This window comes from Nonomuraea sp. KM90 (assembly GCF_052246675.1).
Classification (GTDB): Bacteria; Actinomycetota; Actinomycetes; order Streptosporangiales; family Streptosporangiaceae; genus Nonomuraea.
The window spans coordinates 1-53,657 of the sequence record NZ_JBQQCB010000060.1; the positions used below are offsets into that span (position 1 = coordinate 1).

Sequence of the window (53,657 nt, forward strand, 5' to 3'; positions counted from 1 at the left end):
TAGGGCTCGATGAACTCCCACTCCACATCCGTCAATTGCACTCGCGTCACGCAAAACGATCTACCGGATCGGACCCCGAAACGAGGGCGGATCCCGCAGATTGATCACAACCAAATACACGCCCTAGTCGCCGGGCTGCGACACCGCTCCCGGCAGGGTCAGGCGGGTGATCCTGGTGCCGTAGCGGGCCAGCAGCCGGGCCTTCCCGGTCGTGACGTCCACCCCGTAGCGGCTGCGTCCCTTCCGGCCCAGGTACTCGACCGACACCTCCGACCCGCTCCGCCACACGGAGCTGTCGACGGGCCCCTGGTCCGCGGGCATGCCGTGGATGGCCACCTTCCGCAGGGTCCGCCCGGTCCGGGCGTCGAGCAGGGTGAGCCTCGGCTTGCCGCGGTCCTTCGTGTCGAACGCGGCCACCGTCCGGCCGTCCGGCGCGACCTCGCTGAAATTGATGAACACGCCGTCGAAGCGCACCGGCTTGCCGCCCCCCGTGACGGGCATGAGCCACAGGTCCGTCTTGATGTACCGGACCAGCTGGACCACGCCGCCCTTGATGCCGACCACCTCGTACCTGCCGTCCACCGGCATCGTCCCACCGGTACGCGTGTCGATCAGCAGCCCCGGCTCCTTGCTCCCCTCCCGGGGGTCGAAGAGCAGGTGACGGCCGTCGTCGGAGACCGCGAGCATGGAGCTCGTACTGATCCGCTCCTCCGGCACCCTGACGGGCGAGGTCACCTCGGCCCCGGTCACCAGGTCGCGCACCACGTGCGCCTGGGCGTCGCGGCTGTAGTAGGCGAGCAGGCGCCCGTCCCGGCTGATCGCGACCGGCACGGTCTCCTGCCCGGTGCGGGCGAGCGCCTGCGGCACGCGGTACGTCCGGCCGGCGGCCGTGACCACCCGCCACTCCACGTCGTCGCAGTCGATCGTCCGCGCCTCGCGGTCCACGCGGCACGGCGTCTGGTACGCGTGGTCGAGCGCCCCGACCCCGCCCCCGGGCAGGTCGGGCAGCGTGGCGGCGTCCTGCTGCGGCGTGGCCCGGTCCGCCGCCCACCGCCACGGCAGCGCCACGGCCGCGCTCGCCGCGCAGAGCACCGCGACCGTCGCGACGGAGGCCAGCGCCACCGTGGCCCGCCTCCGGCGCCGGTGACCGGCGATGGCCACATCGGCCAGGTGCACCAGGGGAGCCTCGGTGGCGAGGTCGCCCAGCGCCTCACGCAACCTCGTCATCGCGTCACCTCTTCGAGCTGGGGGTCGGACAGCAGGTGGATCAGCTCGGGAGCGATCGTGCGCAGGCGGGCCAGCGCGTGGTGGGTCTGGCTCTTGACGTTGCCGACCGAGCAGCCGAGCACCTCGGCTGTCTGCGCCTCGGTGAGGTCCTCCCAGAAGCGCAGCACGATCACGGCCCGCTGCCTGGGGCCGAGCCTGGCCAGCGCCTGCCGCAGCACGATCCGGTCGAGCGCGGACTCGTCCGAGGAGACCCCGCGCTCCGGCACCTCGGCGCTCGGCAGCTCGAACCTCGGCCGGCGGCGCCACGAGATGTACTGGTTGACCAGCGCCTTGCGGGTGTAGGCCTCGGGACTGCCGCCCCTGGACAGCTTGCCCCACTGCCCGACGACCTTGATCAGCACACTCTGCAGCAGGTCCTCGGCGAGATGGGCGTCGCCCGTGAGCAGGTACGCGGTCCGCATCAGAGCTTGCTGGCGGGCCAGCACGAACTCGCGGAAGCCGTCGTGACGGTCCAATGTGTTCTCCTCTCGCCCGTTCCCAACGCCATCCGGCGGGCGAAAGGTTGCACCCCGGCCCGCGGCGATCCCGCCGCGCGTGCCGGGGCTCGCGAACCGTTCAGCGATAGAGGTCGATCGCGCGCCGCATGGCGTCGCGGACCTGCTCGGGAGAGTCTCCCTGGCGCAGGCTGGTGAGGGCGGCGCCGCCGACCGCGCCGCACATGCCGCCCACCAGGGCCGCCGCGCCCACCCGGTCGAGCTCCTCGGGGCAGGCCCGTAGCAGCGCGTCGGTCAGCTCGGCGTGCGCGGCCAGGAAGCGCTGCAGCAGCCGGCCCTGCGCCGCGGGCGAGGAGGCCAGCACGTCGGCCCGCAGCCGCGCGGGCCCGCCGGCCAGGTCGGCCTCCCAGGTGCGGGCGATCATCTCCTCGATCGCCCGCGCCAGGACCGCGGCTGGCCGCTCGCCGGGGCGCCGCCCGGCGACGGCGGCCAGCCCGAGGTCCATCCGGACCTCGGTGTTGGCCAGCAGCACGTCCTCCTTCGTGGGGAAGTGCAGGAAGAAGGTACGGGTGGACACGTCGGCCGCCGCGGCGATCTCGGCGACCGTGGTCCCGTCGTATCCCTGCCGCTCGAACAGCCTCAACGCCTCGGCGATGAGAGCTTCCCGCGTGCGCTGCTTCTTGCGTTCCCGGCGCCCCGGTTCCTCCACCATAGGGATCCCGATGCTAGTCCCATCGGCCCCCTGAGACGCCGCGAGAGGCGATCAAGGGACTAGCCGAGGCGGGCGAGCTCCTCCTCGCTGAGCTCCAGCGTGGCGGCGGCGACGGAGTCGAGGATGGTCTCGGGGCGGCTGGCGCCGGGGATCGGGATGACCACCGGGCTGCGGGCCAGCTCCCAGGCCAGGCAGACCTGCTGCGGGGAGACGCCGTGCGCGGCGGCGATCTCGGTGAAGGCGGCGTTGCGCTCGCGCAGCTCCCCGGTGCGGCCGATGCCGCCGAGCGGGGACCACGGCAGGAAGGCCAGCCCGAGCTCGGCGCAGACGTCGATCTCGGGCTCGCTGGAGCGGAACCGCGGCGAGTACTCGTTCTGGACGCTGACCAGGCGGTCGCCCAGGATGTCGTGGGCGAGCCTGATCTGCTCCGGGTCGGCGTTCGAGATGCCGGCCCGCTGGATCTTGCCGGCGTCGTGCAGCTCCTTCAGCGCGCCGATCGTCTCGGCGTACGGGACCTTCGGGTCGGGACGGTGGTGCTGGTAGAGCCCGATGCTGTCCACACCGAGGGCCTTCAGCGAGCGGTCGCACGCCTCCTTGAGGTACGACGGGCTGCCGTCGACGTCCCAGCCCCCGGGGGTGCGGGTGTGGCCGCCCTTGGTCGCGACGAGCACGGCGCCGGCGTCCCCGCCCCACATGGACAGGGCCCGGGCCACCAGGCGTTCGTTGTGGCCGACGTCCTCGTGGGAGGGCGTGTAGGCGTCGGCGGTGTCGATCAGGGTGACACCGGCGTCCAGGGCCGCGAGGAGGGTACGGATCGACTGCGTCTCGTCGGGCATGTGACCGGCCACCGACATGGGCATGGCCCCGAGCCCGATGACCCCGACCTGGAGGTTTCCGATGGCGCGCGTTGGCATGGCGTTGTGCATGGCAACACCTTGTCTGCTGGAGCGCACTCCAGGTCAAGCCGGCCGGGGACACGTTCGGCGAGAGGGGCGCCGGTCGCGAGCGGTTCGCCACGGTCGAGGCCCGCCCGGTCACGTCTCGGCGAGAGCGTCCACCGGCGTCGCCCGGGCCGCCCGCCGGCCGGGCAGGACCGAAGCGAGGACGCCGGCGACGGCGGCCACGACGGTGACCCCGAGTGTCTGCGGCACCGACATGGCGAACTGGATGTTCTCGAGGTTCAGCTGGCCGCTGACCGCGTGGGCGCCGACCCAGCCGAAGAACGTGCCGGCGGCGATGCCGACGGCGGCGCCGGCGAGACTGAGCAGGGCCGCCTCGATGGCGAGCATCCAGCGCAGCTGCCGGCGTTGCAGTCCGAGGGCACGCAGTAGCGCGGACTCGCGGGTCCGTTCGAGCACCGACAGACCGAGGGTGTTGCCGACGCCGACGAGCGCGATCAGGACCGCCACCGCGAGCAGCATGGTGGTCAGCGCCAGCAGCCGGTCCAGGGCCGTGTGGTAGACGTACTTCGCCGACAGCCCGCCGCCGACCTCCGCGCCGGTGAGGGGTTCGACGACGGTACGCAGCTGCGACCGCAGCTCGGTGATGTCGGCCCCCGGCCGGGCTTTCGCCCACGCCGTGCCGACCGGGGCGTCGCCGTCGAGGGTCGAGAGCACGCGGGGTGCGACGATCAGCGCGTCGGCGGGTGCGAGGTGGTCGGCCTCGACCGGTAGGGTGACCGACCCGGACCGGCCGGTGACGGTGACCGGGCTGCCGGCCCGGATGCCGGCGTCGGAGAGCAGGTACGGGTCGGCGAGGATGACCCCGGCGGTGATCGGCGGGTGCGGGGCCGACACCAGGGCCATCGCGTCGGCGTCGGGGCCCAGCGCCCGGACGCGCTTCGGTTTCCCGCCGCCCTCGAAGGTGACCCGCGCCGACCGTACCCCCGTGACGTCGGCGATCCCGGCGACCGCGGCGATGTCGTCGGCGGCGCGGGCCGGCAGCGGCCCGTCGAACATCGACACGGTGACGTCGACCGGGAAGCGGGCGTCGAGATTGCCGTCGGCCGTCGCCTTCATGCTCGCCGCGCCGACCTGGAGGGCGACGACCAGCCCGACGGCGAGCATCAGCGCGGCACCGGTCGCGGCCGCCCGGCCGGGATTGCGCAACGTGTTGTCGGTGGCCAGCCGCGCGGTCGGCCCGGTGCGACGCAGGGTCGAGCCCAGGCCGCGCAGCAGCGCGGGCAGGTACAGCCCGACTGCGGAGAGCAGCCCGACGGCGCACACGAACGACCCGGCGACGGAGTACAGCAGCGCGAAGGCGGTGTCGGCGAAGCCGAGGCCGATCGCGGCCAGCCCGAGGACGACCATGGCGAGGGAGCCAATACGGCGGACGAGTGACGTCCGGCGCCCGGTCGCGTCGCCGGCGACGGTGCGGAGCGCCTCCAGCGGTGCGATCATGGCGGCCCGTCGCGCCGGCACCAGCACTGACAGCACCGCGATCGCGACCCCGACGAGGGCGACGGCGGTCACCTGCCCGGCCGGTACGGTGAGCGGCCCGCCCAGCACGGCCGCGACCACGGCCGAGAGCGCCACGCCGAGCCCGACGCCGAGCAGCGACCCGATGGCGCCGATCGCGGCCGCCTCGACGAGCAGCCCGCGCTGGATCTGGCCGCGCTGGGCGCCGACCGCCCGTAGCAGCCCGATCTGCCGGCGCCGCTGTGCGACCAGGATCAGGAACGTGTTCACGATCATGATGCTCCCGACCAGCAGGGCGACCGCGCCGAACACCAGCAGCAGGAGCTGGAAGATGAACACGCCCTGGGTCTTCTCGGACATCTTGCGCTGGGCGAATCCGGAGGACGTCTCCACCCGGTCGCCTCCGGCCACCGCCTTGACGTCTTCGGCGAGCCGGTCCTGCGGGACCGTGCCGTCGCCGATGACGAGGATCTCGGTCTGCAGCGACGTGTGGATCGAGTCCGCGGCGGAGTAGAACGACGGTGCGACGAAGGAGAACTGCGCCAGTCCGGACAGCAGCTGGTTGCCCTCGTGGGTGAGGCCGGTGACGGTCAGCGTCGCCGAGGAGTTGCTGTCGTTGATCGTGATCCGGTCGCCGACGCCCAGGTTGAGCTGCCGCGCGGTGAGGGTGGTGAGGACGATCTCGTCGGGCGTCCCGGGCCAGCGCCCCTCGGTCAGGTCGGTCCAGCGCAGCCCCGGGTTGGCCGGCACCGACTGCTGCTGCACGTACTCGGAGGAGCCGGTCACCCGCCCGCGGGAAAGGAAGCTGAGGTCGGCCGAGGCGACCCCGGCCACCTCCGTGATCCGGGCGACCAGGCGGGCGTGCGCGGCCGGGTCGCCGGTGCCGACGGTGACCACGACGTCCGTCTCGGCGGTCCGGGCGATGACGGTCCGCTCGAACGCCGCCGTCTCACCGGCGAGGACGGTCACGGAGGCGGTGAGGTAACCGACGCTGATCATGATCGCGACGACGACGGCGATCACACGGCGCGGGTTGTGGCGCAACTCGGTGAGCGCTGTGCGGGCCATGGGGAAGCGGGTCTGACGGCCGGTGGTCATGCGGCGAGCCTCCGCATCGCGCCCAGGACCGCGTCCGCGGTGGGGCCGTTCAGCTCGTCCACGATCCGGCCGTCGCTGAGCAGCAGCGCCCGGTCGGCGTACGACGCGGCGATCGGGTCGTGGGTCACCATCACGATCGTCTGGCCCAGCTCACGGCAGGAGCGGCGCAGGAAGCCCAGCAAGGTCGCCGCGGTGTGGGGAGTCGAGGGCGCCGGTCGGCTCGTCGGCGAAGACCACCTCCGGTCCGGTCACCAGGGCACGCGCGATCGCGACCCGCTGCTGCTGCCCACCGGACAGCTCGGCGGGACGGTGGTGCAGACGGTCGCCGAGACCCAGCGAGTCCACGACCGCTGCGAGCCGGGCGGGGTCCGCCGGACGGCCCGCGAGCTCCAGCGGCAGCAGGATGTTCTGCACCGCCGTCAACGTCGGGAGCAGGTTGAACGACTGGAACACGAACCCGATCCGGTCCCGCCGGACCCGGGTCAGCTGCCGGTCGTCGAGCGCGGAGATGTCCTGGCCGCCGATGTACGCCTGGCCGCCGGTGGGCCGGTCCAGCCCGGCCAGGCAGTGCATGAACGTGGACTTGCCGGAGCCGGACGGGCCCATGACGGCGGTGAACGTCCCGCGCCCGAAGGCGGCCGTGACGCCACGCAGCGCCGGTACGGCCGTGTCGCCGGTGCCGTAGGTCTTGGTGAGGTTCCGTGCGGCGGCCGCGGATGTCGTGTCCTGCGGCTCCCGGCGGTCCACGGCGGAGCTGTGTGCGGTCATGAAGACCCCGTCTGTCGCTGCTGATTTCGTCGCGTCCCAACGTATGGAGCAGCGGGCGGGCAACAGATCGGCCCACGGTCCGGACCTCGGCACGGCGTCTGCGACCGTGGTCGTAGGACCGGGGTTGGGGGATGACGTGGCCGGGGATCACCGGCGGTCCAGTGTGGCCACGCCGGTCTCGAACGCGAAGAGCACCAAGGCGACCCGGTCGCGGCACTGCAGCTTCGACAGCAGGTTGCCGATGTGGGTCTTCACCGTGCCCTCGGCCATGTGCAGCCGGGCCGCGATCTCGGCGTTGGTGGCGCCGGACGCGATCGCGTCGAGCACCTCGACCTCCCGGGGTGTGATCAGCCCGAGGCGTTCGTCGGGGGCGGCCGGCCCGCCCGGCAACCGGTCGACGAAGTGAGCGATCAGCCGCCGGGTCGCGGACGGCGCGACGACCGAGCCGCCGGCGGCGACGCCGCGGACCGCCGCCAGCAGCTCCTCCTGGCGGGCGTCCTTGAGCAGGAACCCGGCCGCGCCGGCGCGCAGCGCCGCGAACACGTACTCGTCCAGATCGAACGTGGTCAGGATGAGCACTCGCGCCGGATGGCCGAGCCGGGTCAACCGCCTGGTCGCCTCGACGCCGTCCATGGCCGGCATCCGGACGTCCATCAGCACCACGTCGGCGTCGACGTCTTGCAGCTTCGTGACGGCTTCCCGGCCGTCACCGGCCTCACCCACCACGGTCAGGTCGTCCTGCGTCTCGATCATCATCCGCAGCCCGGCGCGGACGAGCCGCTGGTCGTCGACGAGGAACAGGCCGAGCGTCATCCGCCCGCCGATCCCGTCGCACGGTGCGCCGGCAGGACCGCGTGCACTTCGAAGCCGCCGCCGGCGCGAGGGCCGGCGGTCAGAGTGCCGTCGTGCATCTGGACCCGCTCCCGCATCGCCGCCAGGCCCGTGCCCCGGCCGTCGGCGGCCGACGCCGCGCCGTACCCGTCGTCGCGGACGACGAGGTCGATCGCCCGCTCGCCGATGTCGAGCCGTACGTCGACCGCGGCGTCGGGCCCGGCATGCCGCAGCACGTTGGTCAGACTCTCCTGAAGCAGGCGGTACACCGTCATCCCGGCCACCGGGCCGACCTGCCGCCGGTTGCCGACGACCCGCAGCCGGACCCGGCCGTCGAGCCGGGACACCAGCTCGTCGATGTCGCCGATCCCGGGCGCCGGTCGGTAACTGGCCTCCGGCCGGCCGGCCGCCGCCGGTCCGTCGCCGCGCAGCATCGCGACCAGCTCCCGCAGGTCGCCGAGGGCCTCCCGGGCCGTCTCGGCGATGGTCTCCAGGATCTCCGGGGCACGCTGCGGGGACCGCGCCGTCAGCGCCCGGCCGCCCTCGGCCTGGACCGCGATGACCGACAGCGAGTGCGCGACGATGTCGTGGACCTCCCGGGCCACCGCGGTGCGTTCCTCGGCCGCCGCCGCCTGGACGGCACGTTCGTGCTCGGCCAGCGCCAACCGCTGCCGTTCGGCGCGTTCCCGGTCCCGCCGCTCCCGAAGCTCCTCCCGCTCGCGGGCCCGCCGGCCGGCGACGTACGCGGCCACGACGACGGCGCCGCTGCCGGCGATCGAGGTCACCCAGTCCCGCAGGGTCGGCGATTCCGGACGGCCGGTCAGCCACCGGGCCGGCCCGACCACCGCTCCGATCAGCGCCACCGCCAGCGCGGCCCGGGCCGCCCCGATCCTCGACCAGCGGGCCAGGCTGTGCACCACGACCGGCACCGCCACGACCGACAGCGTCGAATCGGCCAGCACCACGACGTGGACCACGGCCGCGACGGTCACCGCGGCCAGCGCCGCCCACGGGTAGGCCCGGCGCAGCACCAGCGGGGCGCACATCGCCACGACGAGCGCCGCGTTGGGCAGGTGCGGGTAGACGGCGATCCCGGCCGCGGCCAACCCGATGGCGAGCCGGGCGTCGCGGAGCAGGAGGCCGGCGGGGTGGGTGTCGAGGAGCAGCCGGCCGGCGGCGGAGCGGTGCGGAGAAGGCATGGCGCACACCACCGTAGACGAGATCGGAGCCGCCGCCATCCGACCACGGTCGCAGTCAGCCGGCCGCGACGTGTCCGCGGATCGCGCGGCCCAGCCCGTCGATCGCCTGGTAGGTGGGGTGCCGTGGTCAGCGGGCGTCGAAGGCGGTCCTCGAGTCCAGGATGCCGGCGGCGTTGTCCTCCGCCCAGCCGGCCAGGGCGCGGACGACCTCCAGCAGGCTGAACCCGCGCGCGGTCAGCGCGTAGTCGACCCGCGGCGGCTTGGTGTCGTGGACCGTCCGTGTCACCAGGCCGTCCCGCTCCAGCCCCCGTAGTGTCGCGCTGAGCATGCGCTGGGTGATGGGCTCGCTCATCCGGCGCAGCTCGTTGAACCGCCGGGTGGTGTCGCCCAGCTGGCAGATGACGACCACCGACCACTTGTCACCGATCCGTTCGAGAACGTCGCGGACAAGGTCGCGGCCCTGCTCGCACAGATCGGCGGCGGTGTCGTCCAGCTCCGTGATCGGATGCGCCATGTGCCCAGTATACGAGAGATACCAGGTTCCGCACGGGGTGGTTCTTCCGGGGATACCTGGGCACGTTGAAGTGCTCTCTTGTCACGTTCGCCGCAGCGGTGCCAAGGTACGAATTGCGAACCTGGTATACGAAGAGAACCGCTTTGGAGCTGCGACTATGCGAGCAATCGGATTGTATGAGTTCGGCGGGCCCGACGTTTTGCGGGTCGTCGACCTGCCGGAACCGCATGCCGGGCCCGGGGAGGTACGGGTGCGGGTGCGCGCGGCCGCGGTGAATCCGGCGGACACGCTGCTGCGCTCCGGCGTGCACGCGCGGGCGTTCGCCGGGGTGCCGGCTCCGTACGTGCCCGGGATGGACATCGCCGGCGTGATCGACGAGATCGGTCCGGGGACGGAGACCGAGCTGTCCCCGGGGGAGCCGGTGATGGCGATGGTGATGCCGCTCGGCCCGGCCGCGGGCGGCTACGCCGAGTACGTCGTGCTGCCGGCCGGCTGGGTCGTCCGCGCGCCCGCGGGCACCGATCACGCGGCGGCGGCGACGCTGCCGATGAACGGGCTCACCGCGCAGCTGACGCTTGACCGGCTGGCACTCGCCCCCGGCTCGGTCCTGGCCGTGATCGGGGCCGCCGGGACGCTCGGCGGGTACCTGGTCCAGCTGGGCAGGCACGCGGGGCTGACCGTGGTCGCCGATGCCGCGCCCGCTGACGAGCCCCTGGTCCGCCTGTCCGGCGCGGCCGACGTCGTGCCCCGGGGGTCCGATGTCGCCGCGCGCATCCGGGACCGGTATCCGGACGGCGTGGCCGCGATCGCCGACACCGCGCTGGTCGGGCCGCGGCTCCTCGGCGCCGTACGTGACGGCGGCACGTACGCCCGGTTCCGCAGCAGCGGGGAACCCGGCGCCCACGAGGTCGACGGCAACGGCCGGATCACGGTGCGGACGCCGTTCGTCCCCGACTACGCGGGCCGGACCGACAAGCTGCACCAGATCCGCCGGGTGGCCGAGGACGGCGTGCTCACCCCGCGCATCGCGGCGACCCTCCCCGCCGCCGAGGCGCCCGACGCGCACCGGCGGCTGGAGGCCGGCGGGCTGCGCGGCCGGCTCGTGCTCACCTTCTGACCTCACTCACCATCACTGACAAAGGAGTTAGCAGTCATGTCCGCACGTTTCGCAGGGAAAGTCATCCTGATCACCGGCGCCACCTCCGGCATGGGCCGTGCCACCGCCGAGCGGATCGCGGCCGAGGGCGGGCGGGTCGTCCTGGCCGCACGCGGCAAGGAAGCCGGCGACGCGCTGGCCGCCGAGCTGCGTTCCGCCGGAGGCGAGGCGACGTTCGTACCCGCCGACGTGACGGTCGAGGCGGAGGCGGCGGCGCTGGTCCGGCAGGCGGTCGAGCGGTACGGCCGGCTCGACGGCGCGTTCAACAACGTCGGCGCCGCCACCGCGATCGGCCCGGTGACCGACATCGACGGCGACGCCTGGCAGGCCGACCTGGCGCTCAACCTCAGCAGCGTCTTCTTCGGCCTGAAGCACCAGATCCCCGCGCTGCGGGCCGCCGGCGGCGGCGCGATCGTGAACAACGCTTCCGTCCTCGGCGTCACCGGGGCGGCGGGCATGGCCTCCTACAGCGCCGCCAAGCACGGCGTGGTCGGGCTCACCCGCTCGGCGGCGCTCGACGTGGCCACGGCCGGCGTACGGATCAACGCCCTGGTCACCGGCGGCGTCGACACCCCGCTGACGCGGGCCAACCTGGGCCCGACGCCGGAGGAATCCCTGCGCGCGGCCGCGGCGATGCACCCGCTCGGCCGGATCGCCCGGCCGGAGGAGATCGCGGCGTTCGCGGCGTTCCTGCTGAGCGACGAAGCCGGCTTCATCACCGGGGCCGCGCTCGCGATCGACGGCGGGATGACCGCCGCCTGACGAGCGGCGGCGAACGATCGAATCCATGCTCCGTGACGCGTTGCGGCGCCTTGTCGACATCGAAGAGATCAAGCAGCTCAAGGCGCGCTACTTCCGGTTCCATGACACCAAGGACTGGGACGGATGGCTCAGGCTGTTCACGCCGGAGATCCACCTCGAGGTCGACGGGACGGTGCTCCGCGACCCCGCCGAGCTGGTCCGCATCACCAGCGGCTGGAACGGGAACGCGATCGCGGTGCCTGGAGCATGGACGACTATCTCGAATGGCCCGAGAAGGACGGCCTGCCGCAGGGAATGCGCGGCTACGGGCACTACCACGAGGAATACCGGAAGATCGACGGCAAGTGGCTGATCAGCCGCCTGCGCCTGGATCGCCTGAAGCTCGAGGTGTTCGAGGGCGGCCTGCCTCCCGTGTGAGGTCGATCCGGAATGCCGGTCTTTGCGCGCACCCCTTGCGCGACTTCAGCTACTCGTGTTTGAGTACTCATATGCGAGCAACCCGCCTGTTCATCCTCGGCGCCCTGGCCGACGGCGGCCCCATGCACGGGCACCGGATCCGGGCCGCCGCGCAGGTGGACCGGGTCGAGCTGTGGGCGGACGTCAAGCCAGGCTCGCTGTACGGCGCGTTGCGCCGGATGGCCGACGAAGGCGTGGTCGAGGTGGTCCGCACCGAGCAGGAAGGCAACCTGCCCGCCCGCACGGTGTACGGCATCACCGGCAAGGGCCGGGCGGAGCTGGTCTCGCTGATCAGATCCGTCCTCGCCGACACGAAGCTCCGGCCGGACCCGATCCAGCTGGTGCTCCTGCACGGCGGCGAGATCGGCCCCGACGAGCTGCGCGCCGCCGTCCAGCGGCGGCGCGACGCCTACGCCACCCAGCTCGGTTTCTGGCGCAACCTGCGCGTCGAAGCCGAGCCGTATCTGACCAGGCTGGAGGCCGTCGCCTTCGACTACACCCTGATGCGCCTGGAGACGGAGCTGGCCTGGCACGACCGGCTGTTCGCGGAGCTCACGGACGCGACCGGACAGCCCTGACGGCTTCGGGCGCGCCCCGAGGCCGCGCCCTCTACCAGGAGGCGGGAACCCATGTCCCCAAGGCGCCTGAACGTCGCCGTGATCGGCGGCGGGATCGGCGGGCTCTGCCTGGCGCAGGGCCTGAGACGCGCCGGCGTGCAGGTCACCGTGTACGAACGCGACCGCACCGCCGACTCACGGCTCCAGGGCTTCCGGCTGAACATCGATTCGGCCGGGAGCCTCGCCCTGCACGCCTGCCTGCCACCCGCCCTGTGGGAGCTGCTGGTGGCCACCGCCGGCGACCCGGGCCCCGGCATCAGGTTCCTCGACGAACGGATGCGGCCACTCGTCCGCATCGGCCGGGACGACCGCGAACCAGACCCGCTGGATCCCACCACCGGCCGGCACGCGGTCAGCCGCGTCACCCTGCGCAGGCTGCTGCTGGCCGGCCTGGACGACGTCGTCCGCTTCGGCAAGGAGTGCACCGGCTTCACCCGGACGGACGGCGGGACGGTCACGGCCACGTTCGCCGACGGCACCACCGCGACCGCCGACGTGCTCGTCGCGGCCGACGGCGCCGGCTCCCGGGTATGGGCGCAACTCCACCCCGCGGCCGGCCGCGACACCCTGCCCGCGACGGCCGTCGCCGGCAAGCTCTTCCTCACCGAGGACAACCGGCGATGGCTGCCGCAACAGCTGCTGGCCGGCATGAACGTCTTCTGGCCGCCCCGCGACTTCCTGTTCACCGCGATCTTCCGCAGGCGCGAGGATCCGGCGTCGATCGCCGCCCGGCTCGGCGACCGGGTACGCGCGCTCGGCCTGGACCCCGACCGCCTGCTGGCCGACGCGCGGGACGACGACTACGTGCTGTGGGCGTTCATCGCGCACCGCGACTGCCTGCCCGCGGACTTCACGCCCAAGGCCCGGGCCGATCCGGCGGCGGTGCGCGAACTGCTGGCCCGGCGGACGGCCGGCTGGCATCCCGACCTGCGCCGGCTGCTCGCCGACTCGACCCCGGACACCCTCTACCGGACCGAGTTCAGCGCCGCCGTACCCCTCCGGCCATGGCGGACGGGCAACGTCACCGGGCTCGGGGACGCCGTGCACCACATGCCCCCGGTCGGCGGCCTCGGCGGCAACACGGCGCTGCGCGACGCGCACCGGCTCTGCGCCGCGCTCGCCGCCGCCGACCGCGGCGACATGCCGCTGCGGCAGGCGTTGCACGCGTACGAGGCGGAGATGCTGCGCCACGGGTTCCGGACCGTTCGCGAGGTCGTCCGCAACACCGGCGCCGCGATCACCCGCAGCCCCGTCAGGCGGTCGGCGAGCCGGTGGTTCTTCCGCGCCTGCGGAGCCGTCCCGCCCCTCGGCCGGGCGGCGCTCGGGGAGCACTGACGTCGCCGCCCGCGACGGTGTCCCAGCGGCACCGCGCCGAGCAACGTCGACCAGACGGGGGTCACGTACGTCACAGTGGCCACCCCTCGCCGGGGAGGCGTCCATCAGCGTGGGGGACCTGGACGACGATCCCTGCCTGCGTCCTGACGTGATCGTCAGGGGCGGACGCGGGCGACGCCTCCCAGCACTCCGCCCTTGGCCAGGCCCGGCGGCATGTACGGGTCGTCGTTGCGCCAGTCCTGGACGGGCACGACCCCGGGCTCCAGCAGCTCCAGCCCGTCGAAATAGCCTCGTACGGTCTCGCGGTCGCGCCAGGCGATGGACCCGGAGGCGGAGCGCCGGTAGACGCCCTGGGCCTCGGCCATCTTGTCGGCCTCGCCGGCCTCCGGCTCGATGTAGCTGTGCGAGATCACCAGGTGGCCACCGGGCACCAGGGCGTCGCGCAGGGTGGAGACGATCGCGGCCACCTCGTCGTCGTCCTGGAAGAAGTGGAAGACGGCGGCCACGACGATCGCGACCGGGCGGCTGAAGTCGAGGTGGGCCGCCGCGGCCTTCAGGATGTCCGCGGGCCGGTGCAGGTCGCCGTCGAGCACGAAGGTGTCGGGGTTGTCGGCGAGCAGGGCCTGGGCGTGGGTCAGCACGATCGGGTCGTTGTCGACGTACACGACCTTCGAGCCGGGCGCGGCGCGCCGTACCACCTGGTGCACGTTGTCCTGCGTGGGCAGGCCCGTGCCGATGTCGAGGAACTGCCGCACTCCGGACTCGGCGATGTGCCGTACGGCGCGGACGAGGAAGCCCCGGTTGGCGCGGGCCATCTCGCGCACGTCGGCGCCGCTCTCGCGGGCGAGCCCGACGATCTGCTCGGCCGCCTCCCGATCCGAGTGGAAGTTGTCCTTCCCGCCCAGGTAATAGTCGTACATCCGCGCGACACTGGGAATCGTGGGGTCGATGCCCGGTGGAGCCTGCTCGTCCGCCATTGCCCTGCCTTCCTCGCCTGCACGGGATCATACGAGGAAACCCGGACTTCTTGTGATCTTCCACCGCACAATCCGCGCCGTTCACCGGATCGCCCGCGCTCAGGCGCGCGCCCAGGCGAGCACCTGAGCCGCCACGTCCCCGCCCGACTCGAACCCCGACTCGAACCCCGACTCGAACACGGTGGGGATCAGCGCGCGCCCCTGGGCGGCGTCCGCCACCGCGTCGTCGATCCACTCCGGTGGCGCGCCGCGCTCCCGCAACCGGCGTACGCGCTCGTCGTCGGGGCAGTCGAGCAGCGCCCAGCGCACCGGCTCCTCCCACCGCGCCCCCGGCGCGACCTCGGCGGCGTCGGGGATCGGGCACAGCAGCAGCACGGGGTGCCCGGCCCGGCGCACCATGGTCACGATGCGCGACCACATCCGGTCGTAGGCCGGCCACACGGGCGCGGCCGCCGGCTCGGCGATGGGCACCCCGATCAGCTCGCCGTCCTCGAGCAGCTCGTCCATGTCCATCACGACCAGCCCGTCGGCGGCCCGGAGCAGGTGGGGGAGCAGGGTCGTCTTGCCCGCGCCGGGCGCGCCCGCGAGGAGGTGGAGAGGTGCGCGATGATCGTCCATCCGGCCGATCGTACCGGCCCGCACGCGTTGTACCTACTAGTATGTATGCTCGTCGTCATGGACACGAGGGAACGGCTCATCCAGAGCACCCGCGAGCTGCTGTGGGAGCGCGGCTACACGGGCACCAGCCCGAAGGCGATCCAGGAGCGGTCCGGCGCCGGCCAGGGCAGCATGTACCACCACTTCCACGGCAAGCCCGACCTGGCGCTGGCCGCGATCGGCCGCAGCGCCGAGGAGCTGAGGGACAGGGCGGAGGCCGCGTTCGCCGGCCCCGGCACCGTGGCCGAGCGGGTCGCGGCCTACCTGCGGCGGGAACGGGACGCGCTGAAGGGCTGCCCGGTCGGCCGCCTCACCCAGGACCACGCCGTGATGGCGGACCCGGACCTGCGCCGGCCGATCGAGGAGACCTTCGCCTGGCTCACCGACCGGCTGGCCGGGCTGCTGGCGCGGGGCCGCGCGAGCGGCGAGCTCGACGCCGGGCTCGACCCCGTGGCCACGGCCACCGCACTCGTCGCGGTGCTCCAGGGCGGTTACGTGCTGGCCCGCGCCGCCGGCTCGGCCGACGTGTACGCCCAGGCGGTCGAGGGCGCCCTCGGCCTGCTCACCCTCCGGAAGGAGAACGCCTGACATGCCCTTCGTCCGCATCGACGCGTTGACCGCCGACACCGACCGGCTCGACGCGCTCGGCCGTGCCGTGCACGACGCCCTCGTCGAGACCATCGGCATCCCGCCCGACGACCGCTTCCAGGTCCTGACCGGCCACGGCGGCAGGACCAGCACGCTGCGCTACGACGGCTTCCCCGGCGTCCACCGCGACGACGGGCTCGTGTACGTCGCGATCACGCTGCGCTCCGGCCGCACGCCCGCGCAGAAGCAGTCGCTCTACCGGCGGATCGCCGAGCTCGCCCACGACTACGCGGGCACGGAGCCGCGCAACGTTTCGTCACCCTGGCCGAGAACGAGTCCGCCGACTGGTCCTTCGGCCACGGGGTGGCGCAGTACATCGAGCCGTCCTGAGGCGGGGCGGCCGTCGCGGCGCGCACCCTGAGGTGTGTTCCGTGGAGCTCGTAGGTCCGTGCGTAGAATGCCCGGATGCAGACGCCGCTCAGGTACGCCGCCGCCGGCTCCGTGCTGGCCGCGCTCCTCGTCGGTGTCGGACCCGCCCGGGCCGAGCCGCCCACCTGGCACGACCTGTTCCCCGGGCTGCCCCGCGACCTTCCCGCCCAGGCCGGAGGGCCCGTCGTCACCGACGGCCGCCACCTGCCCGGGACGGTGCCGCCCGGCGTGTACATGGCCCCGGCCGGCCACTGCCGTTTCACCTTCGAGCTGACCCGCGAGGCGCGGCAGGCCAACCGGATCACGCTGTCGGCGGACAGCTCCGGACCGGAGCCGCGCGGCCCGAAGCACATCATCGTCCACGAAGAGGGCGAGGACGGCATCATCGCCGCGTACGTCCTCTCCGGCGGCTGCGAGTGGAGGCGGGTCGGCAGCGTCGAGGACGCGCGGCGGTGGTTCAGCGAGTACGCCGGCTCCTGAGGGGCTGGTCAGCGGTGCGGCCGTGACCCGGGGCCGGCTCGCCGAGCCACCGGTCGAACCACTCACGCGTACGCCGGAGCACGTCGAGCCGGTGACCGCGCTCCCTGAACGCGTGCCCCTCTCGCGGGTAGACCACGAACTCGTGCTCGACGCCGAAGCGAAGCAGCGCCCGGTGAAAGAACGTCGCCTGACCGAGGGGCACGTTCGTGTCGTTCTCTCCGTGCAGGATCAGCACCGGCGTACGGATCTTCGAGGCGTACGAGATCGGGCTGAGCTCGTCGTGGCGGTGCGGCCCCGGCCCCTCCCAGCCGACGCTGCCGCCCAGCCCCGCCTCCAGCGTGCCGAGCTCCCCGGTCGCCGCCTGCATTCCCCAGTCGCTGATCCCGGCGCCCATGATCGCGGCCCTGAACCGATCGGTCTGCCCCACCGCCCAGGCCGCCATGAAGCCGCCGTGGCTCCACCCGCCGATCCCGAGGCGATCCGGATCCGCGACCCCGGCGTCGATCAGCGTGTCGATCCCGCTGCTGATGTCGGACCATTCGTCCAGGCCGACCCGGCCCGCCACCGCCGCCGCGAACGCGTGGCCATGGCCCTCACCGCCCCGGGGATTGGGCAGGAAGACCGCGTACCCGGCGGTCGCGAGCCACTGCCCCGGGGGGAACGAGCCACCGCCGAACTCGTCGGCGTGCCGCGCGTACGGGCCGCCGTGCACCAGGGTGACGAGCGGGAAGGGGCCGTCCTGGCGGCGCCGGCCCGGCGGCAGGATCAGCAGCCCGTCGAGGCCGAGCCCGTCGCCGGCCCGGTAGGACAGGCGTTCCTGCGTTCCCCACCTGATCCGGCGCAGCTCCGGCGTGGTGTCGCCGAGCCGGATCAGCGGGCCGGCGGGCGGCCCGGAGTCGACGCTGCGCGGAGCGTGGGCGGTGCTCGCCACCACCGCGATCGCCGCACCCGAGCGGCTCGCGGTGAGCGAGTCGAGCCGGCCGGCACGGGTGGACACGCGCTCGAAGCGCCGCGAACCGGGGTCCAGCCGGTATACGGCGGTGTCGAGGCCGTCGGCGAACAGCGCCAGCGCCGAGCCGGACGCGGTCTGCGCCAGCTCGGCGGGGCAGACGGTCATGTCCGAGGTCAGGTTGCGATGCTCACCCGCCGGGCCGGACACCGCGACGTCGAACACGGCACAGCCGCCGACCGGACCGGGCGGGGTCACCGCCAGATAGGCCACGTGCCAGCCGTCCCGCGCCAGCCACCAGCACAGGGAACGGGCCTCGAGCTCGACCCCGCCGAGATCGCGGACCGTCCCGGTCCCGGGATCCACCACGTGGAGCTCGGCGGTGTACGTGCCGGGATCGACCTCCGGGCAGGCCCAGCTGATCACCGCCAGCGGGCCGCCGTCCGGTCGCTGGACCGCCTCGACGACGTGCCGGCCGCCGAGCCCGTCCACCGCCCGCAGCTCGCGCGTGCCGAGATCGAGCAGGCGCAACCGGTCGTTGCGCCCGCTCTTCCCCCACACCAGCGCGTCGCCACACCCGTCCGCGTCGTCGGGCTCGTCCGTGGCGATCACGGCGACCGTCCGGCCGTCGGCGAGCGGCTCGTGGCCGGAGATCCTGCCCCGCCAGGTGGTCAGGGGTTCGGGTGCGCCGCCGTCGAGGCGTAGCCGGTGCAGTTGCCCGTCCGACCGGAAGAAGATCGACATCGAGTCCGGCGCCCACCTCGGAGGCCCCTCGCACCCCGTGCCGCAGGGCAGCCGCGCGGGAGGCGAGCCTGCCGACGCCACCCACAGCTCGCCGGCCGGGGGCGCCACGTACGCGACCCGGGAGCCGTCCGGGGAGATCACCGGGGACCGGGGCAGGGCGGCGTCGACGAGCAGCTCGGCGGTGAGCCGCGGTGTGCGGCCGGTCACGCCGGGGACCGGTCCGTTCGCAGGAAGTCGGGGGCCGCGCCGTTCCAGGCGGGGGCGTTCAGCGTGTTGAGGGCCGTGACGATCTTCCGCTCCTCGTAGGTGAAGTGTGACTCCAGCAGCGCGGCCAGGCCGTCCAGCTCGGCCCGTACGTCCCGGGGCTGTGCCGCCGCGTCCGTGTCCAGGGTGTCGAGCAGCTCCTGCAGCTTGCGGAGGATCTCGCTGACCTGGTGGTGGTCGCGGGTCAGCTCCTCCAGCACGGGGCGCAGCTCGGGGAACTGCTCGGCGAGGGTGGGAAACGCGGCGGCGTCCTCGCCCGTGTGGTGGCGCTCCAGGGCGGAGCAGAAGGCCAGGCAGTGAGCACGGAGGTCGCGGGGGCGTCCGGCGTGGCCCGCCAGATGGGCGTCGATGCCCTCGCGGAGCCCGGCCAGCTCGTCGCGGAGCCAGGAGTGCACGCTGATCAGCTGATCGCCGAAGGCCTTGAGCCGGTGGTCGGGGGTCACGCGTGTCCCACGCGCCAGACGACGTCGTCGAGGAAGCTCTCGATGGCCGTGGTCACCCGCCCGAGCGCCTCGGTGCTCTCGTGCAGGGGGCCCGGCAGCATCAGGCCGTGGTCACCGCCGCCGATCTCCAGCACGTACGGCGTGAGCTCCCGCGCCACCGCCCCGTCCCAGGAGGGGTCCGCCGTGCCGCCGATCAGCAGGAACGGTGCCGTGGCCCGGCGCAGCGCGTCCAGGCAGGCGGGCCGGGTGATCAGCGGCGTCAGCCACACCGCCGGCAGGCCGCGATCCGCCGCCACGGCCGCGCCGAACGAGCCGAGCGACTTGCCGATCAGCAGCGGCCCGGGCAGCGGCTCCACGACGGGTTTGACCTGCCCATGGACCCAGGACGGCCACTCCTCCAGGGGGTGGTCCTCCGGCGCGGCCCAGCGGATCAGCTCGAGGCGGGCACCACGACGGGCGGCCGCCTGGCCCGCGTAGAAGAGCATGCCCACCTGCGGTCCGTAGTTCCGGCCGGGGATCACGACGGCGTGCCGGTCCTGCCGTGCTTGACTCATGAGCGAACGCTATCGGCCTCCTGCACCGGCTCTCCAGCCCCGGACCGGCGGGACAGGCGGGCGCGGATCCAGCCGGTGATCGACGGCCCGCCCGCGAAGCACCACAGCGCGATCACCGGGTCGCAGATCGCGCAGCCGAAGGAGGAGTGCTCGGCGAAGGGGAGGATGGGGCTGCCCTTCAGGTGGTGCACCACGTCCCAGGCGGTGTGCAGCAGCCAGCCGATGCCGATGAAGGTCCAGCTCTCCAGCCCCCGGTACGCCACGTAACTCATAACGACCGGCAGGACGAGCTCCCAGTAGCCGAGCCCGCCCCCGCTGAGATAGGCGGCGCCCGCGCCGCCCACCACGACGGCGTTGAGGCGGCGCCGGTGCGGCTCGGGGACCAGGGACATGCAGCAGACGGCGACGAGGCCGATCACGATCGGCAGGATGAAGGACAGCATGGGGAGCGACATTCCGTTCTGCGAACAGGGGTGATGGGGGCGTCGTCAGCGGGGGCGGACCTGCTCGGCTCGCTCCGCCGTCGCGGCCGGCCGCCGCACGGCCAGGCGCCGCACGGCCAGCAGCCCGCCGATTCCCGGCAGCAGCGCCAGGCCGGTCGTGGCCAGGCTGCGCCGCGGGTGGCGGGCGGCGGCGATGACGGTGAACAGGTACGCGCAGCCGTGGAGGGGGCCCATGAGGGAGGAGACGGCGGGCAGGTGCGCGGTGGCGAGGTTGCCCAGCAGGACGACGAGCGAGCCGAGCTCGACCGCGGCGGCGATGCGCAGGGGTTGTCCGGTACGGCTCACGCTCACACCCCCGTCGTGGAGCCGGGGCGGACGATCATCAGGACCGTCACGATGGCCCAGAGCAGGTTGAAGACGCCGGTGAGCATGCCCAGGCGGGCCGTGGCGGCCCGTACCGTCGAGGTGCCGGTGCCGGTGTGGTCCAGGTCGGTGAGGAGGCGCTCCTGGCCGGGAAGGACGAGCAGCGCGAGGACGCCGGCTGCCGCGGCGGTGAGCACGATCGAGGTGATCAGCCACGCGTCGGTGAGGACCCCGAGACTGCCGGCGGTGGCGAAGCCGAAGACCGGCACGGCCAGCCCGACGACGGAGTAGACGCGGCAGATGCGGTGCAGCAGCCGCACGGAGGCGAGCGCGGGCGAGCCCGGCCCGCCCTCCCGGGCGCGGCGCACCGCCGCCGGGAACATGCCGGCCGCCACGGTCACCGGACCGATGGCGACGATGGCGGCCAGGACGTGTACGGAGAGGAAGAGCTTCGTCATCGGCCGGCCCCGGCCCCCCGCTGCCCGGTCACCTTGGTGGCGTTCAGGACCTCGTACGGCGCGACGACCTCCATCGGGTCGGAACCATCGAACAGGACCACTTGAGCACGCATACGTGCAGCTCCAATTTCCCGGGTGGCGGAATCGTGCGGAGCAAGGCTAGAACGGCCGTCCATCGGCGCCCCATGGGCTGAATCGACAATTTCCAACGGGTTCCCGCCACCCGGCACGGTCTGGGAAAGCCGGCCAGGCAACTGGCTGACCTGCTCTTTCGTGGATGGCGAGTTCTCGCCTACCGTGTCCCCATGCACACGGTGGCGGTCTTGGCTCTGGACCATGTGGTGGCGGCCGACATGGCGACCCCGATCGAGGCGTTCGGGCGTGCCCGGCTGGCCGACGGGCGCCGCCCGTACCGCGTCCTGGTCTGCGCGGCCACGCCGCAGGTGGTCACCGACACCTTCACGATCATCGCCCCGCACGGCCTGGAGGCGCTCCGGGAGGCTGACACGATCATGGTGCCGGGCTGCTCCGAGCAGGGCTCGCCGCCCGGGCCCGAGGTGCTCGACGCCCTGCGCGCCGCGGCGGCCACCGGCACCCGGATCGCCTCCATCTGCGCGGGAGCGTTCACCCTGGCGGAGGCCGGGCTGCTGGACGGGCTGAGCGCGACCACGCACTGGGTGGCCGCCCACCGGCTGGCCGAGCGGTTCCCGCTGGTGGACGTGCGGCCCGACGTGCTCTACGTCGACAACGGGCAGATCCTGACCTCCGCCGGGGCCGCCGCCGGCCTGGACCTGTGCCTGCACATCATCCGGCGGGACCTCGGCTCGGCGGTGGCCGCCGACTCGGCCCGGCTGTCGGTGATGCCCCTGGAGCGGGAGGGCGGGCAGGCGCAGTTCATCGTGCACGCCCAGCCGCCCGTGCCGCAGGGGTCGCTGCTGGAGCCGGTGCTCTCCTGGATCGAGGACAACCTCGCCCAGGAGGTCACCCTCGCGGACATGGCCGGGCGCGGCGGGCTCAGCGAGCGTACGTTCAGCCGGCGGTTCCGGGAGCACACCGGCACCACGCCGCTGCAGTGGCTGCTGCGGGCCCGCGTACGCCGGGCGCAGTTCCTGCTGGAGACCACCGACCACGGCGTCGAGCGCATCGCGGCGCAGGCCGGGTTCGGCTCGGCGACCGCCTTCCGCGAGCGGTTCAAGCGCGTCGTCGGCGTCACCCCGCAGTCCTACCGCGCCTCCTTCCGCGCCGCGCCGGATCCGGACGGCCGGGTGGGCCGCGCTTGACCATTGCTGTCGTTCGGGGCGATGGCGGCCGCGGCCCTGGTGGCGCGGGTTCTCGCCCTGCCGTTCGTCGCCCGGGTGCGGCCCTGGGGAGGCGGTCAACCGGTCCCCGCCCGGCGGCGCCGGACGGCGGCGTCAGGGCGCCGGGACCTCGTCCAGGTGGATGCGCCCCCCGCTGTGGTCCAGGATGGTGAGGAGCTCCACGGGACCCTCGTGGGCGCCGATCGAATGCGGCGTCATGGTCGAGAACTCCGCCGCGTCGCCCGCCTCGACCAGGATCGTGCGCTCGCCCAGGTGCAGCCGGGCGGTCCCGGACAGCACGGTGAACCACTCGTGGCCGGGGTGCACCTTCAGATGCTCGGCGCCGGCGGGCCGGTCGGGGGTGATGCGCAGCTTCGCCACGGTCACCCCGTGGAGGGAGCGCTCGCGCGACAGGAGCCAGCTCGTCAGCCCGGGAGTGTGACAGGGCTGCGGCCGGATCACCACGTCCTGGTCGTCGGCGGACTCCACGAGCTGGTCGAGCGTGGTGTCCAGGGCCCGGGCGATGGGGACGAGCTGGTCGAGCGCGATCCTGCGGCGCCCGGTCTCGATGCGGCTCAGGTTGGACGGGCTGATGTGGCAGCGGGCCGCGAGCACGTCCAGCGACCAGCCCCGCGCCAGCCGCAGGCCCCTGATGCGCTGCCTGATCACGCTGTCCAGGTCGAAGTCTTGCGTCATGGGCAAGAGTGTATGCCCCTCGGGCATGGGCCTGCGGGAGGCCTCTCGGGCCGGTCAACCGGTGACCCCGAGGCGGGCGCGTACCTTGGCGAGGAGGTCGTGCGGGAGCGGGGCGTAGCCGTACAGGGAGAGGTTGGACTGGCCGGCGTCGCCGGCGGTGTAGCGCAGGAAGGCCCGCACCAGCGGGTCGGTGTTCTGGGAGCAGGCGATCTCGTACGTGACCAGGACGATCGGGTAGGCGGCCCGGACCTTGGTCCGGTAGTCGAAGCGCACCACCAGGTCGTCGTCCCTGCCGACGATCTTGGCGCCTTCGAGGGCCTTGGAGGCGCTCTGGGGCGAGAGCGCGACGAACTGGCCGGAGGCGTTGCGGACCCGGGCGGTCCGCAGGCGGGCCTCGCTGGCGAAGCCGTACTCCACGTATCCGATGGAGTCCACGGTGTGCTGGACGGCCTTGGTGACCCCGGTGGAGCCGGTGACGCTCTGCCCGGCGCCGTTCCACTTCCTGGACGGCTGGTGCGGCCAGTGGCCCGCCGCCTTGAGGTAACTGGTGAAGTTGTGGGTCGTGCCCGAGTCGTCGGCGCGGTGGAAGACCCGGATGTCGGTGCGCGGCAGGCGCCTGCCGGGGTTGTCGGCGACGATCTGCGGGGCGTCCCACCTGGTGATCCGCCCGCTGAAGATGCCGGTCATGGTGGTCGGTGAGAGCTTGAGATCCGGTACGGACGGCACGTTGTAGGCCAGGGCGATGGGCCCCACGACCATGGGCAGGTGTACGGCGCGGTTGCCGCAGCGCCGGTCGGCCCGCACCTGCTCGCAGGGCCGCATCGCGACGTCGGAGCCGGCGAACGCGGTGGTGCCCGCGACGAAGTCACGGATCCCCGCCCCAGATCCGTTGTCCTGGTAGTGCACGCGCAGCCCGGGGTGGTCCCGGTGGAACTCGGCCCGCCAGGCGTCCATCGCGCCCTTCTGCGCGCTGGATCCGGAGGCGTAGATCGATTTCATGACGGGCGGGCTCTGCGGCACGTCCTCGCGGGTGAGTATCACGGCTCCGCTCAGACCGGCCGCGCAGGCGGCCAGGGTCAGAGCGACGATTCCCGCGATCCATGTCAGCTTTGCCATTCGACCGAGGCTATGAAGCGGTCGTGTCCGCCCGGTGAATCGACCGTCAAGCTCCCTGCCGGAAACGGTCATTTCCGCGTCAAGTGTCATATTTTCGGCAGATCGCACGCCTTCGTCCTGCCGGTGGCCGCGCTGAGTCTCGGCGCCGGGGGCGCACCGGTGGCTCGTGGCCGCCGTCAGGCGAGGTAGCCGTGCAGGAAGGCGCGGACGCCGGAGGTGACCATCTCGTCCACCTCCCGCTCGTCGGGAGCGGCTACGAGATAGGGCGGGGTGCCCGCGGCGATCAGCAGCATGAGGTGGAGGGCGGCCCGGTCGGGGTCGTCGGTGCGCAGCAGCCCCTGCTCCGCCCACCGCCGCAGGTGGCCGGCGAGCTCGCGGCGGACCCGTAGCGGCCCGGTCTCCTGCCAGGCGTCGATGACGGCCTGGGGGACGTGCCCGGCCTCGGCGTTGATCTGGCGTACGAGGGCGAAGTGCTCCGCGTGCTCGGCGGTCATCGGCCGGGCGAAGTCGCGGCCGAACTCCACGAGGTCGGACTCCAGGTCGGTGATCTTGCGCAGGTGGCGGTCGATGACGGCGATCTGCGCCTCGGCGGCCCGTCCGGCGCTCTCCTGGATGACGGTGCGGAACAGCTCGGTCTTGTCGGTGAAGTGGTTGTAGATGGTACGGGTGGAGACCCCCGCGGTGGAGGCGATGGCGTCGATGCTGGCCCGGGTGTAGCCGTCACGGGCGAACACCGTGAGCGCCCCGGCGAGGATCGCCCGGCGCTTGTCGGCCAGCCCTCCGCGTGGCCGTGACGGCGTGCTGTTCGTGCTGGTCATAGCCCGGGTTCTCCGCATCTCTTGCAACGATCGTTTTATCCATTACCATGCACGTTGTACTTTACCTCAGGTCCACGTCCTGCTCTCCGGGATTGTCCAACGGCGTCTCTGGACAATGTTCGGACGAATATCCGCCGATTCTTTCTTGTCGCCCGGGCGGAAGGCCGATTGCATTCCTGGCGGAGAGATCGGGCCCAGCTGGAACACGATCTGACCTTCCCTCGGAAAGGAGTCGGTTCGACATGAGGATCCGCGTAGCAGCGGTGGCGGTGTCCGTGACGGCGATCGCGTCGCTCGGGATGGCCGCGGGACCCGCGAGCGCCCACCCGTACGACGGAAAGGACCCGTACCGGAGCGGGTGTGCCAACAGCAAGGTGAACACCGGGAAGAAGGCCGCGCTGAAGAACGAGATCGGCGACGTCCTGGGCACGATCCGGTTGTACTACTCCCGCCGCTGCGGCACCAACTGGGGCGAGGTGACGGTCCCCAAGAGCGCTTCCGGGAGCATCACCGTGTTCACCAGCAGGACGAGCAGATCCTTCAGCTACCGCCCGGGGAACGGCGGGCACCACTGGGGCGACATGGTCTACGCCCCCAGCGGCGTCTGCGCCAAGGCTTCGGGGACCGTGACGGCCGGGATCGGCCGGGTCAACAGGGGCAGCGGCACCACGCCGAAGGCCTGCGACTAGCCCGGCGTTCCGGCGGACGGCCCGGCTCGTCATCGGCTGAGCCGGGCCGCCGCCTTCCCGGGCGAGGGTGCGTCCGCCGGAAATCCGTTTTGCAACCTAGGCCCTCTAGGCTATACCTAGAGAGCCTAGGAAGGACAGCGCATGGTGCGGGCGGGGCTGACGGTGGAGCGGGTGACGATCGCGGGCGCCGAGCTGGCGGACGAGGTCGGGTTCGAACAGGTGACCATGTCGGAGGTGGCGCGGCGGCTGGGCGTGAAGGACGCGAGCCTCTACACCCACGTCCGTAACGTGGAGGACCTGCGCGGGCGGATCGCGCTGCTGGCCGCGGACGAGAAGACCGTCCGCATCGCCGAGGCGACCGCCGGCCGCGCGGGCAGGGACGCGCTGGTCGCGTTCGCGAACGCCTGGCGCGACTACGCCCGCGAGCATCCGGGCCGCTACACCGCGACGCAGACCCCGATCCAGATCGACCCGGAGCTGGTCGCGAAGGCGCCGGGACCGCGGCGCGCGATCGAGCTGACCTACAGCATGCTGCGCGCCTACGGGCTGGCCGAGCCCGACCTGACCGACGCGGTGCGCGTGCTGCGCAGCACGTTCCACGGGTTCGTCGCGTTGGAGGCGGCGGGCGGGTTCGCCCACGAGCGCTCGCCGCAGCAGACCTGGGTCCGTGCCCTCGACGCCCTGCACACCCTTCTGGAGCGTTGGCCCCCGTCCCGAGAAGGAGACCAGAAATGACCACCCCGACCGCCGGCAGCCTGCGCGTGAGCGGCGCCACCCTGCACTACGAGGTACGCGGCGAAGGGCCCCTGCTGCTGCTGATCCCCGGAGGGTCGGGCGGGGCGGCGTCCTTCGACGGCGTCGCCGGCGATCTGGCCGCCGACCACACGGTCGTGACCTACGACCCGCGCGGCATGTCCCGCAGCACGCTGGACGATCCGGACGCCGAGCAGCACGTGGCCGAGCACGCCGACGACGCGTATCGGCTGCTGGAGCTGCTGTCGCCGGGCGAGCCCGCCCGCGTGTTCGGCGCCAGCTCGGGCGCGATCGTCTCCCTGCACCTGCTCGCCACCCACCCCGAACGCCTCGAACGCGTCGTCGCGCACGAGCCGCCCGTGGTGGAGGTCCTGCCGGACGCCGACGAGCATCGTGCCCTCATCGCCCGCGTACGCGAGACGTTCCGCGCGGAGGGGCTCATGCCGGCGATGGCCGTGTTCGCGGCGGGGCTGAAGAAGGACGGGGACGGGGACGGCGGCGAGGCCGACGCCGATGCCGACGCCGGGGCCGGGGCCGAGGTCAGGCTTCCGCCGCAGGCGGCGGCACGGGCCGAGCAGACGATGGCCAACCTGCCCTACTTCGTCGGGCGCATCGTCCCCGCGTTCATGTCCTACACCCCGGACGTCCACCGGCTGGAGCGGCTCTCGGACCGGCTGGTGCTGGCGTGCGGCCAGGACTCGGCCGGCGAGCTGCCCTACCGACCGGCGGCGTTCCTGGCCGAGCGCTTCGGCACGGAGCTCGTGCACTTCCCCGGCGGGCACACCGGCCTGACCACGCACCCCGCCGAGTTCGCCGAGCTCCTCCGGAAGGTCTTCCGCGCCTGACCGCGCCCCGCCACCGGGATCAACCTCCCACGACCTGCACATGGACGGCGGCCTGCCGGCGACCCGAGGGGCCCGGCGGGCGGGCCTGAGCGGGCTCAGCGGCCGCCGGCCGACCGGTCACGGGACGCGTCCGCGCCCCAGCAGGCGCAGCGCCTCCTCCGACGCCGAACCGGGCTCGGCGTGGTAGGTCGACACCGACTGCTCCTGATCGCCGGGAAGCGTGAAGTTCTCGTAGCGGAGCGTCAGCTCACCCGCCAGCGGGTGCCTGATCCGTACGCTGCCGTACGCCTTCCTCTTGACGTCGTGGGCCGCCCACAGCCTGCGGAAGTCCCCGCTCTTCCTGGACAACTCCCCGATCAGCGCCGCGAGCAGCGGATCGTCCGCGTGCAGCCCGGCGTCCAGCCGCAGGTTCCCCACCACGTCGGAAGCCTTGGCCTCCCAGTCGGCGAAGAGCCGCCGGGCCGCCGGGTCGAGGAAGGCGATCCTGGCCCAGTTCCGCTCCTGCGGGGCCCGCGCCGCCCAGTCGCCGAAGAGCGCCGAGGCAGTGCGGTTCCACGCCAGCACGTCGGTTCGGCGGCCCCACACGTACGCGGGCACGCCCTCCATCGCCGTCAGCAGGTCCAGCAACGCGGGCCGCACCGGCTGGCGCTGCGGCGCGGGCCGCCGCCTGCGCTCCTTCGGCTTGGCGAGGTGCAGCAGGTGGGCGTGCTCGGCGTCGGAGAGCTTGAGCGCACCGGAGATCGCGTCCAGCACCTCGACCGAGACGTTGCGGGCGTTGCCCTGTTCGAGGCGGGTGTAATAGGCCACCGAGACCCCGGCGAGCTGGGCCAGCTCCTCCCGCCTCAGGCCCGGCACCCGGCGTGACCGGCCGTGCTCGGCCAGCCCCACGTCGCCCGGCTTCAGCCGGGCCCGGCGGGTGCGCAGGAACGCGCTCAGCTCGGCGCGCGGGTCCAGGTGCCGCTCATGCCCCGGTTCCGGGCCGGGGCCCGGCACCGCTGCCGGGTCGGTGCGGAGGCCGGGACGGGTAGCCATGCCTCCAGTATCACGCCAGGTGGGCAGGGTCGATACCGCCGGCCTGACCCTGCTGGTGGTAGGCACACGGGACGTACGCGGAGCGGGGGTCTGGGTAACGACGCACGGCCGGAGCAACCTGGATGGCCTACGAAGGGTTGCGGCATGTCGATGAATGACTTGACGGTGGAGCTCGCCTGCACGGTGAACGGCGAGCAGGTCCGGCTCAGGTTGGACCCGAGGGAATCGCTGCTCGACGTGCTGCGCGAGCGGCTCGCGTCGACCGGCTCGAAGAAGGGCTGCGACCAGGGCCATTGCGGCGCCTGTACGGTGCACGTGGACGGCCGGCGGGTGGTGTCCTGCCTGACGCCCGCGGTTCAGGTCGCCGGTCAGGCCGTCACCACCATCGAGGGCGTCGCGGGTGACGGCGGCGGCCTGCACCCGTTGCAGCAGGCATTCATCGACAACGACGCGTTGCAGTGCGGCTACTGCACGCCCGGCCAGATCATGTCCGGCATCGCCTGCATCGCCGAGGGCCACACCGGGACCGACGACGAGATCCGCGAATACCTCAGCGGCAACATCTGCCGGTGCGGCGCGTACGCGGGCATCGTCGCGGCGGTCCGGCAGACCGCGGACGCGACGCGGAACGGGGCCTGAGGTCATGCGCGCCTTCACCTATCTCGCGCCGGAAACCGTGGACGCCGCCCTGGACGCGCTGCGCACCGCCCAGCCCGGCACCAGGATCCTGGCCGGCGGCACCACCCTGTACGACCTGATGAAGCTGGGCATCGAGGCACCGCCTGCGGTCATCGACGTGCACCGGCTCGCCGAGCTGAACACCATCGACGTCGGCGAGCGGGAGCTGGTCCTCGGGTCCGGCGCGCGCATGGCCGACGTGGCCGACCACCCGGCGATCAAGGCCGGCTACCCGTGCCTGTCGGAGTCGCTGTGGCGCGCCGCGTCGCAGCAGTTGCGCAACATGGCGACCGTCGGCGGGAACCTGTTGCAGCGCACCCGCTGTACCTACTTCCGCGGCGGTTCGGAATTCCCCTGCAACAAGCGCGAACCGGGCAGCGGCTGCGCCGCCATCGGCGGCCACGACCGTGGCCACGCCCTGCTCGGCGGCAGCGACTCGTGCATCGCCACCTACGCCGGCGACTTCGCCATCGCGCTGATAGCGTTCGACGCCGTCGTGGACGTTGCCGGACCTGACGGCGAACGCGGCGTGCCGATCGCCGAACTCCACGTCGAACCCGGCGACGACCCGGCCCGCGAACACGTGCTCGCCCCGGACGAACTCATCGTCCGCATCAGGGTGCCGGCGACTCCGGCCGGACGTGGATCCACGTACCTGAAGATTCGCGATCGCGAGTCCTACGCGTTCGCCCTCACCTCGGCCGCCGTCGCCCTGACCCTCGACGGCGACGGCGTGGTCGGCGAGTGCCGGATCGCGCTCGGCGGTGTCGCCACCCGCCCGTGGCGGGCGACGGAGGCCGAACGGAGCCTGCTCGGTCAGCGGCTGACCCCGCGGACCGCCCGCCAGGCCGGAGAGGCCGCCTTCGCCGCGGCCCGCCCCGGCACCTCCAACGGATTCCGCGTCGAACTGGGCATTCGCACGGTCGCCGACGCGCTGCGCGCGGCAGGAGAGCGAGCCACCCGATGACCGTCACCGACACCCCCGCCACAGGTATGCCACCGCTGGACACCCGCCGCGTCGATGCCTACGAGAAGGTCACCGGCACGGCTCGTTACAGCGCGGACCGCGTACCGGAGGGCGTCGCGTACGCGGCGTTCGCCACCGCGCGGATCGGCAAGGGCCGCATCGTGGCGATCGACACCTCGGCCGCCGCGGCCGTGCCCGGCGTGGTGCTGGTGGAGACCACGTTCGGCCCGGACGAACTGCGCGACGTCGGCTTCGTCATGGCCGGCGGGCACGCGGTGCAGAGCCTGCAACCACAGCGCGGCGACCACGTCGCCTACCGAGGCCAGCCGATCGCCCTCATCGTCGCCGACAACCTGGTCGCCGCGACCGAGGCAGCGCGGCTGATCACGGCCGAGTACCGGCCGGAACCGTTCACGGTGAAGATCGACGCCGCGGGCGCCGACACCCTGCTGCAGGAGCGGGCGATCCCGCTGCCACCGCTGGCCGACATCAGCATCGGCGACGCGGACGCGGCGTTCGAGGCCAGCCCGGTGCGGATCACCGGCACCTACGAACACCCCGCGCAGCACGCGGTGCCGATGGAACCGCACGCGAGCGTCGTGCGCTGGGACGGCGACAGGCTCATCGTCGACGACAGCACGCAGAACGCGAACGCGGTGCGCTTCGGCCTGGCCACCCAGCTCGGCCTGGACCCGGCCGACGTCGAGGTCAGCTCGCCCTACATCGGCGGCGGGTTCGGCAACAAGAACTCCCTGTACGGGCACCTCGGGCCGATCGCCATCGCCTCCCGCCGGCTCGGCCGGCCGGTCAAGATGGTGCTGCCCCGGCCGCAGACCTTCCACCTCGGCAGCTTCCGCCCGAACTCGGTGCACACCGTACGGCTCGGCGCGGACGAGAACGGCAACCTGCTCGCCGCGATCCACGAGGTCGACCAGCAGACCTCGAGACACGACCTGTTCCCGTGCGAGGTCACCACGGTCTCCTCCCGGCTCTACGCGGTGCCCGCGTTCCGCGGCCGGCAGCGCCTGGTGCGGACCGATGTGCAGACCCCCGGTTTCATGCGCGCGCCGTGGGAGAGCCCGGCCATGTTCGCGTTCGAGTCCGCGATGGACGAGCTCGCCCACGCGACCGGCCGCGACCCGGTGGAACTGCGGCTGGCCAACGACGCCGCGGCCGACCCGGTCACCGGTCTGCCGTTCTCCGGCCGGCACCTGGCCGAGTGCCTGCGTCGCGGCGCGGCCCGGTTCGGCTGGGACCGGCGCGATCCGCGGCCAGGATCGATGATCGCCGAGGACGGTACGATCCTCGGCTGGGGCGTGGCGGCAGGCTGCTATCCGGGCGGCATGGTGCCCGCCGTCGCGCACATCACGGCAGCGCAGGACGGCACCGTCACCGTGGCCGTCGGCGGGCACGAGATGGGCCAGGGCATCCGCTCGGCCATCGCGCTGCTCGTCGCCCGCGACCTCGGCGTGCCGGTGAACAAGGTGATCGTGCAGGTCGGCGACACCCGCCTGGTGCCGCAGCATCTCACCGCGGGCTCCTGGGGCACCGCGACCGCGCTGCCCGCCGTGCGGGCCGCCATCGAGGAGCTGCGCAAAGCCCTGGATGTCACCGGCCCCGGCGGCGTGGACATCGCGGCCGCGGTCCGCGCCCAGGGCAGATCGGTGGTGACGGCCGAGGCCACCACGCTCGCGCCCGGCCAGACCCCGGAGATCCTCAAGCGGCTCGACGGCGGCTTCCTCGCCTACGCCGGCCCGGTCTACCCCGAGTTCGTCACCTTCAGCTGGATCGCGCACTTCGTCGAAGTGCGGATCGAACCCACCACGCGGCGCATCCGGGTGCCGCGGGTGGTCAGCGTCGCCGACTGCGGCCGGGTGGCCAGCCCGGTCACCGCGGCGAGCCAGGTGCGGGGCGCCGTGGTGTGGGGGATCAGCGCCGCACTGCGCGAGGAGAGCGACGTGGACGAGCGCTTCGGCGGGTTCCTCAACACCACGCTGGAGGAGTACCCGGTGCCGGTCAACGCCGACATCCACCGGATCGAGGTCGAGTTCATCGACGAACCCGACCTGCTGTTCAACCCCCTCGGCGTGAAGGGCGTCGGCGAGGTCGGCATGGTCGGGGTGGCCGCGGCGGTCGCCAACGCCGTGCACCACGCGACCGGCCGGCGCATGCACCGGCTGCCGATCCGGTTGGAAAATGTCCTCTGAGCAGCTGGCGGCGCCGACGGCCGCACCCTCTGCCGGCGCCCTCGACAACCGCCCGTCGGTCAGCCGGCCGGACGCGCTCGGCCCGGCCGCGCTGGCCGCCGCCAGACGGCACCAGCCGCTGCGCGGCCTGATCGGCCTGGGCTTCGTCGTCCCCGTCACCGTGCTGCTGTCCGTCGGCGCGGGCGGTGCCCACCACTCGTTGATCCTGCTCGGGCCGATCATCACGTTCGCGCTGCCGGTCATGGCGATGATCGCGTTCTGGTGGGAGGACTGGCCCGGCACGCTGCTCCCGCGCCCCTGGTCCGGCCTGTACGACACCGCGATCGTCGCGGCCGGCGGCGTACTGCTGACCATGCTCGGCCAGCTCGTGGTCAACGGGCCCGACCTGGTCGGCGTGTTCGCGCCGGGCCCTGCCCACCCCGGCGCCCATCCGGCCACGGTGCAGCTGGCCGGCGGCATCTTCACGATCATGCTGCAACTGACCCTGGTCTGCGAACGCCGGCCACTCAGGGGCCTCGGCCGGGTCCCGGCCGGTCTCGCCGCCCTGGCGCTGTGCTGGCTGCTCGGCCTGATCGCCTGGGCGGTCGCGGTGCGCTCGCACGCGATTCCGGGGGAGGACTACGGTGCCTGGTGCACGTCGATCGGCCTGTGGCAGATGATCTTCTACACCGCCTTGCGCGGCTGGCCGTTCGCGCGGATCGGCCGTGAGTGGCTGCGGCTGCTGCTCGGCAACGCGGTCGTGATCGCCTGCGGGTGGGGCAGTTACCTGCTCGCCGACGGCCTCACCTGGCCTGGAACCCGGATCATCGCGGTCGCGGGTGCCGGAATCGGCGGCATCCTGCTGGTGTCCATGCTGTTCGAGGCCTGGCCGGCGATCCGGGTGACCAGGCTCGCGCCGGGTCGCGCCATCGCCGTGTCGGTCGCGGCACTCCTCACCGCGCTACTGGTCTGGTCGCTGCCGATGCTCGCCCACGCCCTCGGCGTGCCGCAGGAGCGCGAATGGAGCTGGACCACGCACGTCACGTTGAACGCGCTGAGCACCGTGGTGATCCTGCACGTCGCGGTGTGGCGACGGTGGCCGGTGCGGCGACCGTTGTAGAACGTTACGGAGACAACCCGAAACCGAGGTCCACCCATGCTCACGGCCATTGCCACCGCGGCCGATGCGCCGCTCACGGTCACCGAACGCGACGTGCCCGAACCCGGCCCGGGCGAGGTTCTGGTCGAGATCACCGCGTGCGGGGTCTGCTACACGGACCTGGACGTGCTCCAGGGTCACTGGCCCATCGCCCGCTTCCCGGTCGTGCCCGGCCACGAGATCACCGGCGTGGTGGCCGCCGCCGGTCCCGGCGTGTCGTGGCCGACTTCGTGACCCCGCGGAAGGGCTCGACCCGGTCGCCGCGGCCCCGCTGATGTGCGCAATGGCGCTCAACCGGTTGCACACCCTGATCAATCCGTCCGGCTCCCCGCACGACGCGCGGGACACCCTCGCGTTCTCGGTGGCGCACGGCATCCTGCCCCAGTTCACCCCGATCGACCTGCGCGACGCCGACACGGCGCTCGACGCCATGGCCGAGGGACACTCCGGCAGGCGGTCGGTCATCAGCTTCGGCTGACCAGGGGGACGCAGTCGAGGAGGAGGTGGCCGAGCGGGGTGCTGCGGACTCCGGCGAGGTGGAGCCCGGCCTCGGCGGTGATGGCGGCGTAGTCGTCGGCAGTGCGCTCGCGTCCGCCGTTGAGCACCAGCATGCGCAGGCTCATCTCGGCGAACATGGCCGCGTCGGCGTCGCCCGGTGTGTCGATCACCACGACCCGTCCGTGCGGTCCGGCCGCCTCGGCGCACCGGCGCAGGATCAGTACGGCCTCGTCGTCGCCCCAGTCGTGCACCACCCGCCTGACCACGTACACGTCGCCCCCGGCGGGCAGCGGATCGAAGAAGCTCTGGCCGGCGAACTCGCACCGCGCCTCCAGGCCGCTCTCGGCCAGGTGCCGCCGGCCCCGCTCCACGGTGTCCGGCAGGTCCACGAGCGTGGCCCGCAGGTCCGGGTCGGCGCGCAGCAGGCCGGCGAGCAGGGCCCCGGTGCCGCCGCCGACGTCGACCACGTGCCGCACGCCGGACCAGTCGTACGCCTGCACCGCGTCGGCGACCTCGTCGGCCACGGAGGCCATCATCGCGTCGAAGGACGCGCCCATCTGCGGGTTCGTGGCGAGATAGCGCCAGATCGGGGCGCCGAAGACCGTCTCCCACGCCGGCTGCCCCGTGCGGACCGTGTGCAGCAGGCCGGTGAAGGCCAGGTCCATCTGCCCCCCGAAGCCGCCCAGGTCGAGCCGCTCCCGCATGCCGGACGGGTGGCCGGACGCCAGCAGCGCGGCGGGCCCGTTGACGGCGAACCTGCCCGGCTCCCGTTCGGTGAACACGCCCCGGCAGGCCAGGAGCCGCAGCAGCCGGGCCAGCGCGTCGGCGTCGGTGCCGGACCGGCGGGCCAGCTCCTCGACGGGCACCGCGTCGCCGGCCATCAGATCGGTGAGCCCCAGCGAGGCCGCGACCCGCACCGCCATCGGCGTGACCAGGTCTGTCACGGGGGCCAGCACTTCCCAGGCCGCGTGCCAGGCCGACGACCGGCCGTCATGATCGTCTTCCGTCACGGTCACGTCACGACCCCCTCTGCACGCGGGACGGGCCCGAGCCTACCCCTGCGTCACCCGCCCCGGAAGATCGGAGAGGCGGTTGCTGAAGCGGGCCAGCATGGCGGTCTGCATCGTCTCGGGGAACAGCCGGGCGATCATCGGCGGGATGCGCCAGTTGGCGGGATTGCGCCTGGCCAGCCGGGAGACCAGGGAGATGCGCGGGTAGCGGGCCCTTTCGTAGGCGCGCAGCCGTACCGACGGGTCGCCGCCCTTGGCGAGCTCGCGCCCGAGCACCCACGCGTCCTCGAGCGTCTGGTTGGCGCCCTGCCCCAGGGTGGGCGGCATCGTGTGGGCGGCGTCGCCGGCCAGCGTGACGCGGCCCTCGCCCCAGACCTTGCGGACCCTGTTCCAGTGGTGGCCGAAGAACTCCAGGTCCTGCTCGGTGGCGGCGGCGAGCACCTCGGGAACGGGCGAGGCCCAGTGGCCGAACCGGCGCCTGAGCTCGGCCAGCGGCGCGGCCGGCCGCGGGTCGTCGGGTGACCAGCGTACGTCGAACCACCACTGCAGCAGGCCCTTCCCGGCCGGCATGAGCCCGCAGGCGCCCTCCCGGCCCGAGATCATGAGGTGCCGGGTCGTGTCGGTGATGTCGATCCCGATCGGGCTCAGCCCCTGCCACGTGCCGAACGTGGCCGGTCGGACGGTGCCGTCGCCCCACAGCTGCCGCCGTACGACCGAGTGGTGGCCGTCGGCCCCGATGAGCAGGTCTCCCGTGGCGGTCGACCCGTCGGCGAAGGCCGCGGTGACCCGGTCGCCGTCCTGGGTGACGTCCCGGCAGGCGACGCCGTAGCGGACGAGGTCGCCGGGCAGCCCGTCGGTCAGGCGATCCTGCAGGAGGCTTCGGGGGACGGCCTGGGTGGGGAAGCCGTACCGGTCGGCCGCGTGGGCGATGTCCATGGTGGTACGCAGCCGGCCGTCGGAGGCCAGCCCGTCGATCCGGTCGATCCGGGCCCCGGCGCCGGCCAGGCTCACGCCCAGATCCTCCAGCACGGCGTTGCCGTTGCTCCAGACAAGTAAGGCCTTGCCGCCCGTCCGGGGCGCCGGGGCCTGCTCGAAGACCCGCACCTGGTGACCGGCCGCCAGCAGCACGCGGGCCACGGCCAGGCCGCCGACGCCGGCGCCTATGACAAGGACGTCCATATTTCCTCCACTCCGGAGTATCTTCAAATCGAAGATACGCCCGGGGGTGGCCGGTCCCGGAAGTGGCTCACGGGCTCACGGGCTCACGGGCTCACGGGCTCACGGGCTCACGGGCTCACGGGCTCACGGGCTCACGGGCTCACGGGCTCACGGGCTCACGGGCTCGCGGGCGGCGGGGCGGGGCGGGCGCGCCGGTCGCGGCGGCGGAGTAACGGCGGGCCAGGAGCGCGAAGGCGTCCTTGAGCTCGGCCGGCCCGACGACCTCGATGTCGGCGTCGAACCTGCCGACGGCGGCGGCCAGGCCGGGCCAGGACCACGAGCCCAGGACGAGCCGGCAGCGGTCCGGGCCGAGCGCCTCGACGACGCCGTCGCGGGTGTAGCCGGACACCATGTCGGCGGGCAGGTCGAGGATCACCTCGCCGCGGCAGGGCCAGTCGCCCGAGCCGTCGGAGCCGCGGAACCGGCCGCTCACGAAGCCGGCCACGTCACCTCCGGGCAGCTCGCGCGGGGTGAAGCGGGGCCCGGTGGGCGTGCGCGGGGTGATCCGATCGGCGCGGAAGGTGCGCCAGTCCTCGCGGTCGAGGTCCCAGGCGACGAGGTACCAGCGCCCGCCCCAGGTGACGAGATGGTGCGGCTGCACCCGGCGCGGCGGGGCCTGCCCGCCGCCGTCGTGGGCTCCCGGCTGGGCGTAGTCGAAGCGCAGCACCTCGCGGGCGTGGACGGCGGCGCCGAGCGCGGTGAGCACGCCGCCGCCGACCGGCGGCTCCGGCCGGGTCGCGGGCGGCTCGACGGCGGTGACCCGGAGGGTGTCGATCCGGTGGCGCAGCCGTGTGGGCATGACCTGGCGGACGGTGTTCAGCGCGCGCGACGCGGCCTCCTCGATGCCGGCCCCGGACGTGGCCGCGATCTGGAGCGCGACGGCCAGGGCGACGGCCTGCTCGTCGTCGAACAGCAACGGGGGCAGCTCCGCGCCGGCCTCCAGCCGGTATCCGCCGTCGGGCCCCTTGAAGGTCATGATCGGATAGCCGAGCTCGCGCAGGCGGTCGACGTCGCGGCGCACGGTGCGCGGGCTGATGTCCAGCCGCTCGGCCAGCAGCGCTCCCGGCCAGTCCCGGCGCGTCTGGAGCAGCGAGAGCAACGCCAGCAGCCGCGCTGAAGTTTTCGGCATGCCCTCCATGTTGCCGCAAGTAGCGGCCACACCCTGACCGCTACTCCTGCGACTGTTTGTCCCGCGCCGGACGACGGCGTGCACGACGAATGATCGAAGTCAGGAGCCAAGAATGTCCGTCAAGTCCGTCACCCACCTGAACTTCCGGGGCGACGCCCGCGCGGCGCTCGAGTTCTACCGGTCCGTGTTCGGCGGTCACCTCGCCGTCGTCACCTACAAGGACGCCGGGAACGTTGACGACCCCGCCGCGGCGGACCAGGTGATGTGGGGCCAGGTGGCCGCGGACAGCGGTTTCCACGTGATGGCGTACGACGTGCCCGCGGGGATGCCGTGGGACCAGGGTGAGAACGCGTTCTTCGTCTCCCTGCGCGGCGACACCGCGGAGGAGGTCACCGCGTACTGGGAGAAGCTCTCCGCCGGGGCGACCGTCGTGCGGACGCTGGAGCCCGCGCAGTGGTCCCCGCTCTACGGGATGCTCAGGGACCGCTTCGGTGTCGTCTGGGTCGTGGACGTCGCGAGCGAATACAACGGCTGAGCGTCCGGCGTGGTGCGGGACGCCGCACCACGCCCCCAGAGGAAGATCGAAGGGACAACCACATGAGAATGCGGCCTTTGGGACGCACCGGAATACAGGTCAGCCCCTATTGCCTGGGCACCATGCTGTTCGGCCGGGTCGGCAATCCCGACCACGACGACTGCGCCCGCATCATCCACCGGGCCGTCGACGCCGGGATCAACTTCATCGACACCGCCGACGTCTACTCCTACAGCGAGACCGAGGAGATCGTCGGCAAGGCGCTCAAGGGCCGCCGCGACGACATCGTCCTGGCCACCAAGGTGAACGGCCCGATGGGCGACGACCCCAACCGGGCCGGCAACTCCCGGCGCTGGATCGTCACCGAGGTCGAGCACTCGCTGCGCCGCCTGCGTACCGACCACATCGACCTCTACCAGATCCACCACCCGGACCCGCGGACCGACATCGAGGAGACCCTCTCCGCGCTGACCGACCTCATGCGCAGCGGCAAGGTGCGCGCCATCGGCACCTCCAACTTCCCGGCCGCGGACATCGTCGAGGCCCAGTGGGTGGCCGAGCGGCGCGGCCTGGCGCGCTTCCGCACCGAGCAGCCGCCGTACTCGCTGGTCAACCGCGGCGTCGAGCGCGAGGTGCTGCCGGTCTGCGAGCGCTACGGCATGGGCGCGCTCGTGTGGAGCCCGCTCGCCATGGGCCTGCTCACCGGCCGCTACCGCAAGGGCCGCGAGGCGCGGACCTCCGGGAACCGGATGGCCTGGGTGCCCAGGCACATGACCGACCAGCGCACCCTCGACACCGTCGAGCGACTCGCCCTGCTGGCCGAGGAGGCCGCGATCCCCTTGACCCACCTGGCGATGGCGTTCGCGGTCGCCCACCCGGGCGTCACCTCGGCGATCATCGGTCCGCGCACCATGGAGCAGCTCGACGACCTGCTGGCCGGCGCCGGCACCGTCCTCGGCGACGACCTCCTCGACAGGATCGACGAGATCGTGCCGCCCGGCACCGACATCGGCCCGCTCGACGTCGCCTACCGGCCGCCGGCCCTGACCCGGGCGGCGCTGCGGCGGCGGCCGGCCGGCGAGCGCGTCGCGGCATGACCGTTCTCGGAACCCGGGCGCTCAACCGCGCGACGCTCGCCCGGCAACTGCTGCTCGACCGCTCCGACATGCCGGCCCTGGACGCCGTCGCGCACCTCGGCGGACTGCAGGCGCAGGAACCGCAGGAACCGTTCGTCGGGCTCTGGTCGCGGCTGCGCGCGTTCCACCCGGCGGTGCTCTCCGACCTGCTGACCGGGCGGCGCGTGGTGCGTACCCACCTCATGCGGCGCACCGTCCACCTCCTCGCCGCCGACGACGTCCTGGCCTGGCGGGCCCGCCACGACGCCATGCTGCGTCAGCGGGTGCTGGGGACCTACCGCCGCGAGCTCGCCGGGGTGGACCTCGGCGAGCTCGCCGCGGCGGGCCGGGCGGTGATGGCCGACGGCGAGCCCCGCTCGATGGGCGAGCTCGCCCGGGCGCTGGCCGGGCGGTGGCCCGAGCCGGGGGCGCGGGCGCTGGGGGAGATGCTGGTGGCCGCGCTCCTGCCGATGGTGCAGTTGCCGCCGCGCGGGGTGTGGCGGGCGCGGGCGGGAGTGCGCAACGCGCTGCTCTCGTCCTGGCTGGGCCGCGAGATCGACCCCCTGCCCCCGGACGGCGGCGACCCGGTGGGCCAGGCGCTCGTACGGCGCTACCTGGCCGCGTTCGGTCCCGCCGCCACGGCCGACCTGCGCGCCTGGTGCGGCCTGGCCGGGCTGCCGGGCGCGGTGGCCGCGATGCGCGGGGAGCTGGTCGCCTGCCGTGACGAGCGGGGCCGCGAGCTGCTGGACCTGCCCGGCGCGCAGCGCCCCGACCCCGACACCCCCGCCCCGGTACGGTTCCTGCCGGCCTTCGACAACGCGATCCTCGGCTACCACGACCGCGGCCGGATCATCGACGACGCCCACCGCGGCCTGTCGGTCGCCGGCGCCCGCGTCGTCCTCGTCGACGGCCGGGTCGCCGCGACCTGGAGCGCCGAGGCCGGCACCGTGACCGTCCTCCCGCTGCGCCCCTTCTCCCCGGCCGACCGCGAGGCCGTGGCCGAGCAGGGGCGGGCGCTGGCGGCGTTCCTGTCCGACGGCGACGGCGACCGCGTACGGATCGCCGCGCCTCCTCCTTGAGCGGCCGGTGGATCGCCGGGCCGGTCGTCAGCCCTGGGCCTGCGGGGGAGCCCAGAAGCGCTCGTAGTTGGCGGTGGTCGACAGGGAGCGCGGCTCCGCGCGGTCGAGGTAGAGCATGCCCTTGAGGTGGTCGGTCTCGTGCTGGGCGATCCGGGCCGGCCAGCCGGACAGCTCCATCTCGTACGCGTGCCCGCTCCCGTCGAGCGCCGACAGCCGCACCTCCGCATGGCGCGGGACGACGGCGGTAAGCCCTTCGACGCTGAGGCACCCCTCGTAGAAGGCGTGATAGCGGGACCCCAAGGGGGTGACGACGGGATTGACGAGCTCCAGCGGCGGCTGGCGCACGCGCTCGCGCTCCGCGGCGATCTCCGGCGGCACGTCGGCGGGGTCCTCGATGACGGCCAGCGCCAGCGGGATGCCCACCTGCGGCGCGGCGAGCCCCACCCCGACGCCCGGCAGGTGCAGGAACATCGCGTCGAGCAGCTTGCGCAGCAGGCCGTCGGGGAGCTGGCCGTCGTACGGCTGGGCCGGGCGGCGCAGCACGGGGTCGCCCACCTGGGTGACGGACCAGGGCCGGGGCGCCGCCAGCAGGGCATGCACCCGCTCGACCAGCTCGTCGCCGCCGGTGGCGGGCTTGTGCTCGATACGCAAGGGGGGGTCCTTTCCGATCAGCGGTCGCTCAGCAGACGATAGAGCACGCCAAGGTCGGGTACGGAGCGTTCCGGGCACCGGCGGCCAGGAGGCCGCGCGCCACCGGCACGACGATCCCGAGCTGGTGATCGCCGCGGTCCGGGACGTCCTGCACAGCGTACGGACCGGGAACCGGCTCGACGGTGCCCCGCCCGAGCGGATGCCGACGACCCGTGACGCCGGTCCGCTCTAGCCCGCTCGGTCAGGTCGGCGTGCTGCTGTGTGGGTGGTGCCTCGACCGTGTCACGAAGGGCGGCCGGTGTGTGCGGTGATCGCCGCGGCGAGGGACGGTACGACCGCGCGGGGCAGGGCGTGGCCGAGGCCGGGCACGGTGACGAGGGTGGCGCTGGGGATGGCGCGGGCCAGCCGGGCGGCGTGCGGCGGCGGGGTGATGGGGTCCTCCGGCGCGTCGATCACCAGGGTGGGCACCGTGACGTGCGCGAGCTCGGCCCCGCGGGCCATGCCCGACTGGTCGGCCAGGGCATGGGCGACGGGACCGCGCCAGGTGCCGCTGTGGGCGGCGATCCGGCGTTCGAGCCCGGCGAACTCCTCGGCGTCGAACGGCAGGACGTCGCCGTTCAGCACCCGCCAGTGCTCGACGCGCCAGCGCAGCTCCGCCTCCTGGTCGCGCTCCTGACCGAGCTCCGCCCACAGGGCGAGCAGCCGGGGGTCCGGCCCGGGCAGGTCGTCGTCGGCGATGGCCGGATCGGGGGCCGCGCCGCCGAGCAGGGCGGAGCCGAAGATCGTGGCGCTCAGCAGCCGGTCCGGGTGGTCCAGGAGCAGCAACTGCACCAGCGTGCCGCCCAGAGACATCCCGACCACATGGGCACGCGCGATCCGCAGCGCGTCGAGGACCGCGATCGCGTCGTCCGCCAGCGCCCGGATCGGGTAGGGGCGCTCGTCGAAGGCATGGGTGGAGCGTCCGGTGTCGCGGTGGTCGTAGCGGACGACGAAGTGGTCGCGGGCCAGCAGCTCGACCAGCTCGTCGGGCCAGCCCAGCCCGCTCGCGTTGGCGCCCATCACCAGCAACAGGGCGGGACGCTCCGGGTCGCCGGCCGTCTCCACCCACAGGCGGTTGCCGTCCGTGACCGCCACGAAGGTCTCGTCGCGGCGTAGGGGGTCGGTCAATCGGGGCATGGCGTCATCCTCATCGGTCCGGGTTCAGGAGGGCTTCACCATAACACGAGACGGTACGTCTCGTCTCGCGTGCGCAGGTAAGTACGGACTGCCCGGCCGTCCCGCCGTCGCCGGTCCGGGCGGGCGTCGGTGCGCACGGCCTAGGAAGCGAGCAGGTCCAGGGCGAAGCCGTAGACGAACAGGAACAGGCCGAACCACCGCAGCGGGTGGGCCGGGCGTTCGCGGTCGAGCAGCCTCGCGAGCCCTTCGGTGACGACCCTCGCGGGCAGGTGGACGGCGTGCAGCCAGCGCTCGTAGAGCTCGCCCTCACCCTGGGACAACACCGCCACGATGGCCACCGCGATCACGCCGGACGCGAGGGTGAACCAGTCACCCAAGTACACCTGGGCGTAGGCCGACACCAGCACCGCTCCGAAGAAGAGGAAGAATCCGGCGAGCAGGGCCGTGCGTCCCATCGACCGCCATCTGCGGGTCCGGTGCAGCCGTGCGGCCTCCCCGGCGGTGAGGCGCTCGGTCATGAGCTCCCACACCATGGCGTACAGCCGCTTCTCGTCCTCGGAGGCGATCGCCCGCCCGTCGACCTCGCCGCTGAACCGGGCATGGAGGACGCGGTGGTCGAGCAGGCTGAACGGCGCCTCGTCCGGCACGTCCACCACGCTCTCGGCGTCGACCAGGACGGGATCACCGTGTTGCGCGTGCTGGACGCCACCGATGGGCGGCCCCAGCAGCAGCGGGCGGGTGACGATGTGCTCGTGCAGCCAGGCGGCCATCCGGAGGTTGGTGTCGGTGCTCCGGCGCTCGGCGATCCTCGGGTCGATGCCGCGCTGCCGGAGCCGGGCCCGCTTGCCCGCCTCGCGCAGCCTGTCCGGGTCGGCAAGGTCGATCAGGACGACCAGGCCGGCGGCGAACTGCAGCCCTTTGCCGATCCGCCCCCACCACAGCATGGTGGTGAACCCCAGCCGGACCTCCTCGGTGCTCCCGCCGTTCCCCCACTGCGCCAGGACGGATCCCAGGCCGTTGGCCGCCGCCCAGCCGACGCTGAGCAGGATCACGACCGCGTACAGCGTCCGCCGCCTGCGCTTGCGTCCCCCGGCGCTCAGCCGCCGGCCCCACCTCGACCAGAGCACGGCCACCGTCACGCACGCGGCGACGGCGACGATCGTGGCGAGCACGCCCATCGCCAGGCCGCGCTCCAGCTTGGCCAGCGTCGCCACGACGACGATCAGCAAGAAGAGCCAGAATCCGACGACGCGCATGGTTCACACCGAAGCGCCTGCGCGCGGGGCCGTCCAGTGGGTTCCTCATATCGCCGTGACGGGGTTCCGGGAGGGGCGCATCCGGGGCTCGTCGAGGCTCACGTGACCGGTGGCGGGCGCCGGGTAGGGGGCGCGGGACGAGGGGACGGGGGACAGGGCACATGACACGACACACGACCAGGTTGCGGGAGCTGATCGGCGCTCCCGAGATCCTGGTGGCGCCCGGCGCGTACGACGGGACCGGCGCCCGGCTGGCCCAGGAGCTGGGCTTCCGGGCGATCTACCTCAGCGGTTTCCAGACCTCGGCCAGCGTGCTGGGCCGGCCCGACGTCGGCTATCTGACGCTGACGCAGATGGTGGCACGGGTCGCCGCCTTCGCCGAGGCCGTGGACCTGCCGCTGATCGCCGACGCCGACACCGGTTACGGCAACCCGCTCAACGTACGGCGCGCGGTACGCGAGTACGAGGCGGCCGGCGCGGCGGCGATGCACATCGAGGACCAGACCTTCCCCAAGCGCTGCGGGCACATGCTGGGCCGCCATGTCATCGCCGAGGAGGACATGATCCAGAAGATCAGGGCGGCGGTGGACGCGCGGCGCGACCCCGACTTCACGTTCGAGGCGATCCTGGACGACGCGATCGCGCTCGGCGGCACCGTCACCGGCGAGCACGGCGTGGGCCTGCTGAAGAAGCGCGGCATGCACGCCGAGCTGGGCGAGGACGTGCTGGCACTGCACCGCGCGATCAAGTCGGCCCTCGACCCGGCCGGGATACTCAACCCCGGCAAGGTCATCTGAGGAGGCGTGGTCCCAGGTGGCGGGGCGGTGACGTTACGCGAACCTTCAGAAGGCCGGGATCTCGTCAGGGACGAGGTTCGCCTGGCGCAACAGACCGTACACGTCGGTCTCACCCCAGAACTCGACAATCTTGCCACTTCGAAGTCGGTATGACTTGATCCCCGTCATGGTCAGGTCCCTCCCCGTGCGGTCGTGCGTGTAGGTCAACGTGAAGGCCACGGTCACCCGGTCCTCGGCCGCGAAGAGATCGTCGATGCGTACGCGGCAGTTCGACAATCCGGGGGTCAGAATCGCCCCTTCGGGGTGGTGCCGTCCTCGCACGTGCTGTCCCGCGCCGTGGATGAGCACATCCTCCGCTACAAGCTCCTCAAGGTCGGCTACCTGGCGTGTCTCGAAGATCCGGAGATAGCGACGGACCACCTCGGCATTGCGCCGGGCGCTCGAATCGGGTGCGTCAGGCATGTGACAACCCTATTCATCCGGCGTGCGAAAGGGCGGCGGGACGGCAGGGACCGGGTGGCGTCACGTCGGCGGACGGCAGCGGCGGGCGCCGGTGACTCCACCGGTTTTCGGCGGGTCCCGGCGCTGCCTGACTAGCCCGCGTCCACGCAGCGGACCGTGACCACCGCGAAGAACACCAGCGTGCGCGGATCCTGGGAGACCACCGACTCGAACACGTCGCACTCGGTGAACCCGTGCTTCAGCGCGTTCAGCCTGGCGGCGCTCTCGGCGTCGGCGAGCGCGACGTCCTCGTCCAGGTTCTTGGCGAACCCGTTGAACAGGGCGCCGGCCTGCACGGTCGCGCCGGCGGAGGCGGGCAGCGCGGCGACGGCGGCGCCGGCACCGGTCAGCGTGACCGCCGCCAGCGCGACCAGCAGCTTCTTCATCCGGTAGGTCATGGGATCTCCTCGTGGCTCGATCAGTGGGCCTACATCCCATGGGCGTGCCATCCCGTTCCACCGCCGTGCCGCAGATCCCGGCTCACGTACCAGCCGCGCCAATCCACCGATCGGAGTCCGGGGTGTGCGGGGAGCCCGGACCTACCGCTCGGCGAACAGCCGCGCGACGAGCTCGCCCCGGCTGGAGACCCCCGTCTTGCCGAAGACGGCCTTGAGGTGACCGCGGACGGTGTGCGGGGACAGGAACAGCGCCGCGGCGATCCCGGCGGTGGGCAGCCCTTGCGCGACGAGCCGGGCGATCTCGAGCTCGCGCGGCGTCAGCCCGTACGCCTGCGTGACGATGACCGCCAGGTCGGCGGGGGCCGCCGGCTCGATGACGAGCGCCGCCGGGCCCGGCCGCCCGCCCGGGCCGGTGAGGCAGGAGGCGTGGCAGGTCAGCCACCGGCCGTCGACGGTGCGGATGCGTACCCGGGCGGTGCCGCGGTCGCGGCCGCGGGAGATGGCCCGCGCCTGCAGGGCCGTGCCGACCACCCAGATGGGCAGGCTCAGCCCCAGGGCCGACGGCACGGAGGGGCCGTCAGGCAGCAGCGCGAGATAGTGGCGCGCCTCCTCGTTGATGGACGTGGCCTCGCCGTACTCGTCGAACAGCAGCAGCCCGGGAGCGGACGCGCGGGTCGCGCCGCCTGGCGCGGCGGGACGGGCGAACCGGCGGAGCCGGTCGGCCAGCGGCGCGGACAGATCGGCGAGCAGCGCGACCTCGTCCGGGCCGAACGCCGCGCCCGGCCGCATCCGGAAGAGGCTGACCACACCCCACGGCCGATCGCCGGTCCGCAGCACGGCACGCAGCTCGTCGTCCACGCCCTGGGCTCCCAGCAGGCGGCGGAAGCGGGCACTGCGCGCGGGCAGGTCGCCGGTGGCCGAGCGCAGACCGGCCGCGGGAACGGCGGCCCGGGCCAGGTCCCGGAACGCCAGGACGTTCTCCTCCAGGAGCTCGCTCTCCCAGTAGGCGCCGCAGCGTTCGCCGGAGCCGAGGTTGTCCACCAGCATGGGCGCGGTGACGAGGCCGGTCTCGGGATCCGTGGCGGTCCACACGGCCGCGTCGTACGGAACGAGCCGCCGCAGCCTGTCCGAGGCGCGGCTGAACAGCTCCAGCGCGTCGCCGGCGCGCTCGGCGGCGGACATCACCTCGGCATGGCGGCGCCGCTCGGTCACCAGGGCTCCCTCCTGTGCTGTGTACGCCGGTGAAGCCTGCCCGATCCTCCGCCCGGCGCCAACCCCCCGTTTGGGGGGATCACCGCCCGGCGGTCGCCCGAGGCGGGGGATGGGGGTCGGCGGCGGTGACCGGAAGGCTCAGGACCTCAGGAGACGCTACGAGAGGACAGACATGGACATCGCCATCGTCGGCGGGGGCGCCGCCGCCGTCGCGCTGCTGGACCAGCTGGCCGCCACCGCCCCGGGGTCCGGGGGCGTCACGGTGTTCGAGCCGTCGGCGCACCTGTGGCGAGGCCGGCCGTACGCGCCCGACCTGGACTCGGTGCTGGTCAACTCCCCGCCCGCCCTCATGTCGATCCGCCCGGGGGACTTCGGCCACTACGCGGCCTGGCTGGGCGAGCGTGGGCCGGCTCACCTCGACGCACTGCTGGGACAGCCGCTGGTCCCCCGCGCGGTCTACGGCGGGTACCTGGCGCGGACCGCCGAGACGGCTCTGGCCACGCTGCGCGGCCGCGGGTGGCACGTGGACGTGGTCCCGGCCCGCGTCACCGCGCTGGCCGGCTCGGGGGAACGGCCGGCGCTGCGCACCGAGGACGGGCAGGCGCGCGAAGCCGATCACGTGGTCCTGTGCGTGGGCGCCGGGACACCCGAGGACCTCTACGGCCTCGGCGGGGCCCCGGGTTTCGTGGCCGACCCGTACCCGCTGGCGCGCACGCTGGAGGGGGTGGCCGCGGGGAGCGCCGTGGCGGTCATCGGCAGCGGGCTGACCGCGGTCGACGTCGTCGTCTCGCTCGCCGCGCGCGGCCACACCGGCCCGATCCGGCTGGTGTCGCGCAGCGGCCTCCTGCCGTACGTCTGGCAGCGCCCCCTCGGCCACCAGCCGCGGCACGTGACCGCCGAGCGGGTGGCGGCCCTGCACCGCGAACACGGCGCCGTCACGCTGGACGACCTCGTCCGGCTGCTGCGCGCCGAGCTGGCCGAGGCGGGTGAGGACTTCGACGACTTCGCGGCCGGCGTGCTGGCGGCCCCGTCGGAGGATCCCGTCCGGCGGTTGCGGCGGGAGCTCGCCGCCGTCGGCGATCCCGAGATCGGCCGCCGCGTCCTGCAGTCGGCCGCGCACAGCGTCGGACCGTACGCCTGGCGGCTGCTGCCCGAGGCCGACCGCGTCCGGCTGCGGCGCCACTTCCGGCTGGCGACCAGCCTGGCCTCGCCCATGGTGCCGGTGAACGCGTCCATCCTGATGGGGTTGTTCGACAGCGGGCAGCTCACCGTGGCCAGGGGCGTGCGCGAGATCGAAGCGGCGCGGGGGCGGTTCCGGGTGCGCTGCGACGACGGTACGTGGGACGACGGTACGTGGGACGCGGACGTCGTCGTCAACGCCGTGAACCCGCCGCCCCGGTCGGTGCCGCCCGCGGCCGCGTCCCTGGCCGGCTCCCTGGTGGCGGGCGGCCTGGCGGCGCCGCACCCCGCCGGCGGGCTGGTGCCGGCCGATCCGCGCCTGCACGTTGTCGGCGACCTGGCCGGCGGCGGCTCGTTCATCACCGCGAGCATCCCGGGCGTCGCCGCCCAGGCCGCCCTGGCCGCCCGAGCCGCACTCGCGCTCCGCTGAGCCACCTGCCGCCGGGCGCCGGGCGACGGGAGTGGGGACACCCTCTTGCCAGGATCCGCTGAGCGAATTACGGTCGGGTCCGTTATCTACCGATCGCGGAGGTCTCCATGCGGGTCATCCTGGTGGCGCTGCTCGTCGCCTTATCCATCTCCTCTCCGGCCCGGGCCGAATCGACCGCGTCCCCACCCACGGGATGCGGCTTCCACACCCTCGGCACGCTGCCCCTCACCGGCGCCACCACCGCGGGCACCGCCCTGGACGCCCGGTACCCGCAGGGCCCCCGCGTCTACTCCGTCACCTCCAGCGCCTCCGGCCCGGCGCTGCTGGGGATCCGGGACGCACGGGACGGCCGCTTGATCGGCGAGCGGCCGCTGCCCCTGGCGCTGGGCTCGTGGGCCGTGACCGTGGCCCCCGACCACTCCGTCTACGTGGGGAGCTACAACGCCACGGCCGGCGCCATGGGCCGCCTCTTCCGCTACAGCCCGGCCACCGACCAGGTGAGCGAGCTGGGCATTCCCATCGCGACCGAGACGTTCGTCTGGACGGTGGCCGCCACCCCCGACGGATCTGCCGTCTACGGCGGCACCTCGCCGTCGGGCAAGCTCTTCCGGTACGACACCGCGACCGGCCGCAGCACCGACCTCGGCAGCCCCGTGCCCGGCGACCAGTTCGTGCGAGACCTCGCCGTCGGCGAGGACGGCACCGTGTACGCCGGCGTCGGCGCGCTCAGCATGAAGGTCGCGGTGCTGACCCGCGAAGGGACGGTCGAGCGGGTGATCGACCCGCCCGTCCAGGGCAACGGCTACGCCTACGACGTGGACGTGGCGGGCCGTTACCTGCTGGTCCGCTTCGTCACCTCCACGGGCGCCAACCCGATGGGCGTGTACGACCTGGTCACGAGCAGGTGGAAGGACGTCGTCGAGGACGTCGACAGCCTGACCGTCGGAGGCGGCCGCCTCGGCGCCGACCTCTACCTGTTCCAGAACGACGAGCTCGTCAAGTACGACCTCAAGTCCGAAAAGATCACGAAGCTGGGCTTCAAGGACTATGGTGACGGCGCGGCCCGCCCCCTCGGCTGGGTCGGTCACACGCTCGTCGGCACCAGCTCGACGGGCCGCATCTGGCACTTCGACCGCAAGAAGGGCCAGGGCGAGCTGCTCGACGCGACCCTGACCGGCCAGCACGTCAGCATCCGTTCCCTCGGCACGGGGCCCGACGGCCGCGTCTACGCCGGCGGCTTCTTCACCGGCGGCCTGGCGGCCTACGACCCCGCCGGCGGGCAGACGCAGAACTGGCCGGACGTCGGCCAGAGCGAGGGCATCGTCACCCACAAGGGCAAGCTCTACCTCGGCGTCTATCCGGGAGCCCGCATCTACGAGTTCGACGGGAACGCGCCCCGGCTGCTGCTCGACCTCGGCGGGCAGGAACAGGACCGCCCGTTCGCGATGATCTCGGCCGGCGACTGGCTCGCCTTCGGCACGGTGCCCAAGTCGGGCACGCTGGGCGGCGCGCTCGGCCTGCTCGATCCCGCCACCGGCCGGTCGGTGATCAGGCGGAACATCGTCCCCGGCCACAGCGTCGTGGGCCTGGCCTACCGCGACGGCGTGATCTACGGCGCCACCTCCGCCTTCGGCGGCACCGCCACTCCGCAGGGCGAGGCGGCGGCGTTCGCGTACGACGTCGCCACGGACGCCGTGCTGTGGCGGACCACCCCGGTCGTCGGCGACCTGGCACTCGGCTCGATCGCCTTCGACGGCGAGGGGCGGCTGTGGGGGCTGACCCCCGACACGCTGTTCGAGCTCGACCCGGCGACCGGGCGGACGGTCCGGTCGGTCAAGCACCAGACCTACCCGTGGGCCACCGCCACGCAGGTCTGGCTCGACACCAACCTGGTGTTCCACCAGGGGTTCCTCTGGGGCAAGGTGCAGGGGAAGGCGTACCGGATAGATCCGGGGACGATGGCGTTCACGCTCATCGCCCGCCCGATCTCCAACCTCCTCCTCGGCCCTGACGGCCACCTCTACCTGTCACGCTTCGAGAACTTCTACACCTACCGGATCTGCTGACGGGTCAGCCGGAACAGGCGTGGCCCCTCGGCGAAGTAGACGTCTCCGGACCCGTGCACCGCGAGCTGGTGCACGGGTCCCTCCTTCACCACGGCGTGCCGTCCGGTCAGCGGGTTCAGGGAGAAGACGTACTGGCCGGCGAGCGCTCCGTACAGGGTCAGGTCACGCCGGTTGAAGGTGAGCTGCCCGCTCGCGCTCTTGCTGTCCGACAGCGTGACGCGCTGGGTCACCTTGCGGGCCGTCGTGCTGATGGAGAACACCTCGCCGCCCGCGATGCCCCACAGCCGGCCCAGCGCGTCGAACGTCAGCGCCGGGACGGCCGGCTTGCCGGGGGCGGGGACGATCTCCCACAGCAGCCGGTCCTCCTTCACCGACCAGGCGAACACCTTGGCTTCCGGCTGCGTCGGCGGCGTGGCCGACTGGCCGCTGTAGATGGAGGTGCCGCCGTACAGCACGCCGTCGCGGTAGGCGAGCGAGACGATGCTCTGGTCCTTGACCACGTTACGCTCGGCGTGCTTGAGCGCCCCCGTACGCGGGTCCCAGATCGCCAGCACGCCGCCCAGATGGCCCAGGTCGGGCATGGTGCCGGCGGCGAGATAGCGGCCCGCCGAGGCCAGCGCCCGCGGGCGGATCTGGTGGTCGGAGGCGAAGTCGAACAGCCGGGCGGGGTTCGGCGCGGGGCCCGGCTCCGGGCTGGGGGAGTACTCGGTGCTGTGCCACGGCAGCTCGGGGTCGTAGGCGTAGACCCTGGCCTCGGGGTAGGCGCCGACGTAGAGCTTGCCGTCGTGCGCGGTCATGTCCTCGCTCTGGGAGAACGTGTGGAACTCGGACCGCTCGCCGGTCTCCGGGTCCAGCGCGGCGAAGCCGCCGTTGAGGAACCCTCCGGCGTACATGCGCCGGTCGGGGCCCTCCGCGAGGGCGGTCACGTCGATGGGCTCACCCCTGACGCCCGTCTGCACGAACGACTTGGCCCCGGTCTGCGGGTTGTAGCGGAACATCAGGCCGCGCCAGAGCAGGCCGACGACGCTCTTGCCCGGATAGTCCGGCAGGCCCAGCTCCGCCCAGCCGATGCCGCGCGTGTTGGCGACGCGGCCCGTGATCGGCACCCCCGTCCCCGTGGTGGTCTTCGTCCTCGCGTCGTAGCGGACGAGCTCGCCACCCCTGACCAGGTAGACGGCGCCGTCCTGGTCGGGGGGCGAGACGTCCAGGCCGTGCGCGGACTCCAGGACGTCGCTCCACCGTCCGGCGGCGATGTCCCACACGTGCAGCGGCCCGGGGGACGCGCCGCCGTAGCGCACGTAGAGGTGACCGGCGGCCACGTTCACGTCGTAGGCCCACTTGCCCGCGGGATCCAGGCCGTCGGGCACGGGGAGTTGCCTGGCCGCGCCGGAGACCGCGTCGATCTCGAAGACGGCGGCGGGGGCCTCGGTGCCCGCGTAGATCTTCCCGTCGGCATAGGCGACGCTGCGGACGTAGGCGTGGGACGAGGAGAGCCGGCCGTAGTCGCGCACCCCCGTCGCGGGATCGTAGGCGAACAGGCGGCCGCCGGGGGAGGTGCCCCCGTAGACCGTGGCGCCTTCGCCCGCGGCCACGGACCAGATGAAGTTCTCCGAGGCCAGGGGCCGGCCGAGATCCGTGATCCCGCCGCCGTCCGTCCAGCGGTAGAGGCGGCCGTCGCCGTACGTGCCCGCGTACACGCTGCCGTCGGGGGTGGCCTCCAGGGCCCACGAACCGCCTGCGCCCGGCAGGTCGTACCTGGCCTTCTCGGCGCCCGTGGCGGGGTCGACGGCGTTGAGGTGAGCGGGATCGCCGGAGGAGGCGCCCCACAGGACGGTCTCGCCGCCCGGCCCCGCCGCCACGACGCCGCCGATCAGCAGCACGTCCTCGAGGGGGATCCCCAGGTCCTCGATCCGGCGGGCGGAGGCGTCCGCCGGAGCCGCGACGGTGAACGCGGCGAGCACGGCCGCCAGCCCGGTCGCTAACGATCGTTTGATTAAGGTCATGACCGAAATCTTGAAACGCGCGCCATGTCGCGTCAAGAGGGCATTACGGTAAAGGCCGAAACGAAGTAGCCGATCCTCCGCACATGGTGAGCCACCGGGTCTCGGCGAACGCCTCCGACGCTCAGCCGGTGAGGAACTCGCGGACGATCGCGGAGAACCCGGCCGGGTCGCTCTCGTGGACAGTGCCGCTCCAGCAGGGCGCCGCGAAGCTGACCGTCGGCGCCGGCAACGTCTTCCGGTACGCGGCGGGTGCCCGGCGGGGCGGGTCAGGAACGCCGGATCGCGACGACGTCGAACTCCAGCGCCACCTCGGGGCCGACCATGACCGCGGTCGCGGCGTTCCAGTTCACGCCCCAGTCCATGCGGTTGACCGTGACGCCGCCCCGGAAGGCGACCTGGTCGCCCCGCGCGCCGGTCAGCTCGACGTCGACGGTGACCGGCCTGGTCACGCCGCGGATGGTCAGGTCACCGGTCATCCTGAAGCGGGTGTCGCCGACCCGCTCCACCCCGGCCGAGACGAAGGTCACGGTCGCGTGGTCGGCCAGGCCCAGGAACCGGCGGCGCAGGTGCTCGTCGCGCCGCCGGTTGCGCGTCTGGACGCTCCTCGCCTGGACCGTCAGCTCGGCGCTCGACCGCGACGGGTCGTCGCCGTCCAGATGGACGCGGCCCTCGAACGCGTCGAACTGCCCGCGCACCCTGGTGGCCATCGTGTGCCGGGCGACGAAGCCGATCCGGGTGCGGGCGGTGTCGAGGACGTAGTCGCCGGTCAGCGCGCTGAGAGGGGTCGTGGTCGTCATGGCTTACTCGCTCCTGGAAGGGAAGGGGGTTACGCGGTCCCGCTGCGAGTACGACGACGTGACCCGGCAGAATGTCAGCTTCCCGCGTCGCATCACATTCCGGGGCGCTGTCTCGTCGGGTGTGATGAGGGCAGCCACGTGCAGAAGGAAGGCCGGCGACAAGCATGACCACGAGAACCGAGCCAGGGGACGGCCAGGTCGATCCGGCTCTGAGCGCGATCATGAGCGAGCGCCGGCAGCTGATCAACCTGGCGTACCGGCTCCTGGGCTCCCTGGCGGAGGCCGAGGACGTCGTGCAGGAGACGTACGCCCGCTGGTACGCCATGTCGCGGCAGCAGCAGGAGGCCATCGAGACCCCCGGCGCCTGGCTGACGACGGTCGCCAGCCGGATCTGCCTCGACCTGCTCGGCTCGGCCCGGGTCCGCCGGGAGCGCTATGTGGGCGAGTGGGTCCCGGAGCCGGTGCCGGACCGTATGGAGTGGACGAGCCCCGAGGGGGACCCCGCCGACCGCGTCACCCTCGACGAGTCGATCAACATGGCCTTCCTGGTCGTGCTCGAATCGATGAACCCGGCCGAACGCGTCGCGTTCATCCTGCACGACGTCTTCCGCTACTCCTTCGACGAGGTGTCCGAGATCGTCGGCCGTACGCCGGGCGCCTGCCGCCGGCTGGCCTCGGTGGCCCGCCGCCGCATCCGGGAGGCCCAGGCCCCCGCGACGCCGAACGCCCGGCAGGCCGGCATCGTCCGGGACTTCAAGCGGGCCTGGGAGAGCAAGGACATCGACGCCCTCGTCGGCCTGCTCGCCCCCGACGTCACGGGGATCGCCGACGGCGGCGGCGTGGGCGGGACCATTCGCCGCCCGATCGTCGGCGCTGCGCGGCTCGCTCGCTTCCTGGTCAAGGGCTTCGAGAAGGTGCCCGGACTGGCGCTCCTGGAGCGCACGGTCAACGGTCAGCCCGGCCTGGTGGTCCAGCAGGACGGCGTCACCGTGGGGGTGATGGCCTTCGACCTCGCGGACGACCGGATCACGCACGTGTGGGCGGTGTCGAACCCCGACAAGCTCCGCCCCTGGACGGCGGACTGACGCGCGGGGCCCGAGGCGGTCGTGACGTGCTCGGCCTTGTGCTCGGTGAGCAGGCCGGCTCACGGGCCCGCCCTCGTCGTGGCCGCCGGGGAAGGTGAGCACGTCGGCGGCGCGGCCCTGGACCCGGATCGCGGGCAGGGGGCTGCCGCACGGGCAGGGGTCGGGACGGGTCAGGACCCGGTCGCCGAGGTCGTGGCGCAGGATCGGCTGCACCCGGTTGACCAGGTTGCTCACCAGGGCCGTGTGCGACAGCTCGCCCGGCGGGACCGGCCGGTGGTCGGCGTCGACCGGCCCGGGCGCCGCCGGGGCCGGGTCGGGGAGCGGGTCAGCCGAGCTTGAGCAGCAGGCCG

The 53,657-nt window shown here is 73.1% G+C and carries 58 protein-coding genes and 2 pseudogenes (1 of these 60 running past the window's edge); 27 read left to right on the top strand and 33 right to left on the bottom strand.

Annotation, left to right across the window (positions count from 1 at the left end):
- Positions 1-123 precede the first annotated feature (123 nt).
- From ACTWPW_RS38775 to ACTWPW_RS38815, 9 genes and pseudogenes are all read right to left on the bottom strand, one after another.
- Positions 124-1,227, bottom strand: coding sequence for a hypothetical protein (locus ACTWPW_RS38775; protein ID WP_443171585.1), 1,104 nt, complete (start codon positions 1,225-1,227; stop codon positions 124-126).
- Complete coding sequence (locus tag ACTWPW_RS38780; protein WP_375108189.1) at positions 1,224-1,742, bottom strand: SigE family RNA polymerase sigma factor; 519 nt, start codon at positions 1,740-1,742, stop codon at positions 1,224-1,226. Before ACTWPW_RS38780 ends, ACTWPW_RS38775 begins: the two co-directional genes overlap by 4 nt.
- Positions 1,743-1,842: 100 nt before the next feature.
- Entirely contained in the window at positions 1,843-2,433 is a 591-nt protein-coding gene (locus ACTWPW_RS38785) for a TetR/AcrR family transcriptional regulator (RefSeq protein ID WP_443171586.1), read from the bottom strand.
- 59 nt (positions 2,434-2,492) lie between these two features.
- A complete protein-coding gene (locus tag ACTWPW_RS38790; RefSeq protein WP_443171587.1) occupies positions 2,493-3,359 on the bottom strand; it encodes an aldo/keto reductase in 867 nt (288 codons plus the stop codon).
- Between the two features lie 108 nt (positions 3,360-3,467).
- Entirely contained in the window at positions 3,468-5,948 is a 2,481-nt protein-coding gene (locus tag ACTWPW_RS38795; protein ID WP_443171588.1) for an ABC transporter permease, read from the bottom strand.
- A pseudogene (locus tag ACTWPW_RS38800) lies at positions 5,945-6,716 on the bottom strand (ABC transporter ATP-binding protein). Before ACTWPW_RS38800 ends, ACTWPW_RS38795 begins: the two are co-directional and overlap by 4 nt.
- A gap of 147 nt (positions 6,717-6,863) precedes the next feature.
- Complete coding sequence (locus tag ACTWPW_RS38805; RefSeq protein WP_443171589.1) at positions 6,864-7,529, bottom strand: response regulator; 666 nt, start codon at positions 7,527-7,529, stop codon at positions 6,864-6,866.
- Complete coding sequence (locus ACTWPW_RS38810) at positions 7,526-8,746, bottom strand: sensor histidine kinase (protein ID WP_443171590.1); 1,221 nt, start codon at positions 8,744-8,746, stop codon at positions 7,526-7,528. Before ACTWPW_RS38810 ends, ACTWPW_RS38805 begins: the two co-directional genes overlap by 4 nt.
- Positions 8,747-8,873: 127 nt before the next feature.
- Complete coding sequence (locus ACTWPW_RS38815) at positions 8,874-9,260, bottom strand: winged helix-turn-helix transcriptional regulator (protein WP_443171591.1); 387 nt, start codon at positions 9,258-9,260, stop codon at positions 8,874-8,876.
- 157 nt (positions 9,261-9,417) lie between these two features.
- Between ACTWPW_RS38815 and ACTWPW_RS38820 the strand changes: the two genes are divergently transcribed.
- The 6 genes and pseudogenes from ACTWPW_RS38820 (at position 9,418) to ACTWPW_RS38845 (ending at position 13,586) form a co-directional block, all read left to right on the top strand.
- Entirely contained in the window at positions 9,418-10,377 is a 960-nt protein-coding gene (locus ACTWPW_RS38820) for a quinone oxidoreductase family protein (protein WP_443171592.1), read from the top strand.
- Between the two features lie 36 nt (positions 10,378-10,413).
- Positions 10,414-11,178, top strand: coding sequence for an SDR family NAD(P)-dependent oxidoreductase (locus ACTWPW_RS38825; protein WP_375108180.1), 765 nt, complete (start codon positions 10,414-10,416; stop codon positions 11,176-11,178).
- Between the two features lie 25 nt (positions 11,179-11,203).
- Positions 11,204-11,380 (top strand): annotated as a pseudogene (locus ACTWPW_RS38830) (nuclear transport factor 2 family protein); the annotation flags it as partial.
- A 44-nt stretch (positions 11,381-11,424) separates the two neighbouring features.
- Positions 11,425-11,595: a hypothetical protein gene (locus ACTWPW_RS38835; protein WP_443171634.1), complete on the top strand. Its 171-nt coding sequence runs from the start codon at positions 11,425-11,427 to the stop codon at positions 11,593-11,595.
- Positions 11,596-11,666: 71 nt separating this feature from the next.
- Complete coding sequence (locus tag ACTWPW_RS38840; RefSeq protein ID WP_375108179.1) at positions 11,667-12,212, top strand: PadR family transcriptional regulator; 546 nt, start codon at positions 11,667-11,669, stop codon at positions 12,210-12,212.
- A gap of 51 nt (positions 12,213-12,263) precedes the next feature.
- A complete protein-coding gene (locus ACTWPW_RS38845) occupies positions 12,264-13,586 on the top strand; it encodes an FAD-dependent oxidoreductase (RefSeq protein ID WP_375108178.1) in 1,323 nt (440 codons plus the stop codon).
- A gap of 155 nt (positions 13,587-13,741) precedes the next feature.
- Here ACTWPW_RS38845 and ACTWPW_RS38850 read toward each other — a convergent pair whose 3' ends face one another.
- Entirely contained in the window at positions 13,742-14,563 is an 822-nt protein-coding gene (locus ACTWPW_RS38850; protein ID WP_443171593.1) for an SAM-dependent methyltransferase, read from the bottom strand.
- Between the two features lie 99 nt (positions 14,564-14,662).
- Complete coding sequence (locus ACTWPW_RS38855) at positions 14,663-15,181, bottom strand: AAA family ATPase (protein WP_443171594.1); 519 nt, start codon at positions 15,179-15,181, stop codon at positions 14,663-14,665.
- A 57-nt stretch (positions 15,182-15,238) separates the two neighbouring features.
- Here ACTWPW_RS38855 and ACTWPW_RS38860 point away from each other — a divergent pair, with 57 nt between their 5' ends.
- From ACTWPW_RS38860 to ACTWPW_RS38870, 3 genes are read left to right on the top strand one after another with little or no spacing between them, the layout of a single operon-like run.
- Positions 15,239-15,808 (top strand): TetR/AcrR family transcriptional regulator, encoded by a 570-nt coding sequence (locus ACTWPW_RS38860; RefSeq protein WP_375108175.1) that lies wholly within the window; start codon positions 15,239-15,241, stop codon positions 15,806-15,808.
- Position 15,809: 1 nt separating this feature from the next.
- Positions 15,810-16,229 (top strand): tautomerase family protein, encoded by a 420-nt coding sequence (locus ACTWPW_RS38865; protein ID WP_443171595.1) that lies wholly within the window; start codon positions 15,810-15,812, stop codon positions 16,227-16,229.
- 44 nt (positions 16,230-16,273) lie between these two features.
- Complete coding sequence (locus ACTWPW_RS38870) at positions 16,274-16,717, top strand: hypothetical protein (protein WP_375108173.1); 444 nt, start codon at positions 16,274-16,276, stop codon at positions 16,715-16,717.
- On the opposite strand, the gene ACTWPW_RS38875 is transcribed toward ACTWPW_RS38870, so the two are convergent.
- From ACTWPW_RS38875 to ACTWPW_RS38900, 6 genes are read right to left on the bottom strand one after another with little or no spacing between them, the layout of a single operon-like run.
- Positions 16,695-18,617, bottom strand: coding sequence for a S9 family peptidase (locus tag ACTWPW_RS38875; protein ID WP_443171596.1), 1,923 nt, complete (start codon positions 18,615-18,617; stop codon positions 16,695-16,697). The two genes, ACTWPW_RS38870 and ACTWPW_RS38875, sit on opposite strands and share 23 nt — an antisense overlap.
- Positions 18,614-19,117, bottom strand: a complete 504-nt coding sequence (locus ACTWPW_RS38880) for a hemerythrin domain-containing protein (RefSeq protein WP_443171597.1) — start codon at positions 19,115-19,117, stop codon at positions 18,614-18,616. The genes ACTWPW_RS38875 and ACTWPW_RS38880 overlap by 4 nt, the downstream gene beginning before the upstream one ends.
- The gene (locus ACTWPW_RS38885; protein WP_375108170.1) at positions 19,114-19,671 is read right to left on the bottom strand and encodes a hypothetical protein; all 558 of its coding nucleotides are present in this window, start codon (positions 19,669-19,671) and stop codon (positions 19,114-19,116) included. The genes ACTWPW_RS38880 and ACTWPW_RS38885 overlap by 4 nt, the downstream gene beginning before the upstream one ends.
- The gene (locus tag ACTWPW_RS38890) at positions 19,668-20,114 is read right to left on the bottom strand and encodes a DUF6010 family protein (RefSeq protein WP_443171598.1); all 447 of its coding nucleotides are present in this window, start codon (positions 20,112-20,114) and stop codon (positions 19,668-19,670) included. Before ACTWPW_RS38890 ends, ACTWPW_RS38885 begins: the two co-directional genes overlap by 4 nt.
- Positions 20,115-20,159: 45 nt before the next feature.
- A complete protein-coding gene (locus ACTWPW_RS38895; protein WP_375108168.1) occupies positions 20,160-20,459 on the bottom strand; it encodes a hypothetical protein in 300 nt (99 codons plus the stop codon).
- Between the two features lie 2 nt (positions 20,460-20,461).
- Positions 20,462-20,935: a hypothetical protein gene (locus tag ACTWPW_RS38900; RefSeq protein ID WP_443171599.1), complete on the bottom strand. Its 474-nt coding sequence runs from the start codon at positions 20,933-20,935 to the stop codon at positions 20,462-20,464.
- Between the two features lie 305 nt (positions 20,936-21,240).
- Here ACTWPW_RS38900 and ACTWPW_RS38905 point away from each other — a divergent pair, with 305 nt between their 5' ends.
- A complete protein-coding gene (locus tag ACTWPW_RS38905; protein WP_375108166.1) occupies positions 21,241-22,215 on the top strand; it encodes a GlxA family transcriptional regulator in 975 nt (324 codons plus the stop codon).
- Between the two features lie 132 nt (positions 22,216-22,347).
- On the opposite strand, the gene ACTWPW_RS38910 is transcribed toward ACTWPW_RS38905, so the two are convergent.
- The 3 genes from ACTWPW_RS38910 to ACTWPW_RS38920 form a co-directional block, all read right to left on the bottom strand.
- Positions 22,348-22,929 carry a helix-turn-helix domain-containing protein gene (locus ACTWPW_RS38910; RefSeq protein WP_375108165.1) on the bottom strand — a complete coding sequence of 194 codons (582 nt, stop codon included), beginning with the start codon at positions 22,927-22,929 and terminating at the stop codon, positions 22,348-22,350.
- Between the two features lie 54 nt (positions 22,930-22,983).
- Positions 22,984-24,045, bottom strand: coding sequence for a phosphate ABC transporter substrate-binding protein PstS (gene pstS / locus ACTWPW_RS38915; RefSeq protein ID WP_375108164.1), 1,062 nt, complete (start codon positions 24,043-24,045; stop codon positions 22,984-22,986).
- A 176-nt stretch (positions 24,046-24,221) separates the two neighbouring features.
- Positions 24,222-24,863, bottom strand: a complete 642-nt coding sequence (locus ACTWPW_RS38920) for a TetR/AcrR family transcriptional regulator (protein WP_443171600.1) — start codon at positions 24,861-24,863, stop codon at positions 24,222-24,224.
- Positions 24,864-25,105: 242 nt separating this feature from the next.
- Between ACTWPW_RS38920 and ACTWPW_RS38925 the strand changes: the two genes are divergently transcribed.
- The 3 genes from ACTWPW_RS38925 to ACTWPW_RS38935 all read left to right on the top strand — a co-directional run bounded on the left by ACTWPW_RS38925 (position 25,106) and on the right by ACTWPW_RS38935 (position 27,150).
- Entirely contained in the window at positions 25,106-25,552 is a 447-nt protein-coding gene (locus ACTWPW_RS38925; RefSeq protein ID WP_364121411.1) for a DUF2690 domain-containing protein, read from the top strand.
- Positions 25,553-25,693: 141 nt separating this feature from the next.
- Positions 25,694-26,287: a TetR/AcrR family transcriptional regulator gene (locus tag ACTWPW_RS38930; RefSeq protein ID WP_375108162.1), complete on the top strand. Its 594-nt coding sequence runs from the start codon at positions 25,694-25,696 to the stop codon at positions 26,285-26,287.
- The gene (locus ACTWPW_RS38935) at positions 26,284-27,150 is read left to right on the top strand and encodes an alpha/beta fold hydrolase (protein ID WP_443171601.1); all 867 of its coding nucleotides are present in this window, start codon (positions 26,284-26,286) and stop codon (positions 27,148-27,150) included. Before ACTWPW_RS38930 ends, ACTWPW_RS38935 begins: the two co-directional genes overlap by 4 nt.
- A gap of 117 nt (positions 27,151-27,267) precedes the next feature.
- On the opposite strand, the gene ACTWPW_RS38940 is transcribed toward ACTWPW_RS38935, so the two are convergent.
- Positions 27,268-28,182, bottom strand: a complete 915-nt coding sequence (locus ACTWPW_RS38940; RefSeq protein WP_443171602.1) for a helix-turn-helix domain-containing protein — start codon at positions 28,180-28,182, stop codon at positions 27,268-27,270.
- A gap of 150 nt (positions 28,183-28,332) precedes the next feature.
- Here ACTWPW_RS38940 and ACTWPW_RS38945 point away from each other — a divergent pair, with 150 nt between their 5' ends.
- From ACTWPW_RS38945 to ACTWPW_RS38970, 6 genes are read left to right on the top strand one after another with little or no spacing between them, the layout of a single operon-like run.
- Complete coding sequence (locus tag ACTWPW_RS38945) at positions 28,333-28,821, top strand: (2Fe-2S)-binding protein (RefSeq protein WP_375108159.1); 489 nt, start codon at positions 28,333-28,335, stop codon at positions 28,819-28,821.
- Positions 28,822-28,825: 4 nt separating this feature from the next.
- Complete coding sequence (locus ACTWPW_RS38950; RefSeq protein ID WP_443171603.1) at positions 28,826-29,827, top strand: FAD binding domain-containing protein; 1,002 nt, start codon at positions 28,826-28,828, stop codon at positions 29,825-29,827.
- Positions 29,824-32,034 carry a xanthine dehydrogenase family protein molybdopterin-binding subunit gene (locus tag ACTWPW_RS38955; RefSeq protein WP_443171604.1) on the top strand — a complete coding sequence of 737 codons (2,211 nt, stop codon included), beginning with the start codon at positions 29,824-29,826 and terminating at the stop codon, positions 32,032-32,034. The genes ACTWPW_RS38950 and ACTWPW_RS38955 overlap by 4 nt, the downstream gene beginning before the upstream one ends.
- Entirely contained in the window at positions 32,024-33,133 is a 1,110-nt protein-coding gene (locus ACTWPW_RS38960; RefSeq protein ID WP_443171605.1) for a hypothetical protein, read from the top strand. The genes ACTWPW_RS38955 and ACTWPW_RS38960 overlap by 11 nt, the downstream gene beginning before the upstream one ends.
- A gap of 36 nt (positions 33,134-33,169) precedes the next feature.
- A complete protein-coding gene (locus ACTWPW_RS38965; RefSeq protein WP_443171606.1) occupies positions 33,170-33,406 on the top strand; it encodes an alcohol dehydrogenase catalytic domain-containing protein in 237 nt (78 codons plus the stop codon).
- Between the two features lie 49 nt (positions 33,407-33,455).
- On the top strand, positions 33,456-33,650 hold the full coding sequence (locus ACTWPW_RS38970; protein ID WP_443171607.1) for a hypothetical protein: 195 nt from the start codon (positions 33,456-33,458) through the stop codon (positions 33,648-33,650).
- Here the strand turns inward: ACTWPW_RS38970 and ACTWPW_RS38975 are convergent.
- The 3 genes from ACTWPW_RS38975 to ACTWPW_RS38985 all read right to left on the bottom strand — a co-directional run bounded on the left by ACTWPW_RS38975 (position 33,637) and on the right by ACTWPW_RS38985 (position 37,027).
- Complete coding sequence (locus ACTWPW_RS38975) at positions 33,637-34,686, bottom strand: methyltransferase (RefSeq protein ID WP_443171608.1); 1,050 nt, start codon at positions 34,684-34,686, stop codon at positions 33,637-33,639. The genes ACTWPW_RS38970 and ACTWPW_RS38975 overlap by 14 nt on opposite strands.
- A gap of 36 nt (positions 34,687-34,722) precedes the next feature.
- Entirely contained in the window at positions 34,723-35,859 is a 1,137-nt protein-coding gene (locus tag ACTWPW_RS38980) for an FAD-dependent oxidoreductase (protein ID WP_443171609.1), read from the bottom strand.
- A 139-nt stretch (positions 35,860-35,998) separates the two neighbouring features.
- Positions 35,999-37,027: a helix-turn-helix transcriptional regulator gene (locus tag ACTWPW_RS38985; protein WP_443171610.1), complete on the bottom strand. Its 1,029-nt coding sequence runs from the start codon at positions 37,025-37,027 to the stop codon at positions 35,999-36,001.
- A 112-nt stretch (positions 37,028-37,139) separates the two neighbouring features.
- Here ACTWPW_RS38985 and ACTWPW_RS38990 point away from each other — a divergent pair, with 112 nt between their 5' ends.
- From ACTWPW_RS38990 to ACTWPW_RS39000, 3 genes are all read left to right on the top strand, one after another.
- Positions 37,140-37,562, top strand: coding sequence for a VOC family protein (locus ACTWPW_RS38990; RefSeq protein WP_443171611.1), 423 nt, complete (start codon positions 37,140-37,142; stop codon positions 37,560-37,562).
- Between the two features lie 68 nt (positions 37,563-37,630).
- A complete protein-coding gene (locus tag ACTWPW_RS38995; protein WP_443171633.1) occupies positions 37,631-38,659 on the top strand; it encodes an aldo/keto reductase in 1,029 nt (342 codons plus the stop codon).
- Positions 38,656-39,756: a winged helix DNA-binding domain-containing protein gene (locus ACTWPW_RS39000; protein WP_443171612.1), complete on the top strand. Its 1,101-nt coding sequence runs from the start codon at positions 38,656-38,658 to the stop codon at positions 39,754-39,756. Before ACTWPW_RS38995 ends, ACTWPW_RS39000 begins: the two co-directional genes overlap by 4 nt.
- A 27-nt stretch (positions 39,757-39,783) precedes the next feature.
- On the opposite strand, the gene ACTWPW_RS39005 is transcribed toward ACTWPW_RS39000, so the two are convergent.
- The 3 genes from ACTWPW_RS39005 to ACTWPW_RS39015 form a co-directional block, all read right to left on the bottom strand.
- Positions 39,784-40,407: a peptide deformylase gene (locus ACTWPW_RS39005; RefSeq protein WP_443171613.1), complete on the bottom strand. Its 624-nt coding sequence runs from the start codon at positions 40,405-40,407 to the stop codon at positions 39,784-39,786.
- A 282-nt stretch (positions 40,408-40,689) separates the two neighbouring features.
- On the bottom strand, positions 40,690-41,583 hold the full coding sequence (locus ACTWPW_RS39010) for an alpha/beta fold hydrolase (protein ID WP_375108147.1): 894 nt from the start codon (positions 41,581-41,583) through the stop codon (positions 40,690-40,692).
- 140 nt (positions 41,584-41,723) lie between these two features.
- The gene (locus ACTWPW_RS39015) at positions 41,724-42,839 is read right to left on the bottom strand and encodes a hypothetical protein (protein ID WP_443171614.1); all 1,116 of its coding nucleotides are present in this window, start codon (positions 42,837-42,839) and stop codon (positions 41,724-41,726) included.
- Between the two features lie 161 nt (positions 42,840-43,000).
- On the opposite strand from ACTWPW_RS39015, the gene ACTWPW_RS39020 reads away from it, so the two are divergent.
- On the top strand, positions 43,001-43,636 hold the full coding sequence (locus ACTWPW_RS39020; protein WP_375108145.1) for an isocitrate lyase/phosphoenolpyruvate mutase family protein: 636 nt from the start codon (positions 43,001-43,003) through the stop codon (positions 43,634-43,636).
- Between the two features lie 45 nt (positions 43,637-43,681).
- Here ACTWPW_RS39020 and ACTWPW_RS39025 read toward each other — a convergent pair whose 3' ends face one another.
- The 3 genes from ACTWPW_RS39025 to ACTWPW_RS39035 form a co-directional block, all read right to left on the bottom strand.
- Positions 43,682-44,098: an ester cyclase gene (locus tag ACTWPW_RS39025; protein WP_443171615.1), complete on the bottom strand. Its 417-nt coding sequence runs from the start codon at positions 44,096-44,098 to the stop codon at positions 43,682-43,684.
- A gap of 131 nt (positions 44,099-44,229) precedes the next feature.
- Positions 44,230-44,535, bottom strand: a complete 306-nt coding sequence (locus tag ACTWPW_RS39030) for a hypothetical protein (protein WP_443171616.1) — start codon at positions 44,533-44,535, stop codon at positions 44,230-44,232.
- 141 nt (positions 44,536-44,676) lie between these two features.
- Positions 44,677-45,747 carry a LuxR C-terminal-related transcriptional regulator gene (locus ACTWPW_RS39035; RefSeq protein ID WP_443171617.1) on the bottom strand — a complete coding sequence of 357 codons (1,071 nt, stop codon included), beginning with the start codon at positions 45,745-45,747 and terminating at the stop codon, positions 44,677-44,679.
- A 172-nt stretch (positions 45,748-45,919) separates the two neighbouring features.
- Here ACTWPW_RS39035 and ACTWPW_RS39040 point away from each other — a divergent pair, with 172 nt between their 5' ends.
- Positions 45,920-47,356, top strand: coding sequence for an FAD/NAD(P)-binding protein (locus tag ACTWPW_RS39040; protein ID WP_443171618.1), 1,437 nt, complete (start codon positions 45,920-45,922; stop codon positions 47,354-47,356).
- 107 nt (positions 47,357-47,463) lie between these two features.
- On the top strand, positions 47,464-49,422 hold the full coding sequence (locus ACTWPW_RS39045) for a hypothetical protein (protein ID WP_443171619.1): 1,959 nt from the start codon (positions 47,464-47,466) through the stop codon (positions 49,420-49,422).
- Here the strand turns inward: ACTWPW_RS39045 and ACTWPW_RS39050 are convergent.
- Both ACTWPW_RS39050 and ACTWPW_RS39055 read right to left on the bottom strand, forming a co-directional pair.
- Complete coding sequence (locus ACTWPW_RS39050; RefSeq protein ID WP_443171620.1) at positions 49,407-51,425, bottom strand: hypothetical protein; 2,019 nt, start codon at positions 51,423-51,425, stop codon at positions 49,407-49,409. The genes ACTWPW_RS39045 and ACTWPW_RS39050 overlap by 16 nt on opposite strands.
- Positions 51,426-51,691: 266 nt before the next feature.
- Positions 51,692-52,222, bottom strand: coding sequence for a YceI family protein (locus ACTWPW_RS39055; RefSeq protein WP_443171621.1), 531 nt, complete (start codon positions 52,220-52,222; stop codon positions 51,692-51,694).
- A gap of 164 nt (positions 52,223-52,386) precedes the next feature.
- On the opposite strand from ACTWPW_RS39055, the gene sigJ reads away from it, so the two are divergent.
- Together sigJ and ACTWPW_RS39065 are read left to right on the top strand one after the other, a co-directional pair.
- Positions 52,387-53,307, top strand: coding sequence for an RNA polymerase sigma factor SigJ (gene sigJ, locus ACTWPW_RS39060; RefSeq protein WP_375108136.1), 921 nt, complete (start codon positions 52,387-52,389; stop codon positions 53,305-53,307).
- Between the two features lie 45 nt (positions 53,308-53,352).
- Positions 53,353-53,646, top strand: a complete 294-nt coding sequence (locus tag ACTWPW_RS39065) for a hypothetical protein (protein ID WP_375108135.1) — start codon at positions 53,353-53,355, stop codon at positions 53,644-53,646.
- On the opposite strand, the gene ACTWPW_RS39070 is transcribed toward ACTWPW_RS39065, so the two are convergent.
- Positions 53,633-53,657, bottom strand: partial view of an alpha/beta fold hydrolase gene (locus tag ACTWPW_RS39070; protein ID WP_443171622.1) — the 3' portion only. Its footprint extends 701 nt past the window's final position; only the last 25 of its 726 coding nucleotides appear in the window; its start codon lies beyond the right edge, outside the window — the gene reads right to left on this strand; its stop codon occupies positions 53,633-53,635. The genes ACTWPW_RS39065 and ACTWPW_RS39070 overlap by 14 nt on opposite strands.

Bases quoted from the DNA above. Each gene is read 5' to 3' on its own strand.
- ACTWPW_RS38790 (WP_443171587.1), bottom strand. From the start codon at position 3,359: ATGCACAACGCCATGCCAACGCGCGCCATCGGAAACCTCCAGGTCGGG.
- ACTWPW_RS38935 (WP_443171601.1), top strand. From the start codon at position 26,284: ATGACCACCCCGACCGCCGGCAGCCTGCGCGTGAGCGGCGCCACCCTG.
- ACTWPW_RS38860 (WP_375108175.1), top strand. From the start codon at position 15,239: ATGGACACGAGGGAACGGCTCATCCAGAGCACCCGCGAGCTGCTGTGG.
- ACTWPW_RS39055 (WP_443171621.1), bottom strand. From the start codon at position 52,222: ATGACGACCACGACCCCTCTCAGCGCGCTGACCGGCGACTACGTCCTC.
- ACTWPW_RS39010 (WP_375108147.1), bottom strand. From the start codon at position 41,583: ATGCCCCGATTGACCGACCCCCTACGCCGCGACGAGACCTTCGTGGCG.
- ACTWPW_RS38870 (WP_375108173.1), top strand. From the start codon at position 16,274: ATGCAGACGCCGCTCAGGTACGCCGCCGCCGGCTCCGTGCTGGCCGCG.
- pstS (WP_375108164.1), bottom strand. From the start codon at position 24,045: ATGGCAAAGCTGACATGGATCGCGGGAATCGTCGCTCTGACCCTGGCC.
- ACTWPW_RS38905 (WP_375108166.1), top strand. From the start codon at position 21,241: ATGCACACGGTGGCGGTCTTGGCTCTGGACCATGTGGTGGCGGCCGAC.
- ACTWPW_RS38785 (WP_443171586.1), bottom strand. From the start codon at position 2,433: ATGGTGGAGGAACCGGGGCGCCGGGAACGCAAGAAGCAGCGCACGCGG.
- ACTWPW_RS38980 (WP_443171609.1), bottom strand. From the start codon at position 35,859: ATGGACGTCCTTGTCATAGGCGCCGGCGTCGGCGGCCTGGCCGTGGCC.
- ACTWPW_RS38815 (WP_443171591.1), bottom strand. From the start codon at position 9,260: ATGGCGCATCCGATCACGGAGCTGGACGACACCGCCGCCGATCTGTGC.
- ACTWPW_RS39045 (WP_443171619.1), top strand. From the start codon at position 47,464: ATGCGGGTCATCCTGGTGGCGCTGCTCGTCGCCTTATCCATCTCCTCT.
- ACTWPW_RS38990 (WP_443171611.1), top strand. From the start codon at position 37,140: ATGTCCGTCAAGTCCGTCACCCACCTGAACTTCCGGGGCGACGCCCGC.
- ACTWPW_RS38885 (WP_375108170.1), bottom strand. From the start codon at position 19,671: ATGAGTCAAGCACGGCAGGACCGGCACGCCGTCGTGATCCCCGGCCGG.
- ACTWPW_RS38865 (WP_443171595.1), top strand. From the start codon at position 15,810: ATGCCCTTCGTCCGCATCGACGCGTTGACCGCCGACACCGACCGGCTC.
- ACTWPW_RS38810 (WP_443171590.1), bottom strand. From the start codon at position 8,746: ATGCCTTCTCCGCACCGCTCCGCCGCCGGCCGGCTGCTCCTCGACACC.
- ACTWPW_RS38910 (WP_375108165.1), bottom strand. From the start codon at position 22,929: ATGACGCAAGACTTCGACCTGGACAGCGTGATCAGGCAGCGCATCAGG.
- ACTWPW_RS38950 (WP_443171603.1), top strand. From the start codon at position 28,826: ATGCGCGCCTTCACCTATCTCGCGCCGGAAACCGTGGACGCCGCCCTG.
- ACTWPW_RS38940 (WP_443171602.1), bottom strand. From the start codon at position 28,182: ATGGCTACCCGTCCCGGCCTCCGCACCGACCCGGCAGCGGTGCCGGGC.
- ACTWPW_RS38930 (WP_375108162.1), top strand. From the start codon at position 25,694: ATGGTGCGGGCGGGGCTGACGGTGGAGCGGGTGACGATCGCGGGCGCC.
- ACTWPW_RS38995 (WP_443171633.1), top strand. From the start codon at position 37,631: ATGCGGCCTTTGGGACGCACCGGAATACAGGTCAGCCCCTATTGCCTG.
- ACTWPW_RS39040 (WP_443171618.1), top strand. From the start codon at position 45,920: ATGGACATCGCCATCGTCGGCGGGGGCGCCGCCGCCGTCGCGCTGCTG.
- ACTWPW_RS38795 (WP_443171588.1), bottom strand. From the start codon at position 5,948: ATGACCACCGGCCGTCAGACCCGCTTCCCCATGGCCCGCACAGCGCTC.
- ACTWPW_RS38900 (WP_443171599.1), bottom strand. From the start codon at position 20,935: ATGACGAAGCTCTTCCTCTCCGTACACGTCCTGGCCGCCATCGTCGCC.
- ACTWPW_RS39020 (WP_375108145.1), top strand. From the start codon at position 43,001: ATGACACGACACACGACCAGGTTGCGGGAGCTGATCGGCGCTCCCGAG.
- ACTWPW_RS38945 (WP_375108159.1), top strand. From the start codon at position 28,333: ATGAATGACTTGACGGTGGAGCTCGCCTGCACGGTGAACGGCGAGCAG.
- ACTWPW_RS38925 (WP_364121411.1), top strand. From the start codon at position 25,106: ATGAGGATCCGCGTAGCAGCGGTGGCGGTGTCCGTGACGGCGATCGCG.
- ACTWPW_RS38970 (WP_443171607.1), top strand. From the start codon at position 33,456: ATGGCGCTCAACCGGTTGCACACCCTGATCAATCCGTCCGGCTCCCCG.
- ACTWPW_RS38825 (WP_375108180.1), top strand. From the start codon at position 10,414: ATGTCCGCACGTTTCGCAGGGAAAGTCATCCTGATCACCGGCGCCACC.
- ACTWPW_RS38835 (WP_443171634.1), top strand. From the start codon at position 11,425: ATGGACGACTATCTCGAATGGCCCGAGAAGGACGGCCTGCCGCAGGGA.
- sigJ (WP_375108136.1), top strand. From the start codon at position 52,387: ATGACCACGAGAACCGAGCCAGGGGACGGCCAGGTCGATCCGGCTCTG.
- ACTWPW_RS38955 (WP_443171604.1), top strand. From the start codon at position 29,824: ATGACCGTCACCGACACCCCCGCCACAGGTATGCCACCGCTGGACACC.
- ACTWPW_RS38805 (WP_443171589.1), bottom strand. From the start codon at position 7,529: ATGACGCTCGGCCTGTTCCTCGTCGACGACCAGCGGCTCGTCCGCGCC.
- ACTWPW_RS39025 (WP_443171615.1), bottom strand. From the start codon at position 44,098: ATGCCTGACGCACCCGATTCGAGCGCCCGGCGCAATGCCGAGGTGGTC.
- ACTWPW_RS38775 (WP_443171585.1), bottom strand. From the start codon at position 1,227: ATGACGAGGTTGCGTGAGGCGCTGGGCGACCTCGCCACCGAGGCTCCC.
- ACTWPW_RS38855 (WP_443171594.1), bottom strand. From the start codon at position 15,181: ATGGACGATCATCGCGCACCTCTCCACCTCCTCGCGGGCGCGCCCGGC.
- ACTWPW_RS38840 (WP_375108179.1), top strand. From the start codon at position 11,667: ATGCGAGCAACCCGCCTGTTCATCCTCGGCGCCCTGGCCGACGGCGGC.
- ACTWPW_RS39000 (WP_443171612.1), top strand. From the start codon at position 38,656: ATGACCGTTCTCGGAACCCGGGCGCTCAACCGCGCGACGCTCGCCCGG.
- ACTWPW_RS39030 (WP_443171616.1), bottom strand. From the start codon at position 44,535: ATGACCTACCGGATGAAGAAGCTGCTGGTCGCGCTGGCGGCGGTCACG.
- ACTWPW_RS38820 (WP_443171592.1), top strand. From the start codon at position 9,418: ATGCGAGCAATCGGATTGTATGAGTTCGGCGGGCCCGACGTTTTGCGG.
- ACTWPW_RS38845 (WP_375108178.1), top strand. From the start codon at position 12,264: ATGTCCCCAAGGCGCCTGAACGTCGCCGTGATCGGCGGCGGGATCGGC.
- ACTWPW_RS38960 (WP_443171605.1), top strand. From the start codon at position 32,024: ATGTCCTCTGAGCAGCTGGCGGCGCCGACGGCCGCACCCTCTGCCGGC.
- ACTWPW_RS38985 (WP_443171610.1), bottom strand. From the start codon at position 37,027: ATGCCGAAAACTTCAGCGCGGCTGCTGGCGTTGCTCTCGCTGCTCCAG.
- ACTWPW_RS38850 (WP_443171593.1), bottom strand. From the start codon at position 14,563: ATGGCGGACGAGCAGGCTCCACCGGGCATCGACCCCACGATTCCCAGT.
- ACTWPW_RS38890 (WP_443171598.1), bottom strand. From the start codon at position 20,114: ATGCTGTCCTTCATCCTGCCGATCGTGATCGGCCTCGTCGCCGTCTGC.
- ACTWPW_RS38920 (WP_443171600.1), bottom strand. From the start codon at position 24,863: ATGACCAGCACGAACAGCACGCCGTCACGGCCACGCGGAGGGCTGGCC.
- ACTWPW_RS39050 (WP_443171620.1), bottom strand. From the start codon at position 51,425: ATGACCTTAATCAAACGATCGTTAGCGACCGGGCTGGCGGCCGTGCTC.
- ACTWPW_RS39015 (WP_443171614.1), bottom strand. From the start codon at position 42,839: ATGCGCGTCGTCGGATTCTGGCTCTTCTTGCTGATCGTCGTCGTGGCG.
- ACTWPW_RS38965 (WP_443171606.1), top strand. From the start codon at position 33,170: ATGCTCACGGCCATTGCCACCGCGGCCGATGCGCCGCTCACGGTCACC.